Raw genomic sequence first — 57,671 nt, 5'->3', positions numbered from 1 at the left:
GTTAGGCTCACCTCTGTGAGTACGTGCTCAACTGTCTCCCAGGAGCTCGAAGAGCCCCTTGCGGGAACCGCGGCCACTGCGCGGACCTGGCTGCTGCTGGAGCAGCCCGGGCCCTGGGGTGCCAAGGCGCTGACGTCGAGCCACCTGGATCCGGCACTCGGCCGCGCCCTGGAGGCGGCCGCCGAGGGCACGGGGGTACGCATCGCGCTCATCCGCCGCCCCGGACGGCACGCCGACTCCGGGACGCCCACGGTGCGCCAGGTGTACGCGGCCCACACCATGCCCGGCAGGTCGTGGCTGCGCGCCGCCACGACCTGTGACCCCCGGCAACTGCTCGGCCTCGACTTCGCCGCACTCGGCAGGGGCGAGCACCGGACCTTCGACTCGGCGCTCGGAGGACGAGCCCACACGGGAGATCCGCTCGCACTCGTCTGCACCAACGGCAAGCGCGACCGCTGCTGCGCGCTGCTCGGCCGGCCGCTCGCTGCCGAGCTCGCCGCCTCCGGGGCGGAGGGCGTCTGGGAGGTCACCCATCTGGGTGGTCATCGCTTCTCGCCCACGCTGCTCGTCCTGCCGTACGGATACGCGTACGGCCGCGCCGAGGCCCACGCGGTCAAGGAGGTCCTGCACGGCGTCCAGGAGGGGCGGATCGTCGTGGAGGGCTGCCGCGGGAGCTCCGCCTGGGAGCGGCCCGGTCAGGCGGCCGAGCTGGCCGTGCGCGCCGCCGCGCGCGAATACGCCGCGGATGCCCTGAGCGTCGTAGGGACAGCCGGTGCGGCACCGCGCTGGGAGGTGACCGTCGCCCACGCGGACGGCCGCCGGTGGCGCGTCATGGTGGCGCAGGTCGCGGCGCTGCTGCCGCGCCCGGAAAGCTGCGGGTCATCGGTCCTGGGCTCCCCCGCACGCATGGACGTGGTGGCGGTGCACGAGTCGAGGACGACGGCACTCGCGAGTTGACCCGGTCGATCAATACACCGACCTGCCCACTCAGCATTGATCAAGAGATCCATGCCACACCACCTACGGCAGTTCCGGCACGCCCACGTACCGTCGTGGGTATGAGCCCCACTCCCCCCGCACGCCGCCTGCGCCTCGGTCTGCCGAAACGGGTGTTCTCGCAGGTGCTGCTGATGCAGGTGGTGATCGCCGCGGGTGTCGCGGTGCTCGCGACCGGGCTGTTCCTGGCACCGCTGAGCAAGCAGCTCGACAACGAGGCGATGCGCCGGGCCCTGGCCATCGCGCAGACCACTGCGGAGCAGCCGCAGATCGCGAAGGACATCCAGAACACCGCCCCGACCGTCGACGGACCGGTCCAGAAGGAGGCGGAGCGGATCCGCAAGGCCACGCACGCCGAGTACATCGTGGTGCTCGACTGGCGGGGCGTGCGCTGGTCGCACACGGACCCCTCGGAGATCGGCCGGAACGTCTCGACCGACCCCACGGAGGCCCTCGCCGGCAATCAGGTCATGGAGATCGACAGCGGCACCCTGGGCCGCTCGGCCCGCGGCAAGGTGCCGCTGCGCGACGCCGAGGGCCAGATCATCGGGGCGGTCTCGGTCGGGATCAAGTACGACAGCGTCCGTGCCGAGCTGATCGGCGCGATCCCGGAGCTGCTCGCATACGCCGGCGGCGCGCTGGCCGTCGGCGCGCTGGCCGCCTGGGTCATCTCCCGGCGGGTCCAGCGGCAGACGCGGGACCTGGCCTTCTCGGACATCTCGGCGCTGCTCGCGGAGCGCGAGGCGATGCTGCACGGCATCCGGGAGGGCGTCGTCGCCCTGGACCGCGCCGGTCGCATCCGCCTGCTGAACGACGAGGCGCACCGCCTGCTCGGCATCGACGACGAGGCCGTCGGCCGGTCCCCCGACGAGGCGCTCGGCGAGGGCCGTACGGCCGACATACTGGCCGGCCGGGTGACGGGCACCGATCTGCTCACGGTCCGCCGCCAGCGCGTCCTGGTCGCCAACCGCATGCCCACCGACGACGGCGGCGCCGTCGCCACGCTGCGCGACCGCACCGAGCTGGAGCAGCTCGGCCGGGAGCTCGACTCGACGCGCGGCCTGATCGACGCCCTGCGCGCCCAGGACCACGAGCACGCCAACCGTATGCACACGCTCCTGGGACTGCTCGAACTGGAGATGTACGACGACGCCGTGGACTTCGTCGGGGAGGTGGTCGGCGACCATCGGGCCACCGCGGAACAGGTCACCGAGAAGATCCAGGACCCGCTCCTCGCCGCGCTGCTGGTCGGCAAGGCGACGGTCGCGGCAGAGCGTGGTGTCGCCCTGTGGGTCTCGGACCGGACACGGCTCCCGGACCGGTTGATCGACCCCAGGGGGCTCGTCACGGTCGTCGGGAACCTGGTGGACAACGCCCTCGACGCGGTCGCGGGCACGCCGCACGCGCGCGTGGAGGTCGAGTTGCACGCCGAAGGACGTACCGCCGTCCTCAGGGTGCGCGACACGGGGCCCGGAATCCCCGCGGAACAACGCGAGTTGGTCTTCACCGAGGGCTGGTCCACCAAGGAGCCGCCGGCGCACGGGAAGCGCGGCATCGGGCTCTCCCTGGTGCGCAGGCTGGCCGAACGGCAGGGCGGCAGCGCGACCGTGGGCGAGGCCAACGGCGGCGGCGCGCAGTTCACCGTCGTCCTGCCCGAGGCACTGACCGAGTCGGCGCCCGAACCGGCCCTGACCGCAACCGGGGACACGCCCGTCAAGGAGGAGTCGCGATGATCGAGGTCCTGGTCGTGGACGACGACACCAGGGTCGCGCAGGTCAACGCCGCCTACGTGGAGAAGGTGCCGGGTTTCCACGTCGCGGGCGAGGCGCACAGCGCTGCCGAGGCGCTGCGCCAGGTGGAGACGCTGCCCCGCCTGGACCTCGTCCTGATGGACCACTATCTGCCCGACGAGACGGGCCTGGCGGTCGTCCAGGAGATGCGCCGTCGCGGCCACCAGACCGACGTGATCATGGTGACGGCGGCGCGTGACGTGTCGACGGTGCAGGCCGCGATGCGGCACGGCGCGCTGCAGTACCTGGTCAAGCCGTTCGCGTTCGCGGGCCTGCGCAGCAAGCTGGAGGCGTACGCGGAGCTGCGCCGCAAGCTGGACGGCGGCGGCGAGGCGGAACAGGCCGAGGTGGACCGCATCTTCGGTGCCCTGTCCGCCTCTTCGGAGCCGGGGCTGCCCAAGGGGCACTCGCCCACCACCGCGGAGCTCGTGCGCCAGTCCCTGATGAGTGCCGAAGGCCCGCTGTCGGCCCAGGAGATCGCCGACCGGACGGGGGTGAGCCGCCAGACCGCCCAGCGCTATCTGAAGCTCCTGGAGCGCACGGGCCGGGCCCGCCTCACCCTCAAGTACGGCGACGCGGGCCGCCCTGAACACCGTTACGTGTGGGCGACCCGCGCCTGAGGGCACGGCCGGTGGGGGCGGGGGAAGGCCGTACCCCCTCATGGATACGGATTCAGCCCGCGGCCTTCTCCACGAACTCGGTGGTGAACGTCTTGCTCAGATCCACCTTGGCGTTCTTGATGTTGGGGTTGAACGCCTTGAGCACCTTCTCGACGGTCTCGGGGCCGTCCTTGGGCATGACGCCGTCCTTGGTGAACATCGGCAGCGTGCTCTCGATGGCCGCGGCGTAGAGGACCTTGTTGCCCTGGGAGTAGTCGGCGGGCATCTTGTCGGCGATCTCGGTGGAGCTGTGGGTGGACATCCAGTTGAGCGTCTTGACGAATGCATTGGCCAACTTCTGGACGGTGTCCTTGTGACTGTTGACCCAGTCCGTCTGCATGTACAGGCTTGACGACGGGTACGGGCCGCCGAGTGCCTCCTGGGAACCCTCCGGAGTCCGCATGTCGAGCAGGACCTTGCCCGCCTTCTTGTCCAGGATCGTGGCGACGGTCGGGTCCGTCGTCATGCCGCCGTCGATGGCACCCTTCTGGAGCGCCGAGATGAACGTCGGCCCGGCGCCGACGGCGACCGGCGTGAACTCGCTGACCTTCACGCCGTTCTTGACGGCGAGGTACTTGGTGAGGAAGTCGGTCGACGAGCCGAGACCGGTGATGCCGAGCTTCTTGCCCTTGAAGTCCTTGGGTGAAGTGATGTCGCCCGCCGCCTTGGTGGAGACGATCTCGACCTCGCCGGGCGCCTGCGAGAACTGCACGACGGACTCGACGGCCTTGCCCTTGGTCTGCAGGTCGAGCGTGTGGTCGTAGAAGCCGACGGCCCCCTGGACCTGCCCGGAGACGAGTGCGGTCTCGGCCTGGACACCGGCGGGCTCGCTCAGCAGCTCCACGTCGAGGCCCTCGGCGTCGAAGTAACCGAGCCGCTGGCCGAGCATCGCGGGCAGGTAGATGACCTTGTCCAGGCCACCGACCATGATCTTGACCTTCGTACCCTTGCCATCTCCCTTGCTGGTGGAGGCGGTGCTGGCCGCGTCATTGGCGCAGGCGGTGAGGGAGGAGAGGGCGAGCAGGCCGGCGGCGGCCACGGTGGTGTATCTGGCGGACTTGCGCATGGAGGTTCACGTCCTTGTGAGAGGGCGGTGCGGGGAGATGAGTGGTGGATCGGCGGGGTTCAGCTGTCGGAACCGGCCGGCTTCCACCGGAAGATGCGGCGCTCGGCGAAGGTGAGCAGCCCCTCGGCGGTGAGTGCCACGACGGCGAGGATGACCATCGCCGCGTACACGCCGGCCGTGTTGAAGGTGCCCTGCGACTGCGCGATGAGCAGGCCGACGCCCTTGGTGGCGCCGATGTACTCGCCGACGATGGCGCCGATCAGGGCGAAGCCGAAGCTGACGTGGAGGCTGGTGAAGATCCACGAGGTCGCGGAGGGGATGACCACCTGGAGCGTCACCCTGCGGTCGCTCGCACCGAGGATCCGGGCGTTGGCGACGAGGTTGCGGTCGACCTCGCGGGCACCCTGGAAGGCGTTGAAGAAGACCGGGAAGAAGACGAGGACGACCGCCGACGCGACCTTGGAGGCGGGGCCGAGTCCGAACCAGATCATGAAGATCGGAGCAAGGACGATCCTGGGTATCGAGTTGAGCACCTTGATGTATGGACCAAGGACATCGGCGAGAAAGGTGATCCGCCCAAGGGTGATACCGAACACGACACCGGCGATCACACCGAAGACCCAGCCGAGCAGCGCCTCGTACAGCGTGTACCAGATCTGCTCGCCCAGGGAGCCGATGGCCGTCCCGTGCGTCACCCAGGTGTAGATCTGGTCCCAGATCTTCGAGGGCATCGAGAAGTTGAAGGGGTCGATGACCGTGGCCCGGGAGAGCGCCTCCCACAGGCCGAGGACGGCAACCAGCAGCAGCACACGGGCGGCCGAAACGACGATCTTGCGTCTGCGGGCGGCACGCGCGCGTGAGTGGGCGCGGTCCGGCGCCTTGACGGTGTCGACGACCGGCGTACTCAGAACCTCATGCGACATTGGCGGCACCCCTCTCACGGGTGATGCGGACCTCTTCGCCGAGGGACTCCCAGATCTCGCGGTAGATCTCGATGAACCGCGGCTCCAGGCGCACCGATTCGACCTTGCGCGGCCGCGGCAGGTCGATGTCGAAGACCTGCTTGACGGTGGCGGGCCCGGCCGTCATGACGACGACCCTGTCGGCCAGCGCGATCGACTCCTCCAGGTCGTGCGTGACGAACACGACGGAAGCGCCGGTGCCCGCCCACAGCTCCAGCAGTTCGTCCGACATCAGCGCCCTGGTCTGCACGTCGAGCGCGGAGAACGGCTCGTCCATCAGCAGGATCTCAGGGTCGTTGACGAAGGTCGCGGCGAGCGCGACGCGCTTGCGCTGGCCGCCGGAGAGCTGGTGCGGATAACGGTCCTCGAAGGCGGCCAGCCCGACGCGGGCCAGCCATTCACGCGCCTTCTGCTTCGCCTCCGCCTTCGGCACGCCGCGGAAGCGCGGGCCCGCCATGACGTTGGACAGGACCGTGCGCCAAGGGAAGGTGGCGTCCTGCTGGAAGACGAAACCGACCTTGTCGCCGACGCCGCGGACCGGCACCCCGGCAACCAGGACCTCGCCCTCGGTGGGCTCCTCCAGCCCGCTGACCAGCGTCAGAGTGGTGGACTTACCGCAGCCGGTCGGTCCGACGACGGCCACGAACTCCCCGCGCCCGACCGTGAGGTCCAGCTCCCTGACGGCCGTGTGCAGACCCCCCGACGGGGTCCTGAAGATCTTGCTCGCGCCCCGCAGCTGGATGGCGGGGCTGGTGTCTGCGCTCATGGCCCGGACGGTAGAAGTGGCGCGGGCCACAGCATCAGCCTTCTGGGCGCATGCCGTTCTTTTGCTTGCAAGAGCCTTTTGTGCTCGTTTTGCTCGCGCTACAACAGCGGAGCCGAAACATGGGCTTAACGCCCGCCAGGCCTTGACAGGAAGAGGCCCGATGATTGACGTCCTGGTCGTGGACGACGACTTCCGCGTCGCGGAGATCAACGCCAAGTACGTGGGAAAGGTTCCCGGCTTCCGGGTCGCCGCCCGCGCGCACAGCGCTGCCCAGGCGCTGGCCAGCGTGCAGCGCGGGACCATCGACCTGGTCCTGCTCGACCACTACCTGCCCGACCAGACGGGCCTCGAACTCGTCCACCGCATGAGGGAACAGGGCCACGGCACCGACGTCATCATGATCACGGCGGCGAGCGACGTGGCGACCGTCCAGGCCGCGATGCGCGTCGGCGCGCTGCACTATCTGGTCAAACCGTTCACCTTCGCCGCCCTGCGCACCCGCCTCGACTCCTACGCCGCCCTGCGCCGCACCGTCGACCGGGTCGGCGGCCGCGGCAACGCCGGCCAGGAACAGGTCGACCGGATCTTCGGCGCGCTGCGCACCACTCCGGCGCCGTCCTCACCGGGCCTGCCGAGCGGCCACTCGGAACCGACGAGCGACCTCATCTGCCGCGTCCTGCACCACGCCGACCACCCCCTCTCGGCCCACGAGGTCGCGGCGGAGACGGGCCTGAGCCGCTCCACGGCCCAGCGCTACCTCCGCCACCTCGAACAGTCCGGCCGCCTCCGCCTCTCCCTCAAGTACGGCGACACGGGGCGTCCGGAGCACCTGTACGCGTGGGTGGCGCCGTAGCCGCGGGCCCGCCCCCGGCAAGGTCGTAGCCGCGAGGCCCATACGCAGGAGGGTGCGCCGACAAAACGGTTCCCCGATGTCGTACGACGGTGAAGGCGCCGCCTCCTACGCGGCTCCCGCGCCCGTGAGTGCCCGCACCTCGGTCTCCGCGTGCTTCGCCTCGTCCGGGATCTCCGCGGAGGTGACCGTGCCGAGCCAGCCCGCGAGGAAGCCCAGCGGGATCGACACGAGGCCGGGGTTCTGGAGCGGGAAGTACTGGAAGTCGACGTCCGGGAACAGCGATTCGGGGCTGCCCGACACCACCGGTGACAGCACGACGAGCGCCAGCGCGGGGACCAGTCCGCCGTATACGGCCCACACGGCACCGCGGGTGGTGAAGCCACGCCAGAACAGGGAGTACATCAGCACCGGGAGGTTCGCGGACGCGGCGACGGCGAAAGCGAGGCCCACCAGGAAGGCGACGTTGAGGTCACGGGCCAGCAGCCCCAGGGCGATCGCGACCACGCCGATGCCGACCGAGGCGATGCGCGCCACGGCCACCTCGCTGCGCGGCTCGGCGCTTCGGCGCCTCAAGGACGCGTACAGGTCATGGGCCACGGACGCCGAGGAGGCGAGCGTGATCCCGGCGACCACCGCGAGGATCGTGGCGAAGGCGACGGCGGCGACGACCGCGAAGAGAACCGTTCCTCCTGTTGAGTTCGCACCACCGCCCAGGTCGAGCGCCAGGAGCGGGACCGCCGTGTTCCCGGCCGCGTTCGACCCCCGTACCGCATCGGGTCCCACGATGGCCGCCGCGCCGAAGCCGAGGAGGATCGTCATCAGGTAGTAGCCGCCGATGAGCCCGATCGACCAGAGCACCGAGCGACGCGCCGCCCGGGCGGTGGGGACGGTGTAGAAGCGGGACAGGATGTGCGGCAGCCCTGCCGTGCCGAGCACCAGGGCGAGCCCGAGGCTGATGAAGTCGAAGCGGGCGGTCCAGTCCCCGCCGTACTTCAGCCCGGGCGCCAGGAACGCATCGCCGTGGCCACTGCGCTCGGCCGCCGTCAGCAGCAGTCGGTCGAGGTCGCCGTGGAACCGCAGCAGGACGAGCACGGTCAGCGCGACCGTACCGCCGAGCAGCAGGACCGCCTTGACGATCTGGATCCAGGTGGTGGCTCGCATCCCTCCCAACGACACATAGACGACCATCAGTGCGCCGACGCCGATCACGGTCCAGGCCCGCGCCGCCTGGCTAGTCCCCCCGAGCAGCAGCGCGACCAGGCTGCCCGCACCCACCATCTGCGCCACCAGATACAGAACGGACACGGTGACCGAGGAAGTTCCCGCCGCGATCCGGACGGGCCGCTCGCTCATCCGGGCCGCGACCACGTCGGCGAGCGTGAACCGCCCGCAGTTGCGCACCAGTTCCGCCACCAGGAACAGCACCAGCAGCCAGGCGACGAGGAACCCGACGACGTACAGCAGTCCGTCGTATCCGTACAGCGCAATGAGGCCGGTGACGCCCAGGAAGGAGGCGGCCGACATGTAGTCGCCCGCGATGGCAAAACCATTCTCCATCGGTGAGAAGAGACGCCCGCCCGCGTAGAACTCCTCCGCGGAACCTCGCCGGTTGCGGCTCACCCACGTCGTGATCGCCAGCGTGACGGCGACGAACGCGCTGAACAGAAGCAGCGCCAGCGTCTGGTGATCTCTGGTCACGACGCACCGCCTCGGAGGCCTCGCGTCAGTTCCTGGGTGTCCCAGCGCAGTTCGAGCGCGGCCCGATCCCTGCGCAGTCGCGCGTGCCGGGCGTAGGCCCAGGCGAACAGGAAGGTGGTGAGGAACTGTCCGAGCCCCGCGAGCAGCGCCACGTTGAGCGCACCCGCGACAGGCCGCGCCATCAATTCGGGCGCGGTCGTGGCGGTCACGAGGTACCCCACGTACCAGAGGAGGAAGACGGCGACGCCCGGTACCACGAACCTCAGATACCGACTGCGTACTTCCTGGAACGCCGCACTGCGCTGCACCTCGAGATAGACGTCGGCCGCGGCGGCTGTCCCCTCTTCGCTCTCCCGGTGCGTCGGCACGACCCCGGTCACAGGCGCCCCGACACCGTTCAACTCACCCCAGCCGGAGGCGAGTTCGTCGTACCACGGATCGTCGTATCTCACCCCCTCGAGCGTCTCGGCGCGGGCCTGGTCCTGACCCACGCGATGCTCGGCCGAATTCTCGGTGCCACCCCCGTCACCACGGGGACGGCCGTTGCTTGACTGCATGCCCAAGGATGGACAGAACGGAAGATCCCCGACTCTTCTTCTTCGCGCTCTTCACCCCATCAGGTGACTCAGCCCGCCGGCGGCCGCACCAGTCCCTTCGCATACGCGTAACGCACCGCCTGAGCACGGTCCTTGAGTCCGGTCTTGGCGAAGAGGTTGTTGATGTGGGTCTTCACGGTCGCGGTGGAGACGTGCAGTCTGCGGCCGATCTCCTGATTGCTGAGGCCGTCGGCGATCAGCAGCAGTACCTCGGTCTCCCGCGCGGTGAGCCCGTCCGGCGGCTCGACCGCGACCGTCGGCTGCGGCTCCGGCTCGGACAGCCGCTCCAGCAGCCGCCGTTGGATGCTCGGCGACAGCCCCGCGTCCCCGGAGAGCACGCTCTCCACGGCCCGTACGATCTCGTCCCCTCCCGCGTCCTTGGTGAGATAGCCCCGCGCCCCCGCACGCAGCGCCGGGAACAGGGACTCGTCGTCCGCGAACGTCGTGAGCACCACGACCTGCGTCCCGGGGTACTCCGCGCGAATGCGCCGGGTCGCCTCCACACCGTCACAACGAGGCATGCGCAGGTCCATGAGCACGACGTCCGGAGCGAGTTCGGCGACGAGCTTCACCGCCTCCTCCCCGTCCCCCGCGGCGCCGACGACCTCGATCCCGGGCAGCAGGCCCAGCAGCATCACAATGCCCTCCCGCACGACGGTCTGATCGTCCGCGACCACCACCCGTGCCGGCCGCTTCTCCGCCCCTTCGGTCATACGGGCACCCTCAACATCACCACGAACCCCTCTTCATCCGGCCCGGCCTCCAGCGAGCCGCCCAGCAACTCGGCACGCTCGCGCATGCCCAGCAGACCGTACCCGGCTCCCGCGCCGGCGAGTTCTCCCGGCGAACCGCCCGAGTCCCGTACGACCAGGGCGACTTGGTGCTCGCCGAAATCCAGCCCCACCTGCACTTTGGCCCCGGGGGCGTGCTTGCGGACGTTCGTCAGGGCCTCCTGGGCGACCCTGCGCACGGCCTGTGACGCCTCGGCCGGCAGCGGTCTGCGTTCACCCGTGACGGTGACCTCGGCACCGGCGGACGTACTCACCAGCTGGGCGAGGAAGTCCTCCAGCGGTGTCAGGTCACCACGCAGCGCCGAGAGCGCCTGCCGGGTCTCGTCGAGACCGTCGCGGGCCATGCCCCGTGCCGCCACCACCCGCTCCAGGATCTGGTCCCGGTCGGCGCCCCGTTCGATCAGCAGCCGGGCCGCCTCCAGGTGCACGAGCTGTGCCGAGAGGCTGTGCGCCAGCACGTCGTGGATCTCCCGCGCGATCCGGGCCCGCTCCGCCAGCGCCGCCGACTCCGCCTCGGCCGCCCGTGCGACGCGCTCCTGGGCGAGCAGCCGCTGGGCGTTGCCGCGCGCCTCCGCGTCAAGCCGCAGGACGTAGCCGGCGAGCGCGAGCCCCCCTGTGGTGGCCGCCGTGGTCAGCCACACGTCGTTGTTGACCGCGGCGTACGACGCGAGAGCGACGGAGGCCACCGGCAGGGCGACCGCCATGGGCAACCGCTCCAGCGCGCAGACGGCGCAGCCGCACCACAGGACCAGGGCGGGCTCCTGGAACCCCACGGCCTGGGCCCCGACGGCGAGTCCCAGCAGCAGAAGCATGATGCCCAGGGACGGCCACAGCCTGTGCTGGAACGTGGTCCGGAAGAACCCCCACGCGAGTACGGCGGCCACGAGCACACCGACGCCACCCGCGACCAGGATCCAGCCGTGGACGTCGGTGGCGTGGTAGGCACCCCACAGCAGGAAGCCGAGGACCAGGATCCTCACAGCCCAGGCGAGCATGCGCCGGGGCCGTGAGATCCCTTCGCGGGCGAGCGCCTCTCGGGAGGGCCAGCTCGTCCAGGCGCTCTCCGTCACACACGTTCCTTCCAGGCGGGCCGTGCCACGCCGTCACCGTACGCCGGGCCGTGCGCGGACACGGAGTCCAGCGACTGTCCCCGCCAGACGAGGATCCCGGAGCGGACCAGGAGAGTGGCCGCGAGGGCGACGAGCAGGGCGGAGCTGTCCTGATGGACGCCGATTGCCGCGCCGAGCGCGAAGAGACCGACGCGCAGGGCGATGCCGACGATCCAGACGGTCACGCTCGCCTTGGTGCTCTTGCTCCACACGGTGCCGTCCGGCTCCGCCCATATTCGGGTGGTCCAGGCCCAGCCGGCTCCCATGGCGAGGCCGATGAGCAGTTCGGCGCCGAGCAGGACGATCGACTCCGTGCGGTGATGGGTGTCGACGATGCCGGGCTTGCGCAGCGCCACGACGCCCAGAATCACCGGGACGAGCCACCAGCGCCGGTCGCTGCCGATCCGCTGTGCGCGGAACTGTCGCACGATCACCAGGGCGACGACGCCGGCGATCATCAGCGCGTTGACGAGCCCGGACATCAGAGCCTCCGTGAGCGAAGAAGTGGATGTCGACAGCGAGCGCTGCCAACACCTTCGACGCTACGGAAATTCGCAGGTCAGCAGATCGGAGCAGGGGTGGATCGCGGGTGGATCTCCGAACTGGCGGAAATCCACCCACGGGTGGAGACCACAGCAAGGATGAACCGGCGGCCGCCGACGGCGAGGACGCCACGCAAGGGCCACCCGCACCCGACGACGAATGCCGCACGGGCGGTGCGGGTGGGAAACAACACCCCCAGCCGAAGGCGAAGCCGAGGCCGACAACTCGCCCCGAGCCGAGCGCAGCGGCTACGCGTCGATACGTGACCGGTCCAGCGTCGCCGCCGAGCTGGAGATGAACTCCTTGCGCGGCGCCACGTCGTTGCCCATGAGCAGATCGAAGACCGTCTCGGCCGCGTCCAGGTCGGAGAGGTTGATCCGGCGCAGGGTGCGGTGGCGCGGGTCCATCGTCGTCTCGGCCAGCTGGTCGGCGTCCATCTCACCGAGACCCTTGTAGCGCTGGATGGAGTCCTTGTACCGGATGCCGTTGCTCTGGAACTCCAGCAGCTTGTCGCGCAGTTCACGGTCCGAGTACGTGTAGACGTACTTGTCCTGGCCCTTCTTCGGCTGGACGATCTCGATGCGGTGCAGCGGCGGCACCGCGGCGAACACCCTTCCCGCCTCGACCATGGGCCGCATGTACCGGTGGAACAGCGTCAGCAGCAGGGTCCGGATGTGCGAGCCGTCGACATCGGCGTCGGTCATCATGATGATCTTGCCGTAGCGGGCCGCGTCGATGTCGAACGTCCGGCCCGAGCCCGCTCCTATGACCTGGATGATCGCGCCGCACTCGGCGTTCTTCAGCATGTCGGTCACGGACGACTTCTGGACGTTGAGGATCTTGCCGCGGATCGGCAGCAGCGCCTGGAACTCGGAGTTCCGGGCGAGCTTGGCGGTGCCGAGCGCGGAGTCTCCCTCGACGATGAACAGTTCGCTGCGGTCGACGTCGTCGCTGCGGCAGTCGGCGAGCTTCGCGGGCAGGGAGGAGGACTCCAGGGCCGTCTTCCGGCGCTGCGCGTCCTTGTGCTGGCGGGCCGCGATGCGCGTACGGGCGGCGGCGACGGCCTTCTCCATGACCACGCGGGCCTGCGCGGCCGCGTCCCGCTTCGTGGACGTCAGGAACGCCTTGAGCTCCCTGGCGATCACGGTGTTCACGATGCGGCGGGCCGCCGAGGTGCCGAGGACCTCCTTGGTCTGGCCTTCGAACTGCGGCTCGGCGAGGCGCACCGTGACGACCGCGGTGAGGCCCTCCAGGGCGTCGTCCTTGACGACGTCGTCCTCGGCGACGCGCAGCAGCTTCTTGGCCCGCAGGACCTCGTTGAGCGTGCTGGTCACGGCCGTCTCGAAGCCCGCGACGTGCGTGCCGCCCTTGGGGGTGGCGATGATGTTCACGAACGACTTCAGGGTCGTGTCGTATCCCGTGCCCCACCGCATCGCGACATCGACGTCGAGCTCACGGGTGACCTGGGTGGGAGTCATCTGGCCGTGCTCGTCCAGAACCGGGACGGTCTCCTTGAAGGTGCCCTGGCCGGACAAGCGGAGGACGTCGCACACCGGCTTGTCGCTCGCCAGGTACTCGCAGAACTCGCTGATGCCGCCGTCGAAGCGGAAGGACTCCTCGCCCTTGGTGCCGCCGTCGCCCAGGCCGAACTCGTCGCGGACGACGATGGTCAGACCGGGCACCAGGAACGCCGTCTGGCGGGCGCGCTGGTGCAGGTTCTCCAGGGAGAGCTTGGCGTCCTTGAGGAAGATCTGGCGGTCGGCCCAGTAACGCACGCGCGTACCGCTGCGCGTCCTGGGGATCTTCTTGGCCTTGCGCAGGCCGCTCGTGGCGTCGAACTTGGCGTCCGGGCCGGTCGCGGCGAAGGCGCCCGGCACACCGCGCCGGAAGCTGATGGCGTGCGTGTGGCCGCCGCGGTCCACCTCGACGTCCAGGCGGGCCGACAGGGCGTTCACCACGGAGGCGCCGACGCCGTGCAGACCGCCGGAGGCGGCGTACGAGCCGCCGCCGAACTTGCCGCCGGCGTGCAGCTTGGTCATGACGACCTCGACGCCGGACAGGCCCGTCTTGGGCTCGACGTCGACCGGGATGCCCCGGCCGTTGTCCCGGACCTCCACCGAGCCGTCGTCGTGGAGGATCACCTCGATGTGGTCGCAGTAGCCTCCGAGGGCCTCGTCGACAGAGTTGTCGATGATCTCCCAAAGGCAGTGCATCAAACCGCGGCTGTCGGTCGACCCGATGTACATGCCCGGGCGCTTGCGCACGGCCTCGAGCCCCTCGAGGACGAGAAGGTGCCGCGCGGTGTAGTTGGAACCGTCCCGCTCTGCTCCTGCCAGCAGCGCTGTGGACGACACGGACGTTTCGGCGGTCACGCGGTTCGCTCCTCGCTGAATTTCAGGTTGTGCCCTTCTGGGTAAGGGCACGGCTTCGGTCGCCGTCAAGAGGGTACCGAGGCCTGGTAGAGCCGTTGTAACGCCACCCTCGTCTGTAGTTCAGACTAGTCCAGGGTCGCATGCATGTTCGATCCCTCGATGGAGTGAAGTACATATCACGTTCCCTTCGAGGCATGAACCATTTAGGCTCCGGGCACGTCCTCATGAACAACCGGCAACCCAGCCGGGAGGACAAGATGTTGACAGACTGCGCGAAACCGTAAGACACACAGACACGCAATACGGCACATTCGCCGCCAACCGGCAGCAGACAGCCGGCCTCGAAAGATTTTTTCGAGGGAAAGCCCCGGGCGGGAACGTTTTGGGGCTGGTTGGATGTTGACCCTGGTACGACAGCTCGTCGAGCTAGAGAAGAGGCGACGTGACTACTGTTCTGACCCCCGCGAGCCCCCTGACGGCCGCCGATCGCTGCGACCGCTGCGGAGCGCAGGCCTACGTGCGCGTTGTCCTGCTCAGCGGCGGCGAACTGCTCTTCTGCGCCCACCACGGCCGCAAGTTCGAGCCGGAACTCAAGAAGATCGCCGCTGAGATACAGGACGAGACGGAGCGGCTGACGTCCGTTCCGGCATCCGCCTCCGAAGAAGAGCGCTGACACCTCGCATCCACGACGAGCCAGCTCCGGCACAGGCCGGTGACGGGCGGCGCGGCCCCTGCCTCAGGGACCGCGCCGCCCGCGCTCGTACCGGTGATGTCCCTCAGGCGCCGTCGGCGGCCTTCTCGGAGCCTGCTCGCGCCGCCCGACCCACCATCCGTGCGATCTTGGACACCCGCGTGTAGACACCGGGACTCCCCGCACGACCGCAGCCGCTCCCCCAGGACACGAGCCCTATCAGCTTCCCCTGGGCCACAAGGGGCCCGCCGCTGTCCCCCTGACAGGCGTCGTGGCCGCCTTTCGTCTCCCCGGCGCAGACCATGCTCTCGGCGACGTATGTGCCGTCGGCGCTGCCTGGATACGCCTCCTCGCACTGGGCGTCCGGCAGCACGTGTACGCGTGCCGCCCGCAGACTGCGCGTGTAGTCGCCGCCGCCCGTGACATCACCCCAGCCGTAGACCATGGCACTGGTGCCGGGTGTGTACAGAGCATCGCCGGCGGTCGCCATGGCGATCACCGAGCTGCGGGGCAGCGGCTCGGCGAGGGTGAGCACGGCGAAGTCTCCGTCGTTGCTGCCGCTGTCGTAGCGCGGGTTCACCCAGACATTGCGTACCTGGATCTCTCGGCCCCCGTCCGAGAGCAGGTCCGTACGGTCCGCGATGACCTTCAGGTCTTGTACGCGGTTGGGCGGAGCCCCCAGGACGTCCTCGCCCATGCAGTGGGCCGCGGTGAGCACCGTCTTGGGACCGACGACCGCACCGCCGCAGAACTGCCCGGCGCGCGTACCCCCGAACCGGTCACGGATGGACAGCGCCACCGCCCACGGACTGTCGGACACATCGACGGGGAAGCCGCCCACGACGACACTGTCGGCGGCCACGGCAGCGGTGGACACCATGGGTATGGCGGTCGCCGCGGCCGCAAGAATCAGCGGCCGGGTCAGCGCCCGGAGAATGGAACGACGCATGCAGGCTCCTCACTCTGGGGTGGTCCTGGGACACCCAGAGTGATCCAGCCCGCCACACCCCGCACCTGCGCGACAGCACGAGAAGGCCCGGTCCCCTCAAGGGAGACCGGGCCTTCTGTGTCGTACGACCGCGACCTAGTCGAGGTAGTCGCGCAGCACCTGCGAACGCGACGGGTGGCGCAGCTTCGACATGGTCTTGGACTCGATCTGGCGGATGCGCTCGCGCGTGACGCCGTACACCTTGCCGATCTCGTCGAGGGTCTTCGGCTGACCGTCGGTGAGACCGAAGCGCATCGAGACCACACCGGCCTCGCGCTCGGACAGGGTGTCCAGCACGGAGTGCAGCTGCTCCTGCAGGAGCGTGAAGCTGACCGCGTCGGCCGGGACGACGGCCTCGGAGTCCTCGATGAGGTCACCGAACTCGCTGTCGCCGTCCTCGCCCAGCGGGGTGTGCAGGGAGATGGGCTCGCGGCCGTACTTCTGGACCTCGATGACCTTCTCGGGGGTCATGTCGAGTTCCTTGGCCAGCTCCTCCGGGGTGGGCTCGCGGCCCAGGTCCTGGAGCATCTGGCGCTGCACGCGCGCGAGCTTGTTGATGACCTCGACCATGTGCACCGGGATACGGATGGTGCGGGCCTGGTCGGCCATCGCGCGGGTGATCGCCTGACGGATCCACCAGGTGGCGTACGTGGAGAACTTGTAGCCCTTGGTGTAGTCGAACTTCTCGACCGCGCGGATCAGACCGAGGTTGCCCTCCTGGATGAGGTCCAGGAAGAGCATGCCGCGGCCGGTGTAACGCTTGGCCAGGGAGACCACCAGACGGAGGTTGGCCTCCAGGAGGTGGTTCTTGGCGCGGCGGCCGTCCTCGGCGATGATCTCCAGCTCGCGCTTGAGCTTCGGCGCCAGCTTGTCGGCGTTGGACAGCTTGTCCTCGGCGAACAGGCCCGCCTCGATCCGCTTGGCGAGCTCGACCTCCTGCTCGGCGTTGAGCAGGGGGACCTTGCCGATCTGCTTGAGGTAGTCCTTGACCGGGTCGGCGGTGGCGCCCGCTGCGGCGACCTGCTGGGCCGGCGCGTCGTCCTCGTCCTCGTCGGAGAGCACGAAGCCCGCGCTCTCGGCACCTTCGGGCTCGTCGGCGCCCTTGGGGGTGTCCTCGAGCACCTCCTCCTCGGGGACCTCGGCGTCGTCCTTCTTGGCACTGGTCTTCTTGGCCGCCGTCTTCTTGGCGACCGTCTTCTTGGCAGGGGCCGCCGTCTTCTTGGCGACCGTCTTCTTGGCGGCAGCGGCCTTGTTGGCGGTGGCGTCGTCCTCGACCGGCGTGTCGGCGGCGGGCGCCGCCGGGGTGGCGGTGGCGGTGGCCTTCTTGGTGGTCACCGTCTTCGCCGCGACCGTCTTGGTGGCGGTGCGCTTGGCCGGACTCTTCGCTGCGACGCTCTTTCGTGTGCGCTTGGGCTCCGCGGCACTGACCATCAGCGTCACACCCTCTTCCTCGAGGATCTGGTTGAGGCTGCGCAGTACGTTCTTCCACTGAGTGGCCGGAATCTGGTCAGCTTCGAAGGCCCGACGCACATCGTCGCCGGCGATCTGCCCCTCAGCCTTTCCCCGCTCAATGAGAGCCATGACAGAGACGGACTCGGCGATCTCCGGCGGGAGCGTACGGGATGTGCTGGCCGACACGAACAACCTCTCGGAACGTTGGAAAACGGCTTCCGGCCCCGTCCATTGCGGACAGGAGCCGACCGCCGGCTTGGGGATTGGGCCGACGGCGCGGGCGGGGGCCGGGAAGATGCACAGCGCCGTGACCGGCGTCCGTATTCCCTCCTCGGCTGTCACCTCTTAGGTCATCGCGCTGTTCCCCCGAGCGTTACGCCCAATCTGCGTGGCCCGAGTCACACCCCGTAAGCGCCCAAAAACGGTCAGACAAGGGCAGACAAGGTCACCTATGGCTCCTACCCGGGCTGTGCCCGGAGACACACACCCCCGTCGCGCCGTCGGACCCCGCAGGATCGCCGGGATCCTGCGGGGTCCGACGGGAGACGGTGGGTGGCCGAGCGATGCCACAGGAGGAGGGAGACATCTCGCGGCCGCGCCGTCCGCGGCGCGTGGTCAGTGTTCGCGCGGTGCGGGCACCACGCGCTCCACCTCGGGGTGGACGGTGAGCAGTTGACGCATCGCCGTCTCGGCCGCCGTGCCGTCGCCGGCGGCGAGGGCGTCGACGATCCTGCCGTGGTGCGCCAGCGAGGTCTCGTTCGGACGGTCACAGCCGGTCACCGGGCCGCCGGAGACCTGGAGGGCCGCCGAGACGATCCCGGAGAGGTGCTCCAGCATGCGGTTGCCCGCGACCTGGATGAGCAGGGAGTGGAACTCGGCGTCGGCGCGGGAGAACGTGATCGCGTCGCCCTGCCCCATGGCGTGTCCCATGATCTCGACCATGTCGGCCAGCCGCTGCTGCACGTCCTCGCGCCCGTGCCCCGCGGCGAGGCGGGCGGCGAGCGGTTCGATGGTCCAGCGCAGCTCGCTCAGCTCACGGCGCTGGTCGTCGCGCTGCGGCCCGAAGGCCCGCCATTCGATGATGTCCGGGTCGAGGAGGTTCCAGTCGCTGACGGGGCGCACGCGCGTGCCGACGTTCGGGCGGGCGCTTACCAGGCCCTTGGCCTCCAGAACGCGGAGCGACTCGCGGACGACGGTGCGGGAGACCTCGAAACGCTGGCCGATCTCCTCGGGTACCAGCGGACGGTCGGCGCCCAGATCGCCGGAGACGATCATCTGGCCAAGCTGCTGGACGAGTTGGCCGTGCAGCCCGCGGCCGCGGCTGCCCGCGGCGCGCCGGCCCACGCGACCCAGCTCCGGGTCGGCGCTCTCCCAGGAAGGGGCTCCGACGCGGTCGACGGCAGGGGTCTCGGCGTAGGGGTAGCGGTCGAGTTCGCCCGGGCCGGTCAGGCCGGAGTCTGCGGAGCGGGCGGCGGTCATCATGGTGTGCGCAAGGGTACTCACGGATCCTTTGTCGGCGCCGTCCTCAACTCCCTTGAGGTCTTTGGTGAAAAGCACACGAAAGGGTGATCGCTCACCCCATCGCAATTGACGCCTTATCGGAAAGAAATGGGCTTTCCCCGGGGAGTTGTGCGCAGGGTGGGGCGAACGGGCACGGACGGTCGTCATCAGACCCTGCTTCGCAGGGTCGTGAGCAGATACGCGCAGAGCAGAGCGGTCAGCGACAACGTCAGGGCGCCACCCACAGGTTGGGCGATCACGCGTGCCACGCCGGACAGATACCGCTCTCCCCCGAAAGGCCACTGCAGCAGGAACACCTCGCGCAGCCGAAGCGGAAAGCCTGCCGCCGCCCGCACGGACGCGCCCTCCAAGGCCTTTTGTACGAGAGGTACGACGAGGACCGGCACAGCGAGCACGGCGGCGAGCCCTGCCGTGGTGGACCGGAAGACGCCCGCGGCCAGCACCCCGGCCCAGGCGCACCCGACGACGAGCCCGATCCAACTCGCGCTCATCGAAATCCAGTCCGCGGGAACCTGTGCGAGCTCCCGTCCGTAGACGAGGTAGAGCACTTCGGCGTCGCAGCCGACCGTGAGGAAAGCCAGCATCAGCGCGGTGGCCGCGGCGACGAGGAGTTTCGCGGCAAGCAGCCCCAGCCGGCGGGGGACGGTGCCGCGGTCCGCCGCCAGCGCGGGGTGGCGGAACTCGTCGCCGAAGGCCAGGGCCCCGAGCAGCCCCGCACCGAGGGCGGCGGGCGGCAGCGGCAGCTCCCGCGGCCAGGCGGCCAGCAGGCGCGCCTGCGGGGTGTGTCCGATCCGGGCCAGGAGTACGGCGGCGAGCGCGGACACGACGAGCACGACGGCCCCTGTGACGAATCCCGTGCCGATCCCGGCGGCGCGACGGATTTCGTAGCGCAGCGGGCGGAGCGGACTGGGGGCGGGGCGGACGGAGATGGGGGGTGGAAGGAGGGACAGGGCGTCAGGGGGGCGAGTCTCCGCGGAGCGGGAGGCCTTCGCCCGGGGATCTGCGGCAGCGGGTGTTTCCCCGTCGGCGCGAGGCACCTCGGCCTCGGCGGAGGAATGCAGTTCGGCGTCCTCGCTTCGGGGCGTCCCGGCCGGAACCGAGAGCTGCGGTGCGGTTTCGGGCTCCCGGTCGGCATCGGCAGTGCTCGGCTGGTCCGGTGCCTGCGGGGCGACGGCGGTCTCCGGCCCGTCGACGGTGGCCGGCCCGGCTCCGGGTCCCATGTCCCCGGTCTCGTCGGCCAGTTGATGTACGAGGATGCCGTGGCGGAACGCGGTCTCGCCGACGTCGGCACAGGTACTGCCGTACACCGAGAGGCGGTTGCCGCCCTCGCGCACGACCTCGACGGAGCGCTGCGCGGTGCGGGCCTCTTTGGTGAGCAGAGCGGCCAGGCGTGTGGCGTGCGGGCTGCGGACGGCGACGCGGGGGCGCAGCCGGGTGCGGGCGAATTCGTCGGCCTTCTGGTCGGCGACGAGTCTGCCCTGCTCGAGTGTGACGACCCGGTCGGCGTTGCGTGCCGCCTCCTTGGGGTCGGAGGTGGTGAGCAGGACCGTACCGCCCTGGGAGGAGTGCGCGCGGAGCATGCCGTGCAGCCACTGGGCCTCACGGGTGGAGAGCCCGCCGGCGGGATCGTCGAGCACGAGCGTGTGCGGATCGGACAGCAGGGCGCAGGCCAGGCCGAGGCGCCGGTCCATGCCGCGGGAGAGGGTGCCGAGGCGCTCGTCGCGCAGGCTGACGAGGCCGACCACCTCGAGGACCTCGTCGGCACGGCGGACCGGGACGCCCGCGGCAGCGCACAGCATGCGCAGATGGCCGCGGACCGTGCGGGCCGGGTGTCCCGGTACATCGCCCAGGAGCACGCCCACTTCGCGCGACGGATGAGGGATGCGGTTCAGCGGGCGGCCTTTGAAGTGGGTGATGCCACGGCCCTGTTGGAGTTCGAGCATGAGTCTGAGCGCGGTCGTCTTGCCCGCCCCCGGCAGGCCGAGCAGCGCGGTGACATGGCCTGCGCGCGCCTCGAAGGAGAGGTCGTCGACGGCGAGCGGAAGCTCCTTGCGGGGATTGCTTGTCAGTCCGAAGGCCTCGATCACCCGCAGCAAGATAGCGCGTTATGTCCGTTTTAGTGGTATAGCGCGGCCCGCTCACCGGTCGGCGACCGGTCCTACGGGGGACCCTGTCCGCCGTTCGCGCCCGAGCCCGGCCGCATCGCGGTCCGGGTGCCCGCGTCACACTTCGGGTCGCAGCATCGGGGGGTTGAGGAGCGTGGCACCGCCGGCCCGGAACAGCTGGGCCGGGCGGCCGCCCTGGCGTGTGGTGGTCCCGCCGGTGGGGACGAGGAAGCCGGGTGTGCCGGTCACCTTGCGGTGGAAGTTGCGGGGGTCGAGTGCCACGCCCCACACCGCCTCGTAGACCCGCCGCAGCTCGCCGACGGTGAACTCGGTGGGGCAGAACGCGGTGGCGAGGGACGAGTACTCGATCTTGGAACGGGCTCGTTCGACGCCGTCGGAGAGGATCTGGGCGTGGTCGAAGGCGAGCGGCGCCACCGGCTCGCCGTCCCGGCCGTAACCACCCTGCTGCAGCAGTTCGTCGACCGGCGCCCAGCGCGCGTTGCTGGCGTCGCCGCCCGCCCGGGGTGCGGGCAGGTCGGGGGCGAGCGCCAGGTGGGCGACGCTGACCACGCGCATCCGGGGGTCCCGCTTGGGGTCGCCGTAGGTCGCGAGCTGCTCAAGGTGGGCACCGTTGTCCTGAGCGGGGACCGCCGGGTCGTGGGCCCGCAGCCCGGTCTCCTCGGCCAGCTCTCGCGCTGCGGCCTGCGCCAGATCCTCGTCGGCCCGTACGAAGCCACCGGGGAGCGCCCAGCGCCCCTGAAACGGTGGCTCGCCCCTGCGTACCGCCAGCGCGCACAGGGCATGGCGGCGCACGGTCAGCACGACCAGGTCCACGGTGACGGCGAAGGGCGGAAAGGCTGACGGGTCGTAGGGCATGCGGCGATCATAGTCGTCTGCTTGACGATAAACACTCCCTTCGTCGGCCGCTTCGACGGCTGATCCACTTCGGTCCGGTATGGGCCTCATCTTCCGGTCCCGGCCGTGGTGGCGCGGTACGTCGTCCGAGGTCACACTCCCAATTGCAGTCCGTCGGCCGCCTCCTCGACCATCGCGATGCCGAGTCGGCCGACCCGTACGGAGAAGGGGGCGCCCGCGACCCGTAGTCCGGTCAGGACGATCTCGCCCAGGGGCGCGCTGCGCACGGGGCGCAGCGTGACCGTACCGGCGGGGGCATCGGGGCGGATGCCCGCGAGCGTGGCCGGCAGCAGCACACCTGCGGCAGCCGCGGTCGCCGCGGGGCGGCAGGCCGCCGGATGCGGGACGGGAACGCTCCCGGCGGTGCGCTGCTCCCCCGCATACATCTCGGGCAGGCGGTGACCGAAGGCCTCGGCGGCCGCCAGCAGGCCCCGCAGCAGCGAGCTCGCCTCCTTCTCGTAGCCGGCGGCGGCAAGGCCGGCGACGGCGACTGCCGTCTCGTGGACCCGTACGGCACCGCTCCGATGGCCGAACGCGTTGTATCCGGCTTCTCTCGCACCCAGCCCGCGCAGCCCCCAGCCCGAGTCCATGGCCGGGCTGCCCAGCAGCCGGGCGAGCTGTTCGGTCTGCACCTTGTCGAGCAGACCGAGGGCCAGTTCGCCGCCGCCCAGCAGGCCGGTGTCGAGGAGATGGGCGGCTGCCGCGCCCAGGTAGGGCACGGGGCTTCCGTCCGGGGCGCGGGCGGCGGCCGCCGGGCGTCCTCCGCCCAGGTCGTCGATCCAGAAGTCCTCCCGGAACGCCGTCCGCAACGCCTGGGCCCACTGCCGCAGTTCGGCGCCGCCCGGCCGTCCGCAGGCATCGAGCAGGTCCGCGCCGAGCAGCGCCGCGCGGTGGGCGTGTGCCTGCGTCTCGCAGCGGACCGGGCCGCCCGGGTGCGAGTCGCGCAAGTAGGTGCCGTCGCCCACGGTGGTCCGCAGCCAGGTCAGACAGCGCTCGGCCGCAGGCAGCAGTTCCTCCGTCTCGTGCTCGGGCAGTCCCCAGCGGCGGGCCTCCGCGAGGAGTGCGGGGAACAGCAGCGTGGCTTCGGTGCCGGTGCAGCCCGGCGGCAGATGCGCGCCCGCGTCCCGTCGCGGCCCGGGGATCATGCCGAACTGCGGTTCGGCGCCCGCGAGTTGGGTCCTGGCAAGGGCATGAAGCGTGCCCGCGGCGAGACGGGTACCGAGGGGCAGCGTCATCCGCGCCGCGGCGAGCGCCTCTGCAGGGGCCAGGCCGCAGCGCCAGGGTGCCCCCGCCGCGAGGTGTGTGTCGGACGGGTGGGCGGGGTCGCGCAGCAGGAGGGCCTGCAGGTCCTCGACGCTCGTCCGCAGCAGCGCGTGGACCCTGGGGTCGTCGCCGGACGCGCTCGCGGCGGCGAGAGGGCTCGTCGCCGCTCGGCCCACGGCCCGGACGGGTCCCGCTCCGTCCGGCCGCACCCGCAGCTCCACACTCCTGCTGCTGCCCGGCGGCAGCTCGAACTCCCAGCGCAGCAGCCCGGCGGAGGCCAGCGCGTCGGCGGGCGGCGGATCTGCCGTGACCGCCGAGTTCCCGGTGGCGCAGGACCAGCGCAGGCCCGAGTCATGGACGCTGGCGGGCAGTTCGGGTCCCGCGGTGCCGGAGGCGATCGCGCCCAGGTCCGCCAGGTCCGTCCCGAGCGCGACCTCGACCGGCACGCGCAGGGGGCGCGAGGCCGCGCTGTGCAGGGTGATCCGCTCGGTGCCGTCCGCGTGGCGGACGCGCTCGACGACGACGTCCGGGTCCGGTCCTGAGTGCGGGGAAGCACGCAGCGCACCGACGAAGCGGGCCCGGTCGGCAGCGGTCATCCGGGCCTGGACCGCCAGCGGTTCACGCCCGGCCACACGGACCTGGCAACGGGAGAGCAGGCGTCGGCCCGCACGGTAGAAGCCCTCCAGGCCCTGGCCGGTCAACTGGCCCTGCTCCGTGGAGATGACGAGCCCCGGGAGGGCGACGCAGATCAAGGCCGTGTGGGTGGAAGGCAGTTCGACGGAGCGGCGGGGTTGCGGAAACGGGGCGGGCGGCGGAGCGCCTCGGGGCCGATGGGCGGCTCCCACGGGTGCTCCTGAGGGCGCTCCTGGGCGCGAGAAGTCTGGTGAGCGGCGCGCCTGGCTTGCGTCGACGGTCGGAGGCGAGGTGGCGACCTGGCCCGTGTCGGTGATCGGGGGTGGGGTACGGCCGTCGCCTGTGGAGGGTGATGGTGAGAACTGTCGGCTCTTTGGCTGGCCGGAATGTCGAGCCTGACTCGCCGCCAGGGGTAGGGGTGGGCCGGAGTCGGTGGGCGAGGTTGGGTGCTCGTCCCTGCCCGGTGAAAGCGGAGCAGGGCGGGCCTGGTCGGCGGGTGTGACAGAGCCGTGGAACTGGTCGTCGTGTGTGGCAGGGAGGCAGTCCGCTTCCGTCAGCCGGAGTGCAGGTCGACCCAGTTCGGTTGGGCGAACGGCGGTTGCGTCCTGGTCGGCGGAGCCGTCGAGAAGTCGGTCCTGAATGACCGCTCCGGCAGCAGGTCGTGGCCGCCCCGTCAATGAGGGCGAAGGTCGGTCCTGGCCGCTGGGCGGCGAGTTGAGCAAGGTGTCGCTCGCGAGTCGTGTCTCGGGCCGACCGGTGCGGTCCGGGAGCGTCGGCAGGTCGGCAACCGCCCCGCGGGACAGCATGGACCGGCCGACGCCGGAACGGTCGTCGGCGGCGGAGGGCGGAGTCGACTGATGCATGGGGTGGCTTCTTCTCCGCTCTGTGCACCTCGGGCGTCTGCGGCACCGGGTGGGGGATCCGGACGTACGGGGGCTGTGCAGCGGCACGGCCCATCCGGCCGTTCCGCCACTCAGGTGAACGGAGCGGGGCTCCTCCGGGTCACGCCCACGGCCGGCCAACCCGACCGAATGGCTGCGGCGACACGCAATGCTCGCGACGGCTTTCCCCTGCCGTCCGCGCCTCGTACAGCAGCTGACGTCGACGTCGGCGACATCGCGGCGCTCCCCGGCTGTTGCTCATAGGTCCGGCCTGCGCATGTGTCTGCCCGTACTCATACGTCCCGCTCACTGTCATCGCCGCCGGGAAGCACACTTCCGGGACAGTCACGGTGGCGCGCGGCTTCCTTGCCTGACGTACGCGGGCGCATGCCGTGCGTCCGTCCGCCGCCGGGACGGGTGGCGCCCGACGCCGGTGTACGGGGACGGGGGACAGTTCCACCGCTCCCTCGGCCGGTCGCCTTTGCCGAGCGGGTACGGCTGCCGGCCGAACCTCCGGGGCGCGAGCGGCGTCGCGGACGGGAGACGTCCTCCGACACCAGCGGCGCCCACTCGGTGGGTTCCAGCACCGCTTGCTCTCCGGGGCCCTCCCCGTCGTCGGGTCCCGGGTGTCCCCGGTCCCGGCGTTCCGCACGCAGGCAGCGGCGGATCGACTCCGGGTCCAGGCCCTCGTTGCAGGCCTGGTGCAGCAGACGGGCGAAGAGATAGCCGGGGTCCGCGCCGAGTGCCATGGCGAGGGCTTCCCGGGCCTCCAGTTCGTCGCCGGTGGACCAGGCGACCCAGCCGGCGAGAGTCAGGGGAGCCGCCGCGTGTTCGCCGTAGGACCCGACGCAGCGCCGGGCCAGGGCCCGCCACAGGCGCAGGGCGGAAGCGGCTGCCTCACCCTCCATCCATTCGGCCGCGCGGTCGCGGGTCGAACGGTCCTGGAGGCCGAGAATCAGCGTCGCCGCCTCGTCGTGTCCGAGCAGTTCGTCGTCGCGGAGATCCGTCATGAGCGTGCCGGAGACAGGCGGAGCCTCGGCCAGGCGGCGCATGATCCGCTCGGCCAGCTCCAGTGTCTCCTCGGCCACGTCCCCGCGGCTCGACTCGTCGAGGATCCTGGGGACCAGCGCCATGCTCGCGGTGTCCAGGGCGAGTTCCTGGTCCAGGGCGGCCGCGGTCTCCCAGGGCAGCAGCCTGGTCCGCAACTCGCGCAGCGTGCCCCGTACTTGAAGACCGGCGTAGGTGGCAGCGGCGGCCAGCACCGAGGTGCCGGGCAGGCCCATGGGGACGCCTTCGGGCGGGCAGCACGCCTCGTTCACGCAGCAGTACGACCAGAAGCGGCCGTCCGAGATGCACAGCGCCTCGATCACCGGCACGTCGAGGTGACCGCACTCGATCCGCAGTTTCTGGGCCAGCGGCCGCAACCGCTCCATGACCTGACGGCCCGACTCGCCCCTCCCCGGCTCCTGGCAGAGGTAGGCGACCATCTGCTCGGGCCGGGCCCCCCTGCGCTCGCTGCCCGTCACCAGACCGTGGGCCAACTGCTGGGCCACGGACGTCCAGTCGTCCGCGCTCGCCGGAATGCCGAGCCGGGCCCGGCCGCCGAACCGGCCGCGCCCGTCCCTGTCGTGCAGGGCGACCAGGACGATGCTGTCCTCGGGGCGGTACCCGAGCAGATAGGGCAGCGCGTCGGCCAGTTCGGCCGGAGTGCGCAGGGTGACCTGGTGGTCGGCGCCGTGGCCCTCGTAGGCGGTGCAGTCGGGTGCGCCGATTCCGTCGTAGGGTTCGCGACCGTCGTGTCCGGCGGCCTTGCCGTTTTCGGGGGATCCAGTGGTTTCGCCGTGGTTCGTCATGCCCCGACGATCTCGCGGATCCCGAAACTCCGCTTTGCCCTGTGGATAAGTCCGACCAGGGACACGCCAACTCGCCGACCGGCCACGGCTGCTGTGGCCGCAAGCGCCCGTGTCCGAGCGAAAACGCCCGGGCGGCACCGAACCCGCCGGCGCCGCCGGGGCGTTCCGCCCGGTTCACTCCGTTCGCAACGCCCGCGCAGTCCCCGTTCGTGCCGCCCAGCCCGCCGGGAGCAGGGCACCCGCTGCCGCGATGGCCAGGCCTCCCAGAGCGAGCAGAGCCAGCGTGCCCGTGTCGTAGACGTCCACCTCGGCGGCCGGGATGTTGGCGCCGACAGACCGGCCCATCGCGGGCACCACGAAGTGGTGCAGTGCCACGCCGAGCGGTACGCCGATGACGCCGGCCACCAGCCCGGTGGCGGTGACGGAAGTGAGCACCATGGCGACCGTCTGCCGGGGGCTCATCCCGAGGGCCTTGAACACCCCCAGGTCGTGGACCCGTTCGCGGGTGTCGAGCACCACTGTGTTGAGGACGCACAGGCAGGCCACGACCACCAGCATCGTCGTCAGCATCGCGATCAGGGACTGCATCACCATGATGACGGTCGACCTGTTGCCCTCGTCGGCGCTCATGGCCACCCCACCGATGTTCTCCAGCTTGGAGTTCAGCCCGTCCAGATAGTCGGCCTTGTCGGTGCCCTTGGCGAGTTCGACGGTGAAGTCGTCCGGCTTCACGTCGGGCACCAACTTCGCCACCGACGACGCGTCGGTGCGCACCGCCATGCCCTGGTCACCGAGGTCGAAGATCTCGCCGACCAGCTTCAGCCGTACGCTGCGCCCCTGGTCCGTCAGCGTCACGGTGTCCCCGACCTCGGCCCCGGTGGCCTGCAGGAAGCGGGACGGCGCCACCGCCTCGCCGGTCGCTGAGAACCAGCGTCCCGACACCATGTGCTGACCACTGCCGGCGGCGTCGCCGACGTACACCACCAGCGGGGTGCCGCCCTTGACGCCCGCGACGCTGACGTACGTCTTCCCGGTGCCGAAGTACGACGCCGTGCCGGACTGCGCACGGATCGCCGCCGCCACCTCGGCCGGGTCCGCCGGCTTCGGCGGCTGCGGGGTGTCCGTCGGCTCCGCGCCCGGAGCTCCGCTTCGCTCCGACGCCCCGGGCCGCCCCATGGTGCTGACCCTGACGTCGCCGAGCGAGTCCAGGTCGCCGTGCGTCTGGATCGCGACGAGCGAACTGCCCAGCCCCACCGCGAAGGTGACGGCGAGCGCGCCGAACCCCACGGCGGCCGCGGTGGTCGCCGCACGCGCCGGACGCGCGACCGGTCCCGCCAGGCCCAGGCTGAGGGGCCGCGGCACCGGCAGCCGGCCCAGCAGCCGCCGTACGTGCCGTCCTCGTCCCTCGTGCAGTGTGCGGCCGACGGCGATCGCCTCCGCGGTGCGCAGCCGGGCGGCGCGCATCGCCGGGCCCAGCGCGGCGGCCGCCACCAGGGCCAGCGCCGCTGCAGGCACCACCACGTCGATCCACAACGGGATGAGGATGCGGCCCGTGCCGTAGGCGGTCCCGACCTCGTCCAGCATCGGCACCGCCAGCAGGTTGCCGACGAGCACGCCCAGCAGTGCACCGACCGAGGCCGGGATCAGGGCCTGTCCGACGTACGCCCTGCCCACCTGCGCCGGGGTGAAGCCGAGTGCCTTCAGGATGCCGATACGGCGGGTGGCCGCGGCGACCGCGCCGCTGACCACGACGGAGATGATGAGCACCGACACGGCCAGTCCTATGAGCGCGAACGCGGACACGAACGGGATGAACGCCGCGGTGTTGTTGTCCGCGATCTGCTTCACGTCGAGCCACGACTGCGCACCGAGCAGCGCACCGCTCGGCAGCCCCGCGGAGACGGCCTTCTTCCCGGCCGCGACCGCCGCCCGGCTGCCGGCGTCGTCGAAGCGGTACAGCATCTGGTAGTCCGCGGCGGATCCGGCGAGTCGGTGCAGCTGTGCGGGCAGCACCCAGGCGTCGGCGCTCTGGCCGACCGACTCGGCGATCCCCGTCACGGTCAGCTCGGCGGGGCCGCCCGGGCCGGTGGCCGGCAGCCTGCTGCCCACCTTGACGGCAGGGACGACTGCGCCGGCCTCCAGTACGACCTCGCCGGATTTCGAAGCCCACCTGCCCTTGACGAGGTCCACCTCGTCCACCGGCTGCGCCGCCTTCGCGCGGCCGACCACCGTCATCGGCGGCGGGGAGTCCGCGGGCCCGCCTGTCCCGCCCAGCCGCAGCGAGGCCACGGGGAACGGGCCGGCGGCCGCCAACACGCCGTCGGCGTCCGCGGTGGCCGCCAGTCGGCTCGGCGACACCTTCGTTCCGTCGAACTCCGCGCTGAGATGCGCCCCTTGCTGTTTGGCGAACGCGTGGTCGAAGGGCGCCTGCGAGGCCACGAGCAGCCCGGCGCCGAGCACCGAGGCCGCCACCGCGAGCAGCGTCGTCAGCACCATCACCGCGGTCTGCACGCGGCGTCGGCCCACCCCCGCGCGCACCACCCGGCCGAGCGCACTGCCCTTGCCGGCCGGCCCGGTTCGGCGGTTCCGACCGCCGCCGGGCGGGTGCGCGGCCGGGGCCGGCTCTACCAGTCGAGTGCCCGCCGGTCCCGACGGTCCGAGGGCGCTCATCGGGCCACCTTCGGCACGCGCGCGTGCGCTGTGTCCCGGGCGACCCGTCCGTCGACCAGCTCGATGGTGCGGGTCGCGCACGCCTCCGCCAGCGACAGGTCGTGGGTGACGAGCACGATCGTCTGCCCGTCCTCGTTGAGGTCGCGCAACAGCGCCTGTACGTCCGCCCCCGACGCCGAGTCCAGCGCCCCGGTGGGCTCGTCGGCCAGCAGCAGCGCCGGACTGTTCATCAGCGCCCTGGCCACCGCGACCCGCTGCCGCTCGCCCCCGGACAGCCGGCCGGGGTACGCGTGCGCGTGCCGGGCGATTCCGAGACGGCCGAGCAGTTCGCCGGCGCGGGCCGCGGCCCGCGCGCGGGGCATGCCCGCGAGCTGGGCCGGCAGCAACACGTTGTCGGCGACGGTCAGGTCGTCCAGCAGATTGAAGAACTGGAAGATCATGCCGATCCAGGCCCTGCGGTACTTGGCGGACCCGGCCTCGGTCAGCTCGTCCACCCGCACCCCGGCGACCGTCACGCCGCCCTCGGTCGGCCGATCGAGCCCGGCGACCATGTTCAGCAGTGTCGACTTGCCGCTGCCGGACGGGCCCAGCACGGCGACCGCCTCGCCGACCAGCACGTCAAGCGTCAGCCCGGACAGCGCGGGCGGCCCCTCGTCGTACGCCTTGCTCACATTGCGCAGCTCGATGAGCGGCTCGGTCAGGTCCCTCACGGCTCTCCTCCAGATCGCCGGTCGCGTTCGTACCGGCGAAGCTAGGAGTGAGGGGTCCGGCGCCGCGTCGGCCGCGATGCCGAAGATCCCTACCGTGTACGGCGGATGCCCGACGGCCTCAACCCTGCGATGTAGTCGAGAGGTTGAGACGGACCCCCGCTGAGACGGATCCCCGATGTCAGACCCGCTTGCCACAATGAAGCGGTGAACGGATCAAGGCGGATCGTTCGATGGCCGGCACCCGCAAGGAGGCTGTGTACGGGCTTCGTCCAGTCGTACCGCACGCGCGGGCGCTCGTTGCTGCGCGCCACCGGCCTGCCGCCGCGGCGCTCACGCTGGACCTGGATCGCCGACCTGCTGATCGCCGTGGTGCTCGCGGTGGGTACGGTCTCCGCCGACCTTAATCGGTCGTACTACGAGGACCAGCCGCAGGTGCCGCGAGTCTCGGCCCCGTCCTTCCCCTCTGCCCCACGCCTCCCGGACCCGCCACGGCCCCCGGACACCCTGCCCTGGCCGCCGGTCGAGCACCGCCTTCCGCCCGCCGAGCCGTGGGAACTGACGCTCGCCGTGCTCTCCGCGGCCCCGCTGGCGCTGCGCCGGCGGTATCCGCTGGCCGTGTTCTGGACGGTGCTTGCCGCGACCTGGCTGTTCCACCTGGGCGTCATCACCGACGACTCGACCGTGTTCACCTTCGCGAGCGGGCTGATCGCGGCGTACAGCGCGGCGATGTACAGCCCGTACCGGGCGGCGGCGCTGGTGAGCGTGGCAGTGGGCGGTGTGGCGTTCGGCGCGCTGTCCCTGGTGCCGGAGATAAGCCGCGGCTTCATCCCGCTGCTGGTGCTGCTGCCCGTCGCGCTCGCCGCCAACGCGGTGCACGCGTGGCAGCAGCGGGGCCGCGCGCAGCAGGAGGCCACCCGGCGGGCTGTCGAGCGGGAACGCTCGCGCATCGCGCGCGAGTTGCACGACGTCGTCACCCACAACGTCAGCGTGATGACGATCCAGGCCGGCGCCGCGCGCAAGACCCTCGACACCTCCCCCGACCAGGCGCGCGAGGCGCTCCGGGCCGTCGAGGCGGGTGGCCGGGCCGCGCTGGCCGAGCTGCGGCATGTCATGGGCCTGCTGACCATGGCCTCGGGCGGATCGCATTCGGCCACGACCGCGGACCTGGCGCCGCAGCCGGGCCTCGGCCAGCTGGCGGCCCTGACCGGACGGGTCCGTGACACGGGCGTGCCCGTCGAGCTGACCGTCACCGGCACTCCGGGCCCGCTGCCCGCGGGCGTGGACCTCGCGGCGTACCGCGTGGTCCAGGAGGCGCTCACCAACGCCGTCAAGCACGCCGCGGGCGCAGCGGTCACCGTGACCGTGGAGCATGCGCCGGGCGAGCTGCGGGTGGCGGTCGAGGACACCGGCGGGAAGCGCCTCTCGCGCTTCGGAGGCAGCGGCCGCGGCCTCATCGGACTGCGCGAACGGCTCGCCGTGTACGGCGGTACTCTGTCGGCCGGCAGCCGCCCGCAGGGGGGCTTCGCGGTCCAGGCGATCATCCCGGTGGAGGTCGAGTGAGCACCGAGGCAGGGCGCGCCGACGACGGCGCCGGGCCGCCCCGGGTGGTGATCGCCGACGACCAGGCACTCGTCCGCACCGGCTTCCGGATGATCCTCGCCGCGGACGGCATCGAGGTCGTCGCCGAGGCTGCCGACGGCGAGGAGGCCGTTGCCGCCGTCCGCCGCACGCTCCCCGATGTCGTCCTGATGGACATCCGCATGCCGGGCACGGACGGTCTGGAGGCCACCCGCCGCATCCTCGGCCCGGACGCACCGCCGACCCGGCCGCGGATCATCATCCTCACGACGTACGACCTCGATCAGTACGTCTACGGGGCGCTCGCCATGGGCGCCAGCGGCTTCCTGCTCAAGGACGTCACTCCCGAGCACCTGTCCGCCGCCGTACGCCTGGTCCGCTCCGGCGACGCGCTGCTCGCACCGTCCATCACCCGCCGCCTCGTGGAGCGCTTCGCCACGCACACGGAGCACACGACCACGCTGCACCGCGACCTGTCCACGCTCACGCGAAGAGAGCTGGAGGTCCTCGAGTCCCTGGCCCGCGGCCTGAGCAACGCGGAACTGGCCGCCCGCCTCCACCTGAGCGAGGCGACGGTGAAGACGCACGTGACCCACATCCTCACCAAGCTCCAACTCCGCGACCGCGCCCAGGCGGTCATCGCGGCCTACGAGACCGGCCTGATCACCCCCGGCTCCACGGGCTCTCCGTCGCCGGGCTGACGGCCCGACGCCCTTCTACGGCGCCCTGCAGCCGAGCCCCGTCGGAACCTCAGCCGGCGGCAGCGAGGACCAGCGGAAGCACCTCTTCGCAGCCTGCCTTGCGCAGCAGGCGCGCGGCGACGGCGAGGGTCCAGCCGGAGTCGGTGCAGTCGTCCACGAGCAGCACGGGCCCCGGAGAGCGCGCCAGGGCACCGGCCAGCTCCTCGGACACGGCGAAGGCGCCGGACAGCGACTTGAGGCGTTGTGCGGAATTGCTACGGCGGGCCGCGTGCGCGCCGCCCGGCCCGGTGTACGTCAGGGTGCCCAGGAAGGGCAGACGTCCGACGGTCGCGATGCCCTCGGCGAGGGAACCGACCAGCTGCGGGCGGGCCAGGGACGGTACGGCCACGACCCCCACCGGCCGGGCGACGGCGTCCGGCCCGTCCGTCGCCCAACCGCCCGGCGAACGCGCCCAGTCGGCGAGGACCGCCACCGCGGCACGCAGGACGTCGTCGGGGACCGGACCGTCGGGCGCGTTCTCCGACAGCAGCGGGCGCAGCCGGTTGCCCCAGCCGATGTCCGAGAGCCGCCCCAGGGCACGCCCGGTGGAGCACTGTTCCTTGGCGGGGATACGGCCCTTCAGCTCGATGCCCAGCGCGGGCATCCCCGTCGGCCACATCCGCCGGGGCTCGATCTCCACGCCCGGGCGGTCCAGCTCCTTCGCCGCGCCCGTCAGCGTCTCCTGCGAGACCGAGGAGTCGACCCAGGCTCCCGCGCAGTTGTCGCACCGGCCGCAGGGCGCCGCACCCTCGTCGTCCAGCTGCCGGCGCAGGAACTCCATCCGGCACCGTGACGTGCCCACATAGTCCCGCATGGCCTGCTGCTCGGCCGCCCGCTGCCGCGCCACCCAGGCGTACCGCTCGGAGTCGTAGACCCAGTCCTGGCCCGTGGAGATCCAGCCGCCCTTCACGCGCTTGACGGCACCGTCCACGTCGAGCACCTTCAGCATGGTCTCCAGCCGGGTGCGCCGCAGGTCGACCAGGGCCTCCAGGGCCGGAACGGACAGCGGCCGTCCGGCGTCGGCGAGCGCGGCGAGGGTCTGGCGGACCTGTGCCTCGGGCGGGAAGGCCGTATCGGCGAAGTAGCGCCAGATCGCCTCGTCCTCCTTGCCCGGCAGCAACAGCACATCGGCATGCTCGACACCACGCCCCGCGCGCCCCACCTGCTGGTAGTAGGCGATCGGCGAGGACGGCGAACCGAGATGGACCACGAAGCCCAGGTCCGGCTTGTCGAAGCCCATGCCCAGCGCCGACGTGGCGACCAGCGCCTTGACCCGGTTCTCCTGCAGGTCGACCTCGGCCTGCAGCCGGTCGGCGTTCTCGGTCCGGCCCGTGTACGAGGCCACCTTGAAGCCCCGCTGCCGCAGGAAGGCGGTGGCCTCCTCGGCGGCGGCGACAGTGAGGGCGTAGACGATCCCGGAGCCCGGAAGCTCGTCCAGGTGCTCGGCGAGCCAGGCCAGCCGGTGCGCGGCGTCCGGCAGCCCGACCACGCCCAGCCGCAGGCTCTCCCTGTCCAGCGGACCGCGCAGCACCACGGCCTCGCTGCCACCGGTGCCCAACTGCTCGGCCACGTCCGCGGTGACCCGCGCATTGGCCGTCGCCGTCGTGGCCAGCACCGGAACGCCGGGGGCGAGCTCGGCGAGCATCGCCCGCAGCCGGCGGTAGTCGGGACGGAAGTCGTGCCCCCAGTCGGAGATGCAGTGCGCCTCGTCGACCACCAGCAGACCGGTGGTGGCCGCGAGCTTGGGCAGCATCTGGTCGCGGAAATCCACGGAGTTGAGGCGCTCCGGGCTGACGAGGAGTACGTCCGTCTCGCCGCGCTCGACCTCCTCGTGGATGGCGTCCCACTCCTCTGGGTTCGCCGAGTTGATGGTGCGTGCACGGATCCCGGCCCGCGCCGCCGCCTCGACCTGGTTGCGCATCAGCGCCAGCAACGGCGAGACGATCACCGTCGGACCCGAGCCGCGCCGCCGCAGCAGAGCGGTCGCGACGAAGTACACCGCCGACTTGCCCCACCCGGTGCGCTGCACCACCAGCGCCCGCCGCCGCTCCTCCACCAGGGCGGCCACCGCCCGCCACTGGTCCTCCCGCAGCCGCGCCGAGCCCGGCGGGGCGCCGACGAGCTCGGCGAGGATGGCATCTGCTTCGGTTCGGAGCTCCATCTCGTCCATACCCCCATGCAACCCGACGCCACTGACAATCGGCCACTTCACCGTGCGCGACAGAGAGCTCACGCGTCTGTCGGGCGTGGTCGGCGGCGCCTCGCGCACCCTGCCCGGTGCGCGCCTCTGGACCACCCGTGACCCAACGGTGTACGAACACGAGGTGAACGGTCGCCTCACGCGTCGCAGCTCGACGCACTGGGTAGGGATATAAACCGCAGACCATTAGATTCCGGTCAGTGGCCCCAATTGCTCGTTGCCGCATCCAAGTTCGACCGCAAGAATTGAACTCCGCTCCCCGCACGGCCCGTCCGTGGTCCGGTAGGGCTCTGCTGCGGTGCGCGCTCCCTCGAATCCATCCCCGCCCGCATTGTGGGCGCGTAGCCGAAGGGAGGACCGTGACCTTCGGATTCGCTCCGTCCTCCGCGGCATCCACGTCGACGTCTGCCGACCTGTCCGCCGCATCCGCCAACCCTCTCGCCCGCATGCTCGAACCAGCGGAGTGGGCCGCCGCGGGAATCCCCCTGCTGCGCAATCCCCGCGAGGTCGTCAGCGGACTCCATTCCCGGCACAGCCCGAGGTCGGCGACGGCGATCGTCGCCGTGCTCGATCCGGACGAACGACTACTGGCGAGCGCCTCGTTCACCCGCCGCCAGGCACCGGCCGACGGCTGGATGTTCCGCAACGCGCTGCTCTCCCAACTGCGCCGGGTCATCCCGCACGACCTGCGGCGCCGCACCCCGGTGCGCACCGCCGTGCTGCTCTACTGCCGTGACGGCGACGCGCGTTGGACCGAGGAGGACGGCGCGTGGATGTGGGGCCTGCGTGACGCCTGCACGCTGCACGGACTGCGCTGCGGGGCGTACATCACGCTGACCCGCGACGGCTGGCAGGTCCTCGGCGAGGGCCGGGGCGGCCGCCGCCCCAACGCGGACTCGTCGCCCGAGCCCTTCGGCATGTCCGAGGCGCCGCCTCCGCTGCCACGCACCGGCGGTGCCGCCTCGGAGGTCCTGCGCCGCGCGGCGGCCCGCTGAGAGCGCCCTCAGCCGCGTCGGCCGGCGCGCTCCCCTCGTACGCCTTCACGGCACACACGAGCAGGACGCGCGCCAACGACGGTCAGCAGAGCGGCACTTCACCCGCCGTCCCGCCCGCTCCACGACTGCCCGCCCCAGAGCGATCGACCCGCCCTGTACGCGCCCGCGCACACGGCAGCCCATGGGACCCACCCGCAAGAACTCCACGGCGGCCTCGTGTCACAGCATGGGAGCACGCGAAAACGCGCACGCACGGGCAGACCCGGAGGCCATCCGCGCACGCCGAAGCGCCCGCCGTACCGAAGCCACCGCAGCGGCGCCTTTGTCGCTCCGGCGTCCTCCGGGACGTACCGGAACGGACTCAGACGCCCGCGCCCAGTACCGAGTTGATCTGCTGCGGGTCGCCGCAGACGATCAGCAGGGCGCCGGCCCGGGTCAGGGCCAGCGGCAGGGCGGTGGCGGCGGCCTCGTCGGGACCGCCGTTGACGGCGACCACGACCACGGGACGCGTGACGGCGCGACCGGCGACAGAGGCGTCCGCGTAGAAGACGTCGTCGCCCGCGTCGTGCTGCGCCCAGTAGGCGGTTTCACCGAAGGACAGCTCGTGGGCGGCCCACGGGTGCTGTTCGCCGGTGGTGATCACCAGGACGTCGCCGGGGGCACGGCCGGAGTCCAGCAACAGGTCCACGGCTTCCTCGGCGGCGTCGAGCGCACCTTCCGCCGACGCCGGGATCAGCTGGATCTGCGGGGTCGCAGTCGCGACCGGAGCAGCCGGGCCCGCGGGTCCGGGCTTGGCCGCGACCGTGTCGCGCGACGTACGTTGCACCGGCGGCGTGGGCCGGTGCGGACCAGGACGACCGGGACGCGGCGGAGCCGCGGGACGGGGACCGGGTACGGGGCGAGGGGTCGGCGCGGTGCGGCCACTGGCCGGAGTGGCGCGGGGACCCTGGGCACTCTCGTGAATCTGAGGCTCCTCGGGAATGAGAGGCATGAGCTGATGTTTATCAAACGTTGGTGCGGCTCGCGTCAGCGGGTGGCACATGAGTGCGAGCGGAATCGTCAGAAGTCGAAGCCGAGCTGACCCTCGATCTCCGGAACGCTTCCGTCCGCCCAGCTGCGGACCTTCTTGAGATGCCGCCACTGGGGCAGCGCATCAAGATACGCCCACGACAACCGGTGGTACGGGGTGGGCCCCCGGACCTCCAGCGCGGCCTTGTGCACGGGCGACGGATACCCGGCATTGTCCGCAAAACCGAAGTCTGCATGGTCGATACCCAGTTCGGCCATCATTTTGTCGCGCTGAACCTTGGCGATCACCGAAGCCGCCGCCACGGCGACGCACGACTGGTCACCCTTGATGACCGTACGGACCTTCCAGGGCGTGCCGAGATAGTTGTGCTTCCCGTCGAGGATCACCGCGTCTGGCCGGACCGGCAGGGTCTCCAGGGCGCGCACCGCCGCCAGGCGCAGGGCCGCCGTCATGCCCAGGTCGTCGATCTCCTCCGGGGAGGCATGACCGAGGGCATACGAGGTCACCCACTGCTGCAGCACCCCGGCGAGAACCGTGCGCCGCTTGACGGTGAGCAGCTTGGAGTCGGTGAGGCCATCGGGCGGCCGGCGCAGCCCGGTGACCGCCGCGCAGACGGTGACGGGGCCGGCCCAGGCACCGCGCCCCACCTCGTCGACACCGGCAATGATCTTCGCTCCGGTCGTGGCGCGGAGGGAGCGCTCGACGGTGTGAGTCGGTGGTTCGTACGGCATGGCGCCTTTAGCGTACGCCCCGCCGATCACCCGGCGACACCCCGGCTTCCCAAAGTGCCGCCACGGCCGCCGCGTCCCGCGCTCAGCCCCCGCTCGGCCGCAGCAGCGGAACCATCAACTGGTCGATCATCTCCTCGAGATCACGGTCCCCCCATTCGCTCCCGCACATCTTGGAGCGGTACATCATCATGGCCGGAATGGCGTCGAACACATAGCTGTTCGCGGCGTCGGACCGCACCTCGTTCCGCTCTATTCCTCGGGCGATGACCTCCCGGAGCAGCTTGACGGTGGGCTCCACGATCCCGTCGAAGATCACGCTGTGGAAGCGCTCCGCCTGGGTCGGGTCGCATTCGTGAATCACCGCACGGACGGCGAAACCGGGACGCGAGAACATCGCCTCGCGCGCCTGCCGGCACAGCTGAAGGAGGTCTTCGCGGACGCTGCCCAGATCGGGCACCCCCTCGAAGCGCGGCAGCCCGGCCTGCAGTGCGTCGGCGACGAGGTCCTCCTTGGACGGCCAGCGGCGGTAGACCGCAGCCTTGCCGGTCTGGGCGCCGGCGGCGACACCCTCCATGGTGAGGCCGTTCCAGCCGACCGTACTGAGCTGTTCCAGGGCGGCATCGAGGATCGCGCGTTCGAGCACGGCGCCGCGCCGACGGAGGGAGGCCGCCTGAGCGGGGGCGGCCGTCCAGCGCGAGGTAACCATCTGAGTGTCTCCAGCGAGCAAAGGGAGCGGGGATTTCAGGGGAGAGGGGCAAGTCGCGCGGCAGCAACGGGGGATTCGCCGCACGACACCAATCTAAGTGAACGCTTGCGTTCACTATCCAGGACTCACTACGGTTGACGCGACAGTGAACGCGAGCGTTCACTAAGGCTCTTGTGGGGGACCCATAGTGACAACCTCTCAGTTGATCAAGGAACAGAAACCAGGTGCGGCTCGCCGGGAGGGACATCCCGGTGTCGCGCTCGCAGTCATCGCGGCCTGCCAACTCATGGTGGTCCTCGACGCGACGATTGTGAACATCGCGCTCCCGCACATTCAAGACGCTCTGAAGTTCAGCACCACCGACCTCACCTGGGTCGTCAGCGCCTACACGCTCACCTTCGGCGGCCTGCTGCTTCTGGGCGGCCGGGCCGGTGACATCCTCGGCCGCCGCCGGGTCTTCATGACCGGCATCCTGCTGTTCACCGTGGCCTCGCTGCTCGGCGGACTCGCCCAGGAGCCATGGCAGTTGCTGGCGGCACGCGTCCTGCAGGGCATGGGTGGCGCAATCGCGTCGCCGACGGCGCTGGCGCTGATCACCACGACGTTCCCCGAAGGCCCCGAGCGCAACCGGGCATTCGGCGTCTTCGCCGCGGTCTCCGCGGGCGGCGGCGCGATCGGGCTGCTCGCGGGCGGCATGCTCACCGAGTGGCTCGACTGGCGCTGGGTGTTCTTCGTCAACGTGCCGATCGGTGTCGTGATCATCCTGCTCGCCCCGCTCTACATCAGCGAGTCCGACCGGCACACCGGCCGCTTCGACATCGCGGGCGCCGTGACCTCGACGGCCGGCATGGCGGCCCTCGTCTACGGCTTCATCCGCGCGGCGGACGAGGGCTGGCGGGACAGCCTGACCATCGGGTCCTTCGGCGCCGCCGTCGTCCTGCTGGTGGCCTTCGCCCTGATCGAGTCCCGGGCCAAGGAGCCGATCACGCCGCTGCGGATGTTCGCCGACCGCAACCGCTCGGGCACGTACGTGATCATGCTGAGCCTGGCCGCGGCGATGTTCGGGATGTTCTTCTACATCGTGCTCTTCGTGCAGAACGTACTGGGCTACACCCCGATCCAGGCGGGACTCGCCTTCCTGCCGGTGACAGTCGTGATCGCGCTCGGCGCGGGTCTGTCCCAGCGGTTCCTGCCGGTGCTCGGACCCAAGCCGTTCATGCTCACCGGCTCGGCTCTCGCGGTGATCGGACTGGCCTGGCAGACCCTCATCAGCTCCGACAGCTCCTACGCCGGCGGGGTGCTCGGGCCGATGCTCGTGTTCGGCTTCGGCATGGGCCTGAACTTCGTGACGCTGACGGTGACCGCGGTCTCCGGTGTCGCCCAGCACGAGGCGGGTGCAGCCTCCGGGCTGCTCAACGCGACGCAGCAGGTGGGCGGTTCGCTCGGTCTGTCCATCCTGACGACGGTGTTCGGCTCGGCCAGCAAGGACGAGGCGGAGAAGCAGTTGCCGAAGTTCCTGGCAAACGGTTCGGCAGAGCAGAAGGCAGAGTTCGCCAAGACGCACCAGCTTCCCGGCAGTTGGGGGCACGAGGTGCTCACTCAGGGCATCTCGACGGGCTTCGTCGCGGCGGCGGCCATGGCCGTACTCGCCCTCGGCACGGCCTGGTTCGTCATCCGGGTCCGCAAGAGCGACCTGGAGGCGCTCGCCGGAACGGCGGGACCGGCGGTCGGCTGACCCGACCCCGCCCGCACAGGGCTGCGGATGACCGGACCGGGTCCAGGGGACCGACGGCGAGGATGCCGGCCCGGCCATCCGCACACTCCCGGCACTGCATGAAGACACCAACCGCATGGCCCCCCAGGGCTCTCGCCCAGCACTTGTGTGTACCGACGCGCACGCAGCACGTCCGACACCACACACAACGGACGGGTGGTCACGCAGAGTTCCCGGCGAACACAGAGAGTTTCCAACGGCTGCACTTCAGGCCCTCCGCGGGGTCACAAGCCGCTCAGGCAGGCGTCACCCGGGTGTTGGGCGCCCACTCCGGCAGGGCCTCCGCCCGCTCCGCCCACTCGGCCGGCGGCATGCCCGCCTTCCCGGACGCGATCACACCACCCACGATGGCGCAGGTGGTGTCCACGTCACCGCCGACCTGGGCGGTCGTCCAGAAGGCCTGCTCGTAGTCGCCGAGGGCCCGTGCCGCCGACCAGAGCGCGAAGGGCACGGTGTCATGGGCCGTCGTACGCCGTCCGCAGCCCAGCACGGCCGCGACGGTGCCGGCATCGGCGTAGTCGAGCATGTCCCGGGCGCGCCGCAGTCCCGCGCCGACGGCGCTCTTGGGGACGAGTGCGACGACACCGTCGAGGAGCGCCTCGGGGCTCGGCGGGTCGCCGGGGGCACCGGCCAGCGCGGCGGCCGCTGCGACGGCCATGGCGCCCACGACGGCCTCCCGGTGCTGGTGCGTGGGGTAGGCGGAGATCTCCGCCTGATGGGTCGCCTGCTCCGGGTCGTCCGCGTACCAGGCGCCCAGCGGGGCGATCCGCATCGCCGCGCCGTTGCCCCACGACCCCTGTCCGTTGAACAGCTCGGCAGCGAGCTCGCGCCAGTCGCCGCCCTCCCGGACCAGGCGCAGCAGGCGGTTGACGGCGGGGCCGTACCCCCGGTCGAAGTCGTGGTGGTGGGCGAAGGAGTGCGCGAGGGCGTCCTGGTCGATGCGATGGTGGGCGGCCAGGACGGCGACCACGGAGCAGGCCATCTCCGTGTCGTCCGTCCACTGCCAGGGCCCGGGCGGCAGCTCGCGGCGCTTCAGCAGCGGGTAGTTCGCCGGCACGAAGTACTGCGAGCCCAGTGCGTCCCCCACCGCCAGTCCGCGCAGGCTGGCCAGGGCGCGCTCCAGGCGCCCGTCGGAGGAGGAGTCAGGGGTCATTGCTCTGCCACTCTATCGGGTGATCCCGTACGGTTCCGGATCTCGCCAGCGCTCGAAGGGCCGGTCGAGGGCGTACTTGCCGTCGTCCCCGAGAACGAGCATCCGCATCTCCGCGTTCCCCGGATTCGACAGCGACTCGAATTCCGCGACCGTCCAGTGGAACCAGCGCATGCAGAACAGCCGCATGGCCAGGCCATGGGTCACCAGCAGCACGTTCGGCGGGTGGTCGGGGGCCTCGAAGCTGCGGAAGAGGCTCTCCAGGAAGCCGCCGACGCGGTCGTACACGTCGGCGCCGGACTCGCCCTGGGCGAAGCGGTAGAAGAAGTGGCCGTACGCGTCCCGGTAGGCCTTCTGCAGGCGCACGTCGTCGCGGTCCTGCCAATTCCCCCAGTCCTGCTCGCGCAGGCGGGGCTCCTCGCGCACCCGTATGAGCTCGGGGTCGAGGTGGAAGGCCTGCAGGGTCTCGTGCGTGCGGCGGTACGGGGACACGTACACGCTGACGCGTTCGCGGCCGAAGACCTCGCGGAGCCTTTTGCCGGTCTCCTCGGCCTGCTCCCGGCCGCGCTCGGTCAGCGCGAGTGCGTGGTCGGGTTCACGCTCGTAGACGGTGTCATCAACATTGCCCGTTGACTCCCCGTGACGGACAAGGACGATGCGCCGTGGTCGTGCCATGCCAAGACCCTAGATCGGGTGACGGCTGATCGAGCACTCGTACGGGCTCCATACGGCGTAGGTCACACACTTCCTGCACCGCAGGCCACACCAGGGCGCACGGTTAACGCGTTCCGATGTCATACCGTCCAGGTCGATTCCAGCTCGACGATGTCGCCCGTGAGGGCTGCGACGTCCGCCTCCGTCTGAGCCCGCAGGGCGAGTCGTTCCACGCGCTCCGTGCGGTATTTGCCGTGTTCGGCGGCCGACCGCCACATCGACAGCACCAGGAACTCGTGCCCCGGGGCCTCGCCGAACAGCCCGCGGATCATGCCCGGTGAGCCGGCCATGGCGGGGTTCCAGACCTTCTCCTGCATCAGGGTGAAGTGCTCGGCGCGATCCTCGTGGACGCGGCAGAGGGCGACCCGCAGCAGGTCGGCGTCCGTGAAACGCGGTTCGAAGCCGGTCTTCACGTCGAAGCGGTAGTCGAAGAGCTTGACCTGGGCGTCCTTGAACGTGCCGGACTGGGCGGCCGCCAGCCGATCGTGCGAGCGGGCCATGAAGGAGTCGTAGAAGGCACGGCTCTCCCAGAACGCGAAGATGTGTGCCACTCCTGGCCGTCCCCGGCTCCAGCCACCGCCTTGTCCCCGAAACCCCGGCTCCCCCAGAAGCCCCGCCCACTTTCGCTGCCCCCGCTCGAAGCCGCGGCGGTCCACCACGGTGCAGCGAATCCACTTGACCAGCACCGCGCCATGGTAAGGCCACGGAGCGTGGCGCCGGTCACTCTCCGCCGAACAGCTCTGCCGCACACGTACACGCGCGCGTGGCAGGATGGACAACCGGCCTTGTCCGCCCGGCAGTTAGGGCCGCGGAAGGGGCACAGGGGAACGGGGAAGGGGAACTGTGGTGAACGGCCTCAACAAGGGGATCCGCAAGGTCGAAGTCGCACTGAAGTGGGACCCGAGTCCGGCGGGGCAGCCGCCCACCGATCTGGACATCGTGGCCGCCACCTATGTGGCAGGCGATCCGTACGGCGATCCCGCCTATGTGGTGCACTTCGACAGCCGCTCCCCCGACGGCACCATCTACCTCAACCGGGACAGCAAGGACGGCAAGGGCTTCGGCTGGGACGAGGTCATGACACTGGAGCTCGACCGGCTCGGCGACCGGTACGCGCGCGTGGTGGTCGGCGTCGTCATCCAGCAGCGCTCGGCGCAGCGGACGTTCGTCAGCGTCCTCAACCCGGGGCTGCGCATCCGCGAGGGCTACACCGTCCTGGCCGAGGACGAATTCGGCGATGTCCTCGGGGCAACGGCGGCGACCGTGGGCGAGTTCGTGCGCGACAACTCCGGCGGCTGGAACTTCCACCCCGGCATCCACGGCTTCGAGGACGACCCGGCGACGTTCACCAGGACCATGGGGCGGGCGCAGCAGCCCTGACGGGCGGCTCTACGGCGAGGAGGGGCACCGACGCGTGGTCGGCGCCCCTCCTCAGGGACTGTCTGTCAGGCGGGGCGTGCCCCTGCCCGGGTCAGCTGCAGCCGCTGGTCGAGCCGCAGCCCTCGCAGATGTAGCAGGAACCGGCCCGCTGCATCTTCGTTCCGCAGGAGAAGCACAGCGGGGCGTCGGCCTGAATGCCCAGCTGCATCTCCACCAGCTCGGCGCTGGTGTGGGCCTGCTTCGGAGCGGGCTTGGCCGCCTCGACCTCGGCACGCGGCGTGGCGACCGCCTTCAACTCCTGGGCGCGCGGCGCCGACTGGGCCAGACCCTCGACGTCGACCTCGTCCTCGGACGGCTCGTACGAACCGGTCTCCAGGTGACGCTGGCGCTCGTCGGCGGAGTGGATGCCGAGCGCGGAGCGCGTCTCGAAGGGCAGGAAGTCCAGCGCCAGGCGGCGGAAGATGTAGTCGACGATCGACTGCGCCATCCGCACGTCCGGGTCGTCCGTCATACCGGCCGGCTCGAAACGCATGTTGGTGAACTTCGAGACGTACGTCTCCAGCGGCACGCCGTACTGGAGGCCGACGGAGACCGCGATGGAGAAGGCGTCCATCATGCCCGCGAGGGTCGAGCCCTGCTTGGACATCTTCAGGAAGACCTCGCCGAGACCGTCGTCCGGGTAGGAGTTGGCGGTCATGTAGCCCTCGGCGCCGCCGACCGTGAAGGACGTCGTGATGCCGGGACGGCCCTTCGGGAGGCGCTTGCGGACCGGGCGGTACTCGATGACCTTCTCGACCGTCTCGCGGATGGTCGCCTCGGCCTTCTCCGTGACCTCGGCCTTCTCCTTCTCCTTGGTCTTGGCGGAGAGCGGCTGGCCGACCTTGCAGTTGTCGCGGTAGATGGCGAGCGCCTTGACGCCCATCTTCCAGGCCTCGAAGTAGATCTCCTCGACCTCCTCGACAGTCGCCGACTCCGGCATGTTGACCGTCTTGGAGAGCGCACCGGAGATCCACGGCTGGATCGCGGCCATCATGCGGACGTGGCCCATCGCGGAGATGGAGCGCTCGCCCATGGCGCAGTCGAAGACCTCGTAGTGCTCGTGCTTGAGGCCCGGCGCGTTGACCACATTTCCGTGCTCGGCGATGTGGGCGACGATCGCCTCGATCTGCTCCTCCTGGTAGCCCAGGCGGCGCAGGGCCTGCGGCACGGTGCCGTTGACGATCTGCATCGAGCCGCCGCCGACGAGCTTCTTGAACTTGACCAGCGCGAGGTCGGGCTCGAGACCGGTGGTGTCGCAGGACATCGCCAGACCGATGGTGCCGGTCGGGGCGATGACGGAAGCCTGGGAGTTACGGAAACCGTTCTTCTCACCGAGACGCAGCACGTCCTGCCAGGCCTCCGTGGCGGCGGCCCAGATCGGCGTGTCCAGGTCGTCCATGCGGACGGCCTTGGTGTTCTCGTCGGCGTGCTGCTTCATCACCCGCAGGTGCGGTTGCGAGTTGCGGGCGTAGCCGTCGTACGGGCCGACGACCGCGGCGAGTTCGGCGGAGCGCCTGTACGACGTGCCGGTCATCAGGGAGGTGATGGCGCCGGCGAGGGCGCGGCCGCCGTCCGAGTCGTACGCGTGGCCGGTCGCCATCAGCAGGGCGCCGAGGTTGGCGTAGCCGATGCCGAGCTGGCGGAACGCGCGCGTGTTCTCGCCGATCTTCTGGGTCGGGAAGTCCGCGAAGCAGATGGAGATGTCCATCGCGGTGATGACGAGCTCGACGACCTTCGCGAAGCGCTCGACGTCGAAGGACTGGGTGCCCTTGCCGTCGTCCTTCAGGAACTTCATCAGGTTCAGCGAGGCGAGGTTGCAGGACGTGTTGTCCAGGTGCATGTACTCGCTGCAGGGGTTCGAGCCGTTGATACGGCCGGACTCCGGGCAGGTGTGCCAGTGGTTGATGGTGTCGTCGTACTGGATGCCCGGGTCGGCGCAGGCCCAGGCGGCCTCGGCCATCTTGCGGAACAGGGCCTTGGCGTCGACCTCCTCGATGACCTCGCCGGTCATGCGGGACGTCAGGCCGAACTTGCCGCCCGTCTCCACGGCCTTCATGAACGTGTCGTTCACACGGACCGAGTTGTTGGCGTTCTGGTACTGGACGGACGTGATGTCGTCGCCGCCCAGGTCCATGTCGAAGCCCGCGTCACGCAGGGCGCGGATCTTCTCCTCTTCCTTCACCTTGGTCTCGATGAAGTCCTCGATGTCGGGGTGGTTGACGTCGAGGATGACCATCTTGGCGGCGCGGCGGGTGGCGCCACCGGACTTGATCGTTCCTGCGGAGGCGTCGGCACCGCGCATGAAGGAGACCGGACCGGAGGCGTTGCCGCCGGAGGACAGCAGCTCCTTGGAGGAGCGGATGCGGGAGAGGTTCAGGCCGGCGCCCGAACCGCCCTTGAAGATCATGCCCTCTTCCTTGTACCAGTCGAGGATCGACTCCATGGAGTCGTCGACGGCCAGGATGAAGCAGGCCGAGACCTGCTGGGGCTGCGGCGTACCGACGTTGAACCACACGGGGCTGTTGAAGCTGAAGATCTGGTGCAGGAGGGCATACGCCAGCTCGTGCTCGAAGATCTCGGCGTCGGCGGGCGAGGCGAAGTACTTGTAGTCCTCGCCGGCCTTCCGATACGTCTTCACGATGCGGTCGATCAGCTGCTTGAGGCCGGTCTCGCGCTGCGGGGTGCCGACGGCACCGCGGAAGTACTTGCTGGTGACGATGTTGACCGCGTTCACCGACCAGAAGTCGGGGAACTCGACGCCACGCTGCTCGAAGTTGACCGAGCCGTCGCGCCAGTTGGTCATGACGACGTCACGACGCTCCCACTGGACCTCGTCGTACGGGTGCACGCCGGGGGTGGTGTGGATGCGCTCGATACGCAGTCCCTTGGTGGCCTTGGCGCCCTTGGCTCGGGAACCTCGTGCCGGACCGCTCGCCGTCTCTGTCATGCCGCCTCCCTGTACGGGCTAAAACGCCCTGAAGTGCCCCGATGTTCCCGTGGCACGGTGATGTGTCGTGTGTTGCGGGCATCTCTCGCTGCCGCCCGCAACAGGTCTTCGGTCGCCGCCCCGCGGCCGGATCCGGGGTCTCCGCCCGGTTCCGGCCCGCCGGTCAGTCGGCGGCGTGGGCGGGCTCGGGAACCTGAACAGTCCCCCCGGACCCGCGGTCGTCCTCCTGGCTCCCCGCGACAGCGTCCTCGCGATCGTCGTCGTCCGCGGCGGCGCGTCGCTCCCCCGCCCTGAGTTCCGCGATCGCGGCCTCGAAGTCCTCGAGCGAGTCGAACGCCCGGTAGACGGAGGCGAATCGCAGATACGCGACGAGGTCGAGCTCCTGCAACGGGCCGAGTATGGCCAGCCCCACGTCGTGGGTGGTCAGCTCGGCGCTTCCGGTGGCCCGCACCGCCTCCTCGACCCGCTGGCCGAGCTGGGCGAGTGCGTCCTCGGTGACAGGCCGCCCCTGGCATGCCTTGCGCACGCCATTGATGACCTTGGTACGGCTGAAAGGCTCGGTAACTCCGGACCGCTTGACCACCATGAGCGAACACGTCTCCACGGTCGTGAAACGACGGGAGCAGTCCGGACACTGGCGGCGCCTGCGGATCGACGTGCCGTCATCGGTCGTACGGCTGTCGACGACACGGCTGTCGGGGTGCCTGCAGAAGGGGCAGTGCATGAATTCCCAACCCTCCTCACAGCAGACTCAATAGCCTCGCTGGGCCTCATGGGCCCCTCGAAGCAGCCCCAAGCATAGGCGATCGCCAGGAGCCTGAAGACCCGGGGGACCACAACTTCTGGGCTGCTGTTGAAATCCAACCACTAGATGTGGGGATTGGCCCATACATACACGCCACCCGCGCGTGTCGCGGGCGTATTGGCATGTGCCACGCGTCCGCGCCGCAGCACGAATGCCCAGGTGCACAGCCGTACCGTTGCGGCACATGCGGAGATACCGTGGGCGCCACAGGGAGAGGACGTGGGGCTCCCGAAGAGATGGGAGCCGGTGCCCGGTTGACGGGATGCCGGATGGCAGACTGAGGCAATAACCCACGAGGTCACCACCCCGGCGGTGAAGAGTACAACAATGAGCGCTTTTGTCCGCCAGGGACCGCGTTAGCCATACACCCAGACACATGATCAAGTCAGGCGATCCGCGTTTTTTCACTCGAACGTGTGTTTGGCGCAACCTTTCGAAAGCAACTACCGTTGTCCAGCAGGGAGACCATCGAGAGGGGCCGACGTGACCACCACCGCAGACAGTGCCACCATCACTGCCCAGGACCGCTCCCAGGGCCGACTCGAGCCGGTGCATGCGATGAACGAAGCCGTGAATCCCGAGGGGCACAAGCGCTCCCTACCGGGCCGACCTCCAGGCATCCGGGCGGACAGCTCCGGACTCACCGACCGACAGCGCCGGGTCATCGAGGTCATCCGGGACTCCGTGCAGCGGCGCGGCTACCCGCCGTCGATGCGCGAGATCGGCCAGGCGGTCGGCCTCTCCAGCACCTCCTCCGTGGCACACCAACTGATGGCACTGGAGCGCAAGGGCTTCCTGCGCCGCGACCCGCACCGCCCGCGCGCGTACGAGGTGCGCGGCTCCGACCAGGGCGCCTCGGTGCAGCCCACGGACACCGCCGGCAAGCCCGCCGCGTCGTACGTCCCGCTGGTCGGCCGGATCGCCGCCGGTGGTCCGATCCTCGCCGAGGAGTCGGTCGAGGACGTCTTCCCTCTCCCCCGCCAACTGGTCGGTGACGGCGAGCTGTTCGTGCTGAAGGTCGTCGGCGACTCGATGATCGAGGCCGCGATCTGCGACGGCGACTGGGTCACGGTCCGCCGCCAGCCCGTCGCCGAGAACGGCGACATCGTCGCCGCGATGCTCGACGGCGAGGCCACCGTCAAGCGCTTCAAGCGCGAGGACGGCCATGTCTGGCTCCTCCCGCACAACTCGGCGTACGAGCCGATCCCCGGCGATGACGCGACCATCCTCGGCAAGGTGGTGGCGGTGCTGCGGCGCGTGTGACGGCTGCTGCGGGCGGTTCCTCGTGGGTACCGCCCCCTGACCGGGCCCCGGGACCCCTGCGCCGGTTCCGGGGCCCTGTGCTGTCCGGGTCCCGGTGGCGCGCGATGTGGGACTAGGGGGCTGGTCTGACGCGGTGGCGCGTCAGAAAAGCCCCCTAGTCACTCGACTTCCGCTTCAGCCTTCTTAGCCATCGCGTCGATCGCGGCGAGCGACTTCCGGACCTGATTACGGTCCGTCGTGTACCAGAAGTCCGGCAGTGACGCCTTGAGATAGCTGCCGTACCGGGCCGTGGCCAGCCGCTGATCGAGTACGGCGACCACGCCTCGGTCACCCGACGCGCGCACGAGACGGCCGGCGCCCTGGGCCATGAGGAGCGCGGCGTGGGTGGCGGCGACCGCCATGAAGCCGTTGCCTCCCGCGTCCTCCACCGCCTTCTGACGGGCGCTCATCAGGGGGTCGTCGGGACGCGGGAACGGGATCTTGTCCATGACGACCAGCTGGCAGCTGGGGCCGGGCACGTCGACGCCCTGCCAGAGCGAGAGCGTCCCGAAGAGGCAGGTCTTGGGGTCGGCCGCGAAGTTCTTGATCAGCTCGCCGAGCGTCTCCTCGCCCTGGAGGAGGATCGGGAACTCCGGGATACGGGAGCGCAGTTCCTCCGCGGCGAGCTGCGCGGCCCGCATGGAGGAGAAGAGGCCGAGGGTGCGTCCGCCGGCCGCCTGGATCAGTTCCGTGAGCTCGTCCAGCATGTCCGCGCGGTCGCCTTCGCGCGCGGGGCGCGACAGGTGCTTGGCGACGTAGAGGATGCCCTGCTTCGGGTAGTCGAAGGGCGAGCCGACGTCGACGCCCTTCCACTGCGGGAGGTCCTCGCCCTCGGTGCCCTCGGGGGCGAGTCCGAGGGAGGCGCCGACGCCGTTGAAGTCGCCGCCCAGCTTCAGTGTCGCCGAGGTCAGGACGACGGAGCGGTCCGCGAAGAGCTTCTCCCTCAGCAGGCCCGACACCGACATGGGGGCGACGCGCAGGGAGGCGCCGAAGCGGTCGTGGCGCTCGTACCAGACGACGTCCCATTCGGAGCCGTTCGTGATCCGCTCCGCAACGTCGTGCACCGACTCCACGGACGCCAGCGCCTGCTTGCGGACCGCGTCCTCGTCCTGGACGGACTTGTCGCGGGTCGCGCCGATCGCGGAGATCACCGTACGGCAGGCATCCCGCAGCGCCATAAGTGCGTAGCCGAGGTCCTCCGGGATCTCCTCCAAGCGGCCCGGCAGGGCCAGCTCCATCAGCCGCTCGAAGCCCTCGGCGGCGGTCTGGAGCTGGTCGGCGGCCTTCTCGTTCGCCAGCTTCGCGGCACGCCGCACCGCGCGGTTGACCTGGCCCGGCGTGAGTTCTCCGGTGGCAACCCCTGTGACCCGGGAGACCAGTTCGTGCGCCTCGTCGACGATCAGCACCTCGTGCTGCGGGAGGACCGGGGCGCCCTCGATGGCGTCGATCGCGAGCAGCGCGTGGTTGGTGACCACGACGTCGGAGAGCTTGGCGCGCTCACGGGCCAGCTCGGCGAAACACTCGGCGCCGTACGCGCACTTCGACGCGCCCAGGCACTCGCGGGACGAGACCGACACCTGTGCCCAGGCCCGGTCGGAAACGCCGGGGGTGAGATCGTCTCGGTCGCCCGACTCGGTCTCGTCCGCCCAGTCGCGCATCCGCAGCAGGTCCTGGCCCAGCTTGCTGGTGGGTGCGGCTGCCTCGAACTGGTCGAAAAGCCCCTCCTCCTCGTCCTGCGGGACCCCCTCGTGGAGGCGGTGCAGACACAGGTAGTTCGACCTGCCCTTGAGCATCGCGAACTCCGGGCGGCGGCGAAGCAGAGGGTGCAGCGCATCGACCGTGCGCGGCAGGTCCCGCTCCACGAGCTGACGCTGCAGGGCCAGGGTGGCGGTGGCCACGACGACTCTCTCCCCGTGCGCGAGCGCGGGCACGAGGTAGCCCAGCGACTTTCCGGTGCCGGTGCCGGCCTGGACGAGCAGATGGGAGCCGTCGTCGATCGCCTCCGCGACGGCTTCGGCCATGGTCACCTGGCCAGGGCGCTCCGTGCCGCCGACGGCAGTGACGGCAGCATGCAGGAGTTCGGGGAGTGAGGGCTTCGTCATAGCGCGACCACCCTACGGCCCGGCACTGACAAACGGGTGATCAAAGCAGGTGAGGGGTGAGATCAAGACCGGGTGCTGCACGGTCTTGACGGGTTTGGATCAGTTGGGATCGGTTGCGGCGGGGAGGGGGAGCTGGTTCGGGGGCGGACAAGAGTTCCGAATCCGGCTTGACCGAGGGCTCCGGAACCGGCTTGCCGGAAGGCTCCGAACCCGGTTCGGCGGCGGTGGAAATTCCATTGTCGGAGGTGGGAACCGGACCGGCGCGGGCGGTGTACCAAAAGTGACGAAGCTGCGGCAGGGCGTCACAGCAGATCGCGCAGGGACCGGTCTCGGACCATGAGGGCGGCCCGCTTGGCGGGCAGGTCGACCTCGGCGGAGAACCGGAAGCCAGCGCTCAGGAAGGCGGCTACGGAGGGGGTGTTGCGAAGGTCGGGTTCCGCGACGACGCGTGCGCAGGCAGGCCGTTTGTCGAGCGCGAGGTCGGCCACGGCTCTGAGGAGCGTGCTGCCGAGCCCACGCCCGCGGTCGGCGACACGGCCGATGAGGAGGTGGATTCCGGTGTCATGAGGTCGAGCGGGATAGTGGCGGGCCAGTGGGTCGAGGTCCGCCCGGTAGATCTCCCAGTAGCTCATCGGTGTGCCCTCCAGCGCCCCGAGGCAGGGAACGCTGCGTCCGTCGCCGGTGAGCTGAGTCCGTAGGTGCTCTTCGGTCACGGTCTGGGGCCCCGCCAGCTCCCAGAACTCCGCGACGGCCGGGTCGTTCATCCAGCGGCTGATCAGCGGTAGGTCACGCTCGATGTGCACGGGGACGAGGTGGAACACACCGACGGGGGTGGCGATCGGCCCCCAGTCGCGAACATGGTCGAGAAGATCGTCGTCCGTCGTGGTGACGGAGAAGGGTGGGGTCGCGTCCTCCCGCCGGCTCCCGTCACCGCCGATGTCGGCCTCCTCGGCGAGAAGCGCGATCAGCTCGTCCGGCAGGCGCAGATCCAGCGTGTCCTCGCTGTCCGTGCCCGCTCCAGTACTGCTCTCGGCCGTACGGGCGCCCGGGTTCGCGCCCGTGTCGGTGCTGGGGGCGGTGGCGGCTGTGTGTGTGCCGGCGTCGGTGGGAGGCACGGCGACGCTCCTCTCTCAGAAGGCGGGGTGGGGCATCCCCCTCGGGGATGAAGGGAGTTGGTGACGGTCGGCGATGGCGGTTGGAAAGGGCGTGTCAGGAACGGAGGGGGTTGGCGATGGTGACGTAGACGGACTGCGTGTCGACCGGGCCGACGAGTTCGTCCAGGCCGTGCAGTCGGGTGAGCAGGTTGGCCTTGCAGCGCAGTACGGGTGAGTCGAGCAGTTGGGCGGGCAGTGAGGAGCGCAGCCCGGCGGGGCCGGAGGCGACATCGCCGAGGAAGCGTCGGAAGGCCGCGAGCAGGAGCCGTTCGTCGGCCAGGCGCTGGGAGCCGAACGCACCGATGAGGCCGAGCACGTTGTTGATCGCGAGGTAGTAGGCGAACCGCTCGTCGGTGACCTCGTCGGAGACGAAGGTGTCGCTGTGCCGGCCGATGCTGGGCAGCCGGGCGTCGAGCTCCGCGCGCCGGGACTCGCGGAAGTAGTAGCCCTGGTTGTCTCGGTAGCGGCCGCCCGAGGGCCAGCCGTCGGCGTCCAGCAGGAGCAGCGTGTTCTGCTGGTGGGCCTCCAGAGCAACGCCCGCCTCCGCGTCCAGCCAGAGCACGGGGCGGACAACCTGCTCGAGGTAGCGCAGGAACCACTCGGCGGCGACAGCGCCACGGGGGCGGCCGGTCCGGTCGGCGAGGCGCGTGACGATCTCGGCCAGCCGGGACCGCACGGCGCAGGGCCCTTCCTCCCGGCGGCGAGCCGAATCCGCAGAGGCGCCGGCTCGATCCGCAGAGGTGTCGGCTCGGGCCTGCGGGCGGGGCGAGACGAGGCCGGCGATGCAGGTGACATCGTCGGACGGGCTGAATGGGTTGTGCCGGATCATCACGTCGAGTCCGGGCACGGGATTGCCGTCGGGCGTGTCGACGGCGAGCCAGGCCGGGTCGCGGACGATGTCGAACGTCGGGTGCGCGGCCTGCCACTGCTTGGACAAGCCGCTGCGCAGCAGGCGGTGGACTTCGACGCCTCGGTGCAGTTCCTTACGGAGGTTCTCCCGGCAGGAGTTGGTGATCCGCAGGCCGAGCGACAGCTTGAGCATGGCCGGGGCACCGGACCGGTGGACCGTGCGGACGGAGGAGGTGGGGTGCCACGGGGAGCCGAGTGTGCCGAGGTCGCGGAGCAGCCCGGCGTCGAACAGGGCCGCGGTCGCGGAGCGCTGCCGGAGGTCGCGCAGCTGCCAGGGGTGAAGCGGCAGGGCTGCGTAGCCGTCGGGCAGCGACAGCTCGGCTTCGGCGAGTCGTGCCGTGAGGTGGGGTGCGGGGACGGGGCGGCCCCGCTCGGTCCAGGCCGAGTCGGTTGCAATTACGGAAGGGGCGACAGCCAGCCAGTGCAGAGGGAAGGAGCCGCGCAACTCCGGTGAATACAGGCGCGCTTCGGCCTCGGAGAGACCTTCACGGCTCTTCGGGGTGGGGTGCAGCGGGTGCCCGAGCAGGAGTGACTGTTCGGCCGCGAGAAAGAGGTCGGGTCCGTCGGCAGGGCGTTCCCGGCGTTCACGGATGAAAGTGACGGTGCGACGAAGGGAGTCGGCGACGCGGGCGACCAGGTCGGGGCCTGCGGTACGGGCGGTCGCGGGTGGGTTGGCGGTGTCGCTGTCGTGGCCGGTCCCGGTTTCGGTGCCGGTGCCGGTGTCGGTGTCAGTGCTGCTGGGCGTCTCACGGGCGAGCAGTGCGGCAACCGTGACCGCGTCGGCCGGTGGGGAGGGTTCGGGGGTGTCGGCGAGGTATGGGAGGCCGAAGCGGTGCCATCCGCTTGGGGACCAGTAGCGCACCGGGGCGAGCAGGGCCGTGCCGCTGGCGGGCAAGGGGATGCGCAGCATGCCGTCGTCGGGGGCCTGGAGGTTGGCCTCGCGTGCCCAGCAGCGCAGCAGGTTCTCGACGGCTGCGGCCTCGGCCGCGGTGTGCGGGTCCGGGTGCTCCAGGAGATCGGCGGTGTCGCGGTGCGAACGCTCGGCAACCAGGGGGTTGTTCTGCTCCTTGGTGCGCGTGCGGTCCTGGGCCGTTTGGGCCGGGGTGAGCTTCTGGTCCTGGGTGGTGCTCTGCGCCGGGGCGCGAGTCTGAACCTGGGGCGTCCGATCCGGGACGACCTTCTGGTCCTGGGGCGTCTGACCTTGGGCCGTCTGGTCCGGGACGACCTTCTGGTCCTGGGGCGTCCGATCCGGGACGACCCTCTGGTCCTGGGCCGTCTGATCCGGGACGACCTTCTGGTCCTGGGGCGTCCGATCCGGGACGACCCTCTGGTCCTGGGGCGTCTGATCCGGGACGACCCTCTGGTCCTGGGGCGTCCGATCCGGGACGACCTTCTGGTCCTGGGGCGTCTCGTCCTGGGTCGTCTGACCTTGGGCCGTCTGATCCGGGGCCCCCTTCTGGTCCTGGGGTTTCTCGTCCTGGGTCGTCTGATCCGAGGCAGCCCCCTGGCCCTGGATGGTCTCCGCCGGAACGCGCTTCTGTTCCTGGGTTGTCTGCTCCGGGGGCCGCATCCGATCCTGGGCCGTCAGTTGCAGGGCCCTCGCCTGCTCCCGAGCCCTGATCTGCCCCGATTCTTGTGCGCTTGCCTGACCCTGAGCCCCTGCCTCCCCCACTGCTTGGTCACTCGCCTGACCCGATACCTGGGCCCTCGCCGACTCCGATGCTTTCCCTTGCTCCAAAACCCTGTGGGCCTCCCGGGCCCTACCCTGCCCCGGAACCCTGTCTTCCCCTTGGGCTCCGCCCGGCTCGGAACCCAGTCCTGCCCCCGAACCCGCCTCCCGACCCGCGTCCGCTCCCGCAACGCCTCCCCCGTCCGAACCCCGCTCTCGCTCCCGCTCCGTATCCCGATCCGATGGCCCTCCCTGCTGACGGAGCAAAGATGCGGTTGCCGATACGGATGGTGTGAGGCCCGAGGCAGACCCCTCGGTCGAGACTTGCCCGGGACCCTGTGCGTCGGCGTCGGATGTGGGAGTGGTGTTCACGGTGTTCCTCGTCGGTGGCTCGGGGCGGTGACGGACGTGGCTCCTACTGCGCTGCAGACGGCGACCTCGACCTGGACGTACCAGCGGGCGCCGACAACAGCCGCCCTGCTAGCCCGCCCGCTCGGCGCAATCCCCCTGGTGTCTGTGGCGGGGATCGAGGCCCGGAGGTCGGCCGGTGTAGTCGCGCGAGGCTGCCTCCACCGCGTCGGCCAGTCGGTCGAGTACCGCGGCCGCCTGCTCGTCGCTGATCGTCAGTGGTGGGAGGAGCCGTACGACACTGGCGTGGCGGCCGCCCAGTTCGACGATCAAGCCGCGTCGCAGGCACTCCCGTTGGACGGCGGCGGCGAGTTCGGGGACGGCCGGGCGAGGGCCGTCGGCCCCGGGATCCCTCACCGCCGCCGGACTCGACCCACCGCCGAGACGCCGGAACCCCACCGAGGCATCGGGGCGATCGTCATCGCTCCCAGGGCGCAGGCCGGCAAGCCCCTGAACCAGCGCGCCCGACTCTCGCCCCGACCCGGGCTCTCGTGGCAACGCGCCTGTCCCTCGAACCCACGCGTCTGACCCGCGATCCAGAACATCCGGTACATCCAGCCCCGGATGCAATGCATCAAGATTTCGATCCAGTGCATCAGGGCCCCAATCCGTCTCACCAGTCCCCCAACCCGCCTCGCCGGTCCCCCGACCCGGCCCTGGACCCCCCGAATCCCCCTCACCACCACCGAACCCCCCGCCGTCCCCCTCCGCATCCACCAGCTCCACCCCGATCATCAACCCCCGCCCCCGCACGTCCCCGATGCACGGCAACCCCCGTGCCAGGGCGCGGAGTTGGGTGAGCATGTGGGAGCCAAGGGCTGCGGCTCGTTCGGCGAGGCCGTTTTCGCGGACGTGGGCCAGGGTTGCCGTGCCCGCGGCCATGGCGAGTTGGTTGCCGCGGAACGTGCCTGCGTGGGCGCCGGGCTCCCAGACGTCGAGGTCGTCGCGGTAGACCACCACGGCGAGGGGGAGGCTGCCGCCGATGGCCTTGGAGAGGACCATCACGTCGGGGGTGATCCCGCTGTGCTCCACCGCCCAGAAGGCTCCCGTGCGGCCGACCCCCGTCTGGACCTCGTCGGCGATCAGCGGAATGGAGCGGGCGGCGGTGATCTGCCGCATGCGGCGCATCCACGCGTCCGGCGCAGGGATCACCCCGCCCTCGCCCTGGACCGGTTCGAGGATCATCCCGGCGGGGTGCGGCACCCCCGACTTGGGGTCGTCGAGGACGGACTCGGTCCAGCGGGCGGCGAGTTCGGCGCCGCGCGGGCCGCCGACGCCGAAGGGGCAGCGGTAGTCCTGCGGATAGGGAAGGCGGGCGACCCGTACGTCGGAGGCGTCTCCGGATGCTTCGAGCGCTCCGGCGGTCATGCCGTGGTAGGCGCCGGTGAAGGCCAGGATTCCGCTGCGGCCGGTCGCCGTCCGAGCCAGCTTCAGCGCGGCCTCCACCGCATCGGTTCCGGCCGGCCCGCAGAACTGCACACGTGCGCGGTTGGCGAGGCCGGGCGGCAGGGTCTGGAACAGCTCGGTGATGAAGGCGTCCTTGACGGGTGTCGCGAGGTCGAGGACATGCAGTGGTGCGCCCGAGTCCAGGACCTTGCGGATGGCCTCCAGGACGACGGGGTGGTTGTGGCCCAGGGCGAGCGTTCCGGCACCGGAGAGACAGTCGAGGTACCGGCGGCCGTCGGCGCCCTCGATGGTCAGGCCGCGCGCCCGTACCGGCACGATCGGCAGGGCGCGCGCGTAGGTGCGCGCCGCCGACTCGCGCGCCGCCTGGCGCCGCAGAATCCCCTCGTGCGCCGCCCGCGCCGTGACCGACGCCTCACCGACTGCGCTCCGTCCGGCAGTTCCCTCGGACGTGCTCCCCCCGCATGCAGACTCGGCCACGGCTCCCTGTCCTCCCGCCGGGGGCCGCACACGGACAGCAGGCCCCCCATCGCTACCAACCACCCATCGCTCACCGGGTTACGGGTTGTCTCAAGATCCTTGCTGTAGCCGAACCGTTGCTGTTCCGTCGGGCGTCCCCCACAGCGAGCGCATAGTGTGTGATGCCGTTCCAAGGCACCGGAGCACCGAGTTCAAGGCACCGCAGCGCCCAGTTCGTTGAGTTCACCTCAGGGGGAGTCAGACCATGCGATCCACAAGGCCGTCGTTCAGTGTCCGCCGGGAAAGGGGGGCGCGCCGCAGAACCTCCCCCGTACTTGCCGCCGTTGCCCTCGGCTCCGCACTGGCGCTCACCGCCACCGCCTGCAACTCGGGCGACACCAAGGCGGACGGCCAGGCCTCCGCCGCCGCGACCGACACCGGGAGCAGCGGCGACGGCAAGATCAAGATCCCGGACGACATCAGGGACAAGCTCAAAGAGCACGGGATCGACATCGACAAGTGGAAGAACGGCGCCTGGAAGAACTGGGACAAGGACGACTGGCTGCGCGAGGCCGACGACTTCATCAACCCGATCATCAAGGGCCTGTGGAACCCGGACCGGATGCGGGACGCCGACGACCCGGACAAGGGCGTCGACGACAACGACCTCTCGGGTGACCAGGGCGTGACCGACCCGACGCCGGCGCCGGTGGACGCGAAGGCCGTGGCGCCTACGTATCACGCCAACGCGGCGACGGCCGGCAAGGTGTTCTTCGACTCCCCCGAGGGCACGATGGTCTGCTCGGCGACGGTCGTGGAGGACCCGGCCCATCCGGGCAAGTCCAACCTGGTGTGGACGGCGGGCCACTGCGTGCACGCCGGCAAGAACGGCGGCTGGTACCGCAACATCGCCTTCGTGCCGTCGTACAACGACTCGGGCAAGACGGCCGCCCAGTTGCAGAACGCCACGCGGGAGGAAGTCGCTCCGTACGGCGTCTGGTGGGGTGACTGGGCGCAGACCTCGGACCAGTGGATCGAGCAGGGCGGCGAGACGGGCGGCAACGGTGCCTCGTACGACTACGCCGTCATCCATGTGACGCCGGAGAAGGGTGGCAACGGCAAGTCACTGGAGGAGACCGTCGGTTCGGCACTGCCGGTGAACTTCAACGCCCCGGCCGTGCCGAAGGTTGCCGGCATCACCGCGACCGGCTACCCGGCCGCCGCGCCGTTCGACGGCCAGAAGCTCTACCAGTGCACGGACAAGCCGGGTCGGCTGTCGATCAACGCCTCGGACCCGACGATGTACCGCATCGGCTGCACCATGACCGGCGGTTCGTCGGGCGGCGGCTGGGTCGAGACGGGCTCCGACGGCAAGCCGACGCTGGTGTCCAACACCTCGATCGGCCCGGTGAGTTCGGGCTGGCTGGCCGGGCCGCGGCTGGGTGACGTGGCCAAGGGCGTGTACGACTCGGTGAGCAAGAAGTTCGCCGGCCGGTGACCGGCAAGTAGACACAGGCGGGGACGGGACGCCTCACAGAAACCTTCACCGTCCCGTCCCCGTTCACCCTCAACTCCACGGGCATAGTGGGGTG

General features: G+C 70.6%; 43 protein-coding genes. 12 read left to right on the top strand and 31 right to left on the bottom strand.

Annotation, left to right across the window (positions count from 1 at the left end; all coding sequences use genetic code 11):
• Window positions 1-15: 15 nt before the first annotated feature.
• The 3 genes from ABZ880_RS32760 to ABZ880_RS32750 all read left to right on the top strand — a co-directional run bounded on the left by ABZ880_RS32760 (window position 16) and on the right by ABZ880_RS32750 (window position 3,406).
• On the top strand, window positions 16-957 hold the full coding sequence (locus ABZ880_RS32760; protein WP_361270247.1) for a sucrase ferredoxin: 942 nt from the start codon (window positions 16-18) through the stop codon (window positions 955-957).
• 101 nt (window positions 958-1,058) lie between these two features.
• Complete coding sequence (locus ABZ880_RS32755; RefSeq protein WP_361270245.1) at window positions 1,059-2,729, top strand: sensor histidine kinase; 1,671 nt, start codon at window positions 1,059-1,061, stop codon at window positions 2,727-2,729.
• Complete coding sequence (locus tag ABZ880_RS32750) at window positions 2,726-3,406, top strand: response regulator (protein WP_361270242.1); 681 nt, start codon at window positions 2,726-2,728, stop codon at window positions 3,404-3,406. The genes ABZ880_RS32755 and ABZ880_RS32750 overlap by 4 nt, the downstream gene beginning before the upstream one ends.
• A 52-nt stretch (window positions 3,407-3,458) precedes the next feature.
• Here the strand turns inward: ABZ880_RS32750 and ABZ880_RS32745 are convergent, their stop codons facing one another.
• From ABZ880_RS32745 to ABZ880_RS32735, 3 genes are read right to left on the bottom strand one after another with little or no spacing between them, the layout of a single operon-like run.
• Window positions 3,459-4,511, bottom strand: coding sequence for an ABC transporter substrate-binding protein (locus tag ABZ880_RS32745; RefSeq protein ID WP_361270239.1), 1,053 nt, complete (start codon window positions 4,509-4,511; stop codon window positions 3,459-3,461).
• A gap of 59 nt (window positions 4,512-4,570) precedes the next feature.
• A complete protein-coding gene (locus tag ABZ880_RS32740) occupies window positions 4,571-5,434 on the bottom strand; it encodes an ABC transporter permease (protein ID WP_361270236.1) in 864 nt (287 codons plus the stop codon).
• Window positions 5,424-6,239, bottom strand: coding sequence for an ABC transporter ATP-binding protein (locus tag ABZ880_RS32735; RefSeq protein WP_361270233.1), 816 nt, complete (start codon window positions 6,237-6,239; stop codon window positions 5,424-5,426). Before ABZ880_RS32735 ends, ABZ880_RS32740 begins: the two co-directional genes overlap by 11 nt.
• Before the next feature lie 160 nt (window positions 6,240-6,399).
• On the opposite strand from ABZ880_RS32735, the gene ABZ880_RS32730 reads away from it, so the two are divergent.
• Window positions 6,400-7,092 (top strand): response regulator, encoded by a 693-nt coding sequence (locus tag ABZ880_RS32730; protein ID WP_361270230.1) that lies wholly within the window; start codon window positions 6,400-6,402, stop codon window positions 7,090-7,092.
• Window positions 7,093-7,197: 105 nt separating this feature from the next.
• Here ABZ880_RS32730 and ABZ880_RS32725 read toward each other — a convergent pair whose 3' ends face one another.
• The 6 genes from ABZ880_RS32725 to ABZ880_RS32700 all read right to left on the bottom strand — a co-directional run bounded on the left by ABZ880_RS32725 (window position 7,198) and on the right by ABZ880_RS32700 (window position 14,201).
• A complete protein-coding gene (locus ABZ880_RS32725; protein WP_361270228.1) occupies window positions 7,198-8,790 on the bottom strand; it encodes a cation acetate symporter in 1,593 nt (530 codons plus the stop codon).
• Window positions 8,787-9,347, bottom strand: coding sequence for a DUF485 domain-containing protein (locus ABZ880_RS32720; protein WP_361270225.1), 561 nt, complete (start codon window positions 9,345-9,347; stop codon window positions 8,787-8,789). The genes ABZ880_RS32725 and ABZ880_RS32720 overlap by 4 nt, the downstream gene beginning before the upstream one ends.
• Window positions 9,348-9,415: 68 nt before the next feature.
• The gene (locus tag ABZ880_RS32715; RefSeq protein WP_361270222.1) at window positions 9,416-10,099 is read right to left on the bottom strand and encodes a response regulator transcription factor; all 684 of its coding nucleotides are present in this window, start codon (window positions 10,097-10,099) and stop codon (window positions 9,416-9,418) included.
• Window positions 10,096-11,247 (bottom strand): histidine kinase, encoded by a 1,152-nt coding sequence (locus ABZ880_RS32710; RefSeq protein WP_361270220.1) that lies wholly within the window; start codon window positions 11,245-11,247, stop codon window positions 10,096-10,098. The genes ABZ880_RS32715 and ABZ880_RS32710 overlap by 4 nt, the downstream gene beginning before the upstream one ends.
• Entirely contained in the window at window positions 11,244-11,768 is a 525-nt protein-coding gene (locus tag ABZ880_RS32705; protein ID WP_361270217.1) for a DUF1453 domain-containing protein, read from the bottom strand. The genes ABZ880_RS32710 and ABZ880_RS32705 overlap by 4 nt, the downstream gene beginning before the upstream one ends.
• 309 nt (window positions 11,769-12,077) lie before the next feature.
• Window positions 12,078-14,201, bottom strand: coding sequence for a DNA topoisomerase IV subunit B (locus ABZ880_RS32700; protein WP_361270214.1), 2,124 nt, complete (start codon window positions 14,199-14,201; stop codon window positions 12,078-12,080).
• Between the two features lie 442 nt (window positions 14,202-14,643).
• On the opposite strand from ABZ880_RS32700, the gene ABZ880_RS32695 reads away from it, so the two are divergent.
• Window positions 14,644-14,874: a hypothetical protein gene (locus ABZ880_RS32695; RefSeq protein WP_030945102.1), complete on the top strand. Its 231-nt coding sequence runs from the start codon at window positions 14,644-14,646 to the stop codon at window positions 14,872-14,874.
• Window positions 14,875-14,977: 103 nt separating this feature from the next.
• Here the strand turns inward: ABZ880_RS32695 and ABZ880_RS32690 are convergent, their stop codons facing one another.
• The 9 genes from ABZ880_RS32690 to ABZ880_RS32650 all read right to left on the bottom strand — a co-directional run bounded on the left by ABZ880_RS32690 (window position 14,978) and on the right by ABZ880_RS32650 (window position 29,883).
• Window positions 14,978-15,841 carry a serine protease gene (locus tag ABZ880_RS32690; RefSeq protein ID WP_361270211.1) on the bottom strand — a complete coding sequence of 288 codons (864 nt, stop codon included), beginning with the start codon at window positions 15,839-15,841 and terminating at the stop codon, window positions 14,978-14,980.
• Window positions 15,842-15,976: 135 nt separating this feature from the next.
• On the bottom strand, window positions 15,977-17,518 hold the full coding sequence (locus ABZ880_RS32685; protein ID WP_361270209.1) for an RNA polymerase sigma factor: 1,542 nt from the start codon (window positions 17,516-17,518) through the stop codon (window positions 15,977-15,979).
• 429 nt (window positions 17,519-17,947) lie between these two features.
• Window positions 17,948-18,835, bottom strand: a complete 888-nt coding sequence (locus ABZ880_RS32680; protein WP_361270206.1) for a FadR/GntR family transcriptional regulator — start codon at window positions 18,833-18,835, stop codon at window positions 17,948-17,950.
• Between the two features lie 164 nt (window positions 18,836-18,999).
• The gene (locus ABZ880_RS32675) at window positions 19,000-20,940 is read right to left on the bottom strand and encodes an ATP-binding cassette domain-containing protein (protein ID WP_361270204.1); all 1,941 of its coding nucleotides are present in this window, start codon (window positions 20,938-20,940) and stop codon (window positions 19,000-19,002) included.
• Between the two features lie 135 nt (window positions 20,941-21,075).
• Window positions 21,076-21,834: an NUDIX hydrolase gene (locus ABZ880_RS32670; protein WP_099931797.1), complete on the bottom strand. Its 759-nt coding sequence runs from the start codon at window positions 21,832-21,834 to the stop codon at window positions 21,076-21,078.
• Window positions 21,835-21,965: 131 nt separating this feature from the next.
• Entirely contained in the window at window positions 21,966-23,885 is a 1,920-nt protein-coding gene (locus ABZ880_RS32665; RefSeq protein ID WP_361270466.1) for a glycogen debranching N-terminal domain-containing protein, read from the bottom strand.
• Between the two features lie 1,058 nt (window positions 23,886-24,943).
• On the bottom strand, window positions 24,944-26,503 hold the full coding sequence (locus tag ABZ880_RS32660) for a DUF4192 domain-containing protein (RefSeq protein WP_361270201.1): 1,560 nt from the start codon (window positions 26,501-26,503) through the stop codon (window positions 24,944-24,946).
• Window positions 26,504-26,677: 174 nt separating this feature from the next.
• Entirely contained in the window at window positions 26,678-29,173 is a 2,496-nt protein-coding gene (locus ABZ880_RS32655) for an ABC transporter permease (RefSeq protein ID WP_361270197.1), read from the bottom strand.
• Window positions 29,170-29,883: an ABC transporter ATP-binding protein gene (locus ABZ880_RS32650; RefSeq protein ID WP_361270194.1), complete on the bottom strand. Its 714-nt coding sequence runs from the start codon at window positions 29,881-29,883 to the stop codon at window positions 29,170-29,172. The genes ABZ880_RS32655 and ABZ880_RS32650 overlap by 4 nt, the downstream gene beginning before the upstream one ends.
• Window positions 29,884-30,135: 252 nt before the next feature.
• Between ABZ880_RS32650 and ABZ880_RS32645 the strand changes: the two genes are divergently transcribed.
• Window positions 30,136-31,443, top strand: a complete 1,308-nt coding sequence (locus ABZ880_RS32645) for a histidine kinase (RefSeq protein WP_361270464.1) — start codon at window positions 30,136-30,138, stop codon at window positions 31,441-31,443.
• Complete coding sequence (locus tag ABZ880_RS32640) at window positions 31,440-32,162, top strand: response regulator transcription factor (RefSeq protein ID WP_361270191.1); 723 nt, start codon at window positions 31,440-31,442, stop codon at window positions 32,160-32,162. Before ABZ880_RS32645 ends, ABZ880_RS32640 begins: the two co-directional genes overlap by 4 nt.
• Window positions 32,163-32,211: 49 nt before the next feature.
• Here ABZ880_RS32640 and ABZ880_RS32635 read toward each other — a convergent pair whose 3' ends face one another.
• Window positions 32,212-34,371 carry a RecQ family ATP-dependent DNA helicase gene (locus tag ABZ880_RS32635; RefSeq protein ID WP_361270188.1) on the bottom strand — a complete coding sequence of 720 codons (2,160 nt, stop codon included), beginning with the start codon at window positions 34,369-34,371 and terminating at the stop codon, window positions 32,212-32,214.
• Between the two features lie 389 nt (window positions 34,372-34,760).
• On the opposite strand from ABZ880_RS32635, the gene ABZ880_RS32630 reads away from it, so the two are divergent.
• Window positions 34,761-35,396: a hypothetical protein gene (locus ABZ880_RS32630; RefSeq protein WP_361270185.1), complete on the top strand. Its 636-nt coding sequence runs from the start codon at window positions 34,761-34,763 to the stop codon at window positions 35,394-35,396.
• Between the two features lie 361 nt (window positions 35,397-35,757).
• Here the strand turns inward: ABZ880_RS32630 and ABZ880_RS32625 are convergent, their stop codons facing one another.
• From ABZ880_RS32625 to ABZ880_RS32615, 3 genes are all read right to left on the bottom strand, one after another.
• Window positions 35,758-36,387 carry a hypothetical protein gene (locus ABZ880_RS32625; RefSeq protein WP_361270183.1) on the bottom strand — a complete coding sequence of 210 codons (630 nt, stop codon included), beginning with the start codon at window positions 36,385-36,387 and terminating at the stop codon, window positions 35,758-35,760.
• 68 nt (window positions 36,388-36,455) lie between these two features.
• Window positions 36,456-37,157, bottom strand: coding sequence for a ribonuclease HII (locus tag ABZ880_RS32620; RefSeq protein WP_361270181.1), 702 nt, complete (start codon window positions 37,155-37,157; stop codon window positions 36,456-36,458).
• A gap of 82 nt (window positions 37,158-37,239) precedes the next feature.
• Complete coding sequence (locus ABZ880_RS32615; protein WP_361270178.1) at window positions 37,240-37,863, bottom strand: TetR/AcrR family transcriptional regulator; 624 nt, start codon at window positions 37,861-37,863, stop codon at window positions 37,240-37,242.
• 187 nt (window positions 37,864-38,050) lie between these two features.
• Here ABZ880_RS32615 and ABZ880_RS32610 point away from each other — a divergent pair, with 187 nt between their 5' ends.
• On the top strand, window positions 38,051-39,598 hold the full coding sequence (locus ABZ880_RS32610; protein ID WP_361270175.1) for an MFS transporter: 1,548 nt from the start codon (window positions 38,051-38,053) through the stop codon (window positions 39,596-39,598).
• A 274-nt stretch (window positions 39,599-39,872) separates the two neighbouring features.
• On the opposite strand, the gene ABZ880_RS32605 is transcribed toward ABZ880_RS32610, so the two are convergent.
• The 3 genes from ABZ880_RS32605 to ABZ880_RS32595 all read right to left on the bottom strand — a co-directional run bounded on the left by ABZ880_RS32605 (window position 39,873) and on the right by ABZ880_RS32595 (window position 42,187).
• Complete coding sequence (locus ABZ880_RS32605) at window positions 39,873-40,790, bottom strand: ADP-ribosylglycohydrolase family protein (protein WP_361270172.1); 918 nt, start codon at window positions 40,788-40,790, stop codon at window positions 39,873-39,875.
• A 12-nt stretch (window positions 40,791-40,802) separates the two neighbouring features.
• Window positions 40,803-41,462, bottom strand: coding sequence for a histidine phosphatase family protein (locus ABZ880_RS32600; protein ID WP_361270169.1), 660 nt, complete (start codon window positions 41,460-41,462; stop codon window positions 40,803-40,805).
• A 119-nt stretch (window positions 41,463-41,581) separates the two neighbouring features.
• Window positions 41,582-42,187: a YdbC family protein gene (locus ABZ880_RS32595; RefSeq protein ID WP_361270166.1), complete on the bottom strand. Its 606-nt coding sequence runs from the start codon at window positions 42,185-42,187 to the stop codon at window positions 41,582-41,584.
• 160 nt (window positions 42,188-42,347) lie between these two features.
• Between ABZ880_RS32595 and ABZ880_RS32590 the strand changes: the two genes are divergently transcribed.
• The gene (locus tag ABZ880_RS32590; protein ID WP_361270163.1) at window positions 42,348-42,881 is read left to right on the top strand and encodes a TerD family protein; all 534 of its coding nucleotides are present in this window, start codon (window positions 42,348-42,350) and stop codon (window positions 42,879-42,881) included.
• A 91-nt stretch (window positions 42,882-42,972) separates the two neighbouring features.
• Here ABZ880_RS32590 and ABZ880_RS32585 read toward each other — a convergent pair whose 3' ends face one another.
• Complete coding sequence (locus tag ABZ880_RS32585) at window positions 42,973-45,867, bottom strand: vitamin B12-dependent ribonucleotide reductase (RefSeq protein WP_361270159.1); 2,895 nt, start codon at window positions 45,865-45,867, stop codon at window positions 42,973-42,975.
• 163 nt (window positions 45,868-46,030) lie between these two features.
• Entirely contained in the window at window positions 46,031-46,591 is a 561-nt protein-coding gene (gene nrdR / locus ABZ880_RS32580) for a transcriptional regulator NrdR (RefSeq protein WP_361270156.1), read from the bottom strand.
• A gap of 564 nt (window positions 46,592-47,155) precedes the next feature.
• On the opposite strand from nrdR, the gene lexA reads away from it, so the two are divergent.
• On the top strand, window positions 47,156-47,935 hold the full coding sequence (gene lexA / locus ABZ880_RS32575) for a transcriptional repressor LexA (RefSeq protein WP_352382363.1): 780 nt from the start codon (window positions 47,156-47,158) through the stop codon (window positions 47,933-47,935).
• A gap of 158 nt (window positions 47,936-48,093) precedes the next feature.
• On the opposite strand, the gene ABZ880_RS32570 is transcribed toward lexA, so the two are convergent.
• The 4 genes from ABZ880_RS32570 to ABZ880_RS32555 all read right to left on the bottom strand — a co-directional run bounded on the left by ABZ880_RS32570 (window position 48,094) and on the right by ABZ880_RS32555 (window position 56,001).
• Window positions 48,094-50,076, bottom strand: a complete 1,983-nt coding sequence (locus tag ABZ880_RS32570; protein WP_361270152.1) for an ATP-dependent DNA helicase — start codon at window positions 50,074-50,076, stop codon at window positions 48,094-48,096.
• A gap of 302 nt (window positions 50,077-50,378) precedes the next feature.
• Window positions 50,379-51,191: a GNAT family N-acetyltransferase gene (locus tag ABZ880_RS32565; protein ID WP_361270149.1), complete on the bottom strand. Its 813-nt coding sequence runs from the start codon at window positions 51,189-51,191 to the stop codon at window positions 50,379-50,381.
• A 94-nt stretch (window positions 51,192-51,285) separates the two neighbouring features.
• Entirely contained in the window at window positions 51,286-53,709 is a 2,424-nt protein-coding gene (locus ABZ880_RS32560) for an IucA/IucC family protein (RefSeq protein WP_361270147.1), read from the bottom strand.
• A 579-nt stretch (window positions 53,710-54,288) separates the two neighbouring features.
• Window positions 54,289-56,001 carry a diaminobutyrate--2-oxoglutarate transaminase family protein gene (locus ABZ880_RS32555; protein ID WP_361270461.1) on the bottom strand — a complete coding sequence of 571 codons (1,713 nt, stop codon included), beginning with the start codon at window positions 55,999-56,001 and terminating at the stop codon, window positions 54,289-54,291.
• 343 nt (window positions 56,002-56,344) lie between these two features.
• On the opposite strand from ABZ880_RS32555, the gene ABZ880_RS32550 reads away from it, so the two are divergent.
• Window positions 56,345-57,577 carry a hypothetical protein gene (locus tag ABZ880_RS32550; RefSeq protein ID WP_361270144.1) on the top strand — a complete coding sequence of 411 codons (1,233 nt, stop codon included), beginning with the start codon at window positions 56,345-56,347 and terminating at the stop codon, window positions 57,575-57,577.
• The last annotated feature ends 94 nt before the right edge of the window (window positions 57,578-57,671 follow it).

This window comes from Streptomyces sp. NPDC047043, from assembly GCF_040644055.1.
GTDB lineage: Bacteria > Actinomycetota > Actinomycetes > Streptomycetales > Streptomycetaceae > Streptomyces.
This window is presented reverse-complemented; position numbering and strand designations above follow the sequence as displayed.

Coding starts and splice junctions, on each gene's coding strand:
- ABZ880_RS32755 (WP_361270245.1), top strand. CDS start 1,059: ATGAGCCCCACTCCCCCCGCACGCCGCCTGCGCCTCGGTCTGCCGAAA.
- ABZ880_RS32750 (WP_361270242.1), top strand. CDS start 2,726: ATGATCGAGGTCCTGGTCGTGGACGACGACACCAGGGTCGCGCAGGTC.
- ABZ880_RS32745 (WP_361270239.1), bottom strand. CDS start 4,511: ATGCGCAAGTCCGCCAGATACACCACCGTGGCCGCCGCCGGCCTGCTC.
- ABZ880_RS32740 (WP_361270236.1), bottom strand. CDS start 5,434: ATGTCGCATGAGGTTCTGAGTACGCCGGTCGTCGACACCGTCAAGGCG.
- ABZ880_RS32735 (WP_361270233.1), bottom strand. CDS start 6,239: ATGAGCGCAGACACCAGCCCCGCCATCCAGCTGCGGGGCGCGAGCAAG.
- ABZ880_RS32730 (WP_361270230.1), top strand. CDS start 6,400: ATGATTGACGTCCTGGTCGTGGACGACGACTTCCGCGTCGCGGAGATC.
- ABZ880_RS32720 (WP_361270225.1), bottom strand. CDS start 9,347: ATGCAGTCAAGCAACGGCCGTCCCCGTGGTGACGGGGGTGGCACCGAG.
- ABZ880_RS32715 (WP_361270222.1), bottom strand. CDS start 10,099: ATGACCGAAGGGGCGGAGAAGCGGCCGGCACGGGTGGTGGTCGCGGAC.
- ABZ880_RS32705 (WP_361270217.1), bottom strand. CDS start 11,768: ATGTCCGGGCTCGTCAACGCGCTGATGATCGCCGGCGTCGTCGCCCTG.
- ABZ880_RS32690 (WP_361270211.1), bottom strand. CDS start 15,841: ATGCGTCGTTCCATTCTCCGGGCGCTGACCCGGCCGCTGATTCTTGCG.
- ABZ880_RS32670 (WP_099931797.1), bottom strand. CDS start 21,834: ATGCCCTACGACCCGTCAGCCTTTCCGCCCTTCGCCGTCACCGTGGAC.
- ABZ880_RS32660 (WP_361270201.1), bottom strand. CDS start 26,503: ATGACGAACCACGGCGAAACCACTGGATCCCCCGAAAACGGCAAGGCC.
- ABZ880_RS32655 (WP_361270197.1), bottom strand. CDS start 29,173: ATGAGCGCCCTCGGACCGTCGGGACCGGCGGGCACTCGACTGGTAGAG.
- ABZ880_RS32635 (WP_361270188.1), bottom strand. CDS start 34,371: ATGGACGAGATGGAGCTCCGAACCGAAGCAGATGCCATCCTCGCCGAG.
- ABZ880_RS32625 (WP_361270183.1), bottom strand. CDS start 36,387: ATGCCTCTCATTCCCGAGGAGCCTCAGATTCACGAGAGTGCCCAGGGT.
- ABZ880_RS32620 (WP_361270181.1), bottom strand. CDS start 37,157: ATGCCGTACGAACCACCGACTCACACCGTCGAGCGCTCCCTCCGCGCC.
- ABZ880_RS32615 (WP_361270178.1), bottom strand. CDS start 37,863: ATGGTTACCTCGCGCTGGACGGCCGCCCCCGCTCAGGCGGCCTCCCTC.
- ABZ880_RS32605 (WP_361270172.1), bottom strand. CDS start 40,790: ATGACCCCTGACTCCTCCTCCGACGGGCGCCTGGAGCGCGCCCTGGCC.
- ABZ880_RS32600 (WP_361270169.1), bottom strand. CDS start 41,462: ATGGCACGACCACGGCGCATCGTCCTTGTCCGTCACGGGGAGTCAACG.
- ABZ880_RS32585 (WP_361270159.1), bottom strand. CDS start 45,867: ATGACAGAGACGGCGAGCGGTCCGGCACGAGGTTCCCGAGCCAAGGGC.
- nrdR (WP_361270156.1), bottom strand. CDS start 46,591: ATGCACTGCCCCTTCTGCAGGCACCCCGACAGCCGTGTCGTCGACAGC.
- ABZ880_RS32570 (WP_361270152.1), bottom strand. CDS start 50,076: ATGACGAAGCCCTCACTCCCCGAACTCCTGCATGCTGCCGTCACTGCC.
- ABZ880_RS32560 (WP_361270147.1), bottom strand. CDS start 53,709: ATGCGGCCCCCGGAGCAGACAACCCAGGAACAGAAGCGCGTTCCGGCG.
- ABZ880_RS32550 (WP_361270144.1), top strand. CDS start 56,345: ATGCGATCCACAAGGCCGTCGTTCAGTGTCCGCCGGGAAAGGGGGGCG.